The sequence below is a fragment of the Lysobacter antibioticus genome (genome assembly GCF_001442535.1).
Lineage (GTDB): Bacteria > Pseudomonadota > Gammaproteobacteria > Xanthomonadales > Xanthomonadaceae > Lysobacter > Lysobacter antibioticus.
In genome coordinates this window covers 2353113-2410783 of sequence record NZ_CP013141.1, presented here as the reverse complement: position 1 = coordinate 2410783, position 57671 = coordinate 2353113, and the positions used below count along the sequence as shown (strand labels likewise).

The 57671-nt window shown below is 66.2% G+C and carries 50 protein-coding genes and 1 tRNA gene (2 of these 51 cut by a window edge); 32 read left to right on the top strand and 19 right to left on the bottom strand.

The window, feature by feature from the left end; all coding sequences use genetic code 11:
• The 12 genes from GLA29479_RS09750 to GLA29479_RS09695 all read left to right on the top strand — a co-directional run.
• Window positions 1-1672: the 3' portion of an OmpA family protein gene (locus GLA29479_RS09750; RefSeq protein WP_169795639.1), read on the top strand. It extends 17 nt beyond the left edge of the window; 1672 of the gene's 1689 nt are visible here — the last part of the coding sequence; its start codon lies beyond the left edge, outside the window; it ends in the stop codon at window positions 1670-1672.
• Between the two features lie 17 nt (window positions 1673-1689).
• Window positions 1690-2832: a hypothetical protein gene (locus GLA29479_RS09745; RefSeq protein ID WP_144436438.1), complete on the top strand. Its 1143-nt coding sequence runs from the start codon at window positions 1690-1692 to the stop codon at window positions 2830-2832.
• A complete protein-coding gene (locus GLA29479_RS09740; protein WP_057971457.1) occupies window positions 2741-5380 on the top strand; it encodes a BamA/TamA family outer membrane protein in 2640 nt (879 codons plus the stop codon). Before GLA29479_RS09745 ends, GLA29479_RS09740 begins: the two co-directional genes overlap by 92 nt.
• A gap of 453 nt (window positions 5381-5833) precedes the next feature.
• Window positions 5834-9253, top strand: a complete 3420-nt coding sequence (locus GLA29479_RS09735; RefSeq protein ID WP_057916780.1) for a CshA/CshB family fibrillar adhesin-related protein — start codon at window positions 5834-5836, stop codon at window positions 9251-9253.
• 1255 nt (window positions 9254-10508) lie between these two features.
• Window positions 10509-10970, top strand: a complete 462-nt coding sequence (locus GLA29479_RS09730; RefSeq protein ID WP_057916781.1) for a transposase — start codon at window positions 10509-10511, stop codon at window positions 10968-10970.
• Between the two features lie 454 nt (window positions 10971-11424).
• A complete protein-coding gene (locus GLA29479_RS09725) occupies window positions 11425-12135 on the top strand; it encodes an HAD family hydrolase (protein WP_057971455.1) in 711 nt (236 codons plus the stop codon).
• A gap of 815 nt (window positions 12136-12950) precedes the next feature.
• Window positions 12951-14108: a hypothetical protein gene (locus GLA29479_RS09720; protein WP_211265050.1), complete on the top strand. Its 1158-nt coding sequence runs from the start codon at window positions 12951-12953 to the stop codon at window positions 14106-14108.
• 108 nt (window positions 14109-14216) lie between these two features.
• Window positions 14217-14789 (top strand): hypothetical protein, encoded by a 573-nt coding sequence (locus GLA29479_RS09715; protein ID WP_057916783.1) that lies wholly within the window; start codon window positions 14217-14219, stop codon window positions 14787-14789.
• Window positions 14790-15203: 414 nt separating this feature from the next.
• Window positions 15204-15653 carry a hypothetical protein gene (locus GLA29479_RS09710; RefSeq protein ID WP_057916784.1) on the top strand — a complete coding sequence of 150 codons (450 nt, stop codon included), beginning with the start codon at window positions 15204-15206 and terminating at the stop codon, window positions 15651-15653.
• Between the two features lie 164 nt (window positions 15654-15817).
• Window positions 15818-16330, top strand: a complete 513-nt coding sequence (locus tag GLA29479_RS09705; RefSeq protein ID WP_248842823.1) for a hypothetical protein — start codon at window positions 15818-15820, stop codon at window positions 16328-16330.
• Between the two features lie 88 nt (window positions 16331-16418).
• On the top strand, window positions 16419-17072 hold the full coding sequence (locus tag GLA29479_RS09700; RefSeq protein WP_057971454.1) for a hypothetical protein: 654 nt from the start codon (window positions 16419-16421) through the stop codon (window positions 17070-17072).
• Between the two features lie 94 nt (window positions 17073-17166).
• Entirely contained in the window at window positions 17167-17697 is a 531-nt protein-coding gene (locus tag GLA29479_RS09695; protein ID WP_057971453.1) for a GNAT family N-acetyltransferase, read from the top strand.
• Window positions 17698-17728: 31 nt separating this feature from the next.
• On the opposite strand, the gene GLA29479_RS09690 is transcribed toward GLA29479_RS09695, so the two are convergent.
• Entirely contained in the window at window positions 17729-19561 is a 1833-nt protein-coding gene (locus GLA29479_RS09690; protein ID WP_057971452.1) for an ABCB family ABC transporter ATP-binding protein/permease, read from the bottom strand.
• A gap of 226 nt (window positions 19562-19787) precedes the next feature.
• On the opposite strand from GLA29479_RS09690, the gene GLA29479_RS09685 reads away from it, so the two are divergent.
• The 3 genes from GLA29479_RS09685 to GLA29479_RS09675 all read left to right on the top strand — a co-directional run bounded on the left by GLA29479_RS09685 (window position 19788) and on the right by GLA29479_RS09675 (window position 22454).
• Window positions 19788-20609, top strand: coding sequence for a penicillin-binding transpeptidase domain-containing protein (locus GLA29479_RS09685; protein WP_057916788.1), 822 nt, complete (start codon window positions 19788-19790; stop codon window positions 20607-20609).
• A 294-nt stretch (window positions 20610-20903) separates the two neighbouring features.
• Window positions 20904-21083: a hypothetical protein gene (locus GLA29479_RS09680; RefSeq protein ID WP_057916789.1), complete on the top strand. Its 180-nt coding sequence runs from the start codon at window positions 20904-20906 to the stop codon at window positions 21081-21083.
• A gap of 84 nt (window positions 21084-21167) precedes the next feature.
• A complete protein-coding gene (locus GLA29479_RS09675) occupies window positions 21168-22454 on the top strand; it encodes a YcaO-like family protein (RefSeq protein ID WP_057971451.1) in 1287 nt (428 codons plus the stop codon).
• A gap of 31 nt (window positions 22455-22485) precedes the next feature.
• Here the strand turns inward: GLA29479_RS09675 and rtcR are convergent, their stop codons facing one another.
• Window positions 22486-24078, bottom strand: coding sequence for an RNA repair transcriptional activator RtcR (gene rtcR, locus GLA29479_RS09670; RefSeq protein WP_057971450.1), 1593 nt, complete (start codon window positions 24076-24078; stop codon window positions 22486-22488).
• Between the two features lie 188 nt (window positions 24079-24266).
• Between rtcR and GLA29479_RS25240 the strand changes: the two genes are divergently transcribed.
• The 3 genes from GLA29479_RS25240 to rtcA all read left to right on the top strand — a co-directional run bounded on the left by GLA29479_RS25240 (window position 24267) and on the right by rtcA (window position 27177).
• On the top strand, window positions 24267-24410 hold the full coding sequence (locus tag GLA29479_RS25240) for a hypothetical protein (protein ID WP_169795638.1): 144 nt from the start codon (window positions 24267-24269) through the stop codon (window positions 24408-24410).
• Between the two features lie 397 nt (window positions 24411-24807).
• Complete coding sequence (locus tag GLA29479_RS09665) at window positions 24808-26034, top strand: RtcB family protein (protein ID WP_057971449.1); 1227 nt, start codon at window positions 24808-24810, stop codon at window positions 26032-26034.
• A gap of 123 nt (window positions 26035-26157) precedes the next feature.
• Entirely contained in the window at window positions 26158-27177 is a 1020-nt protein-coding gene (gene rtcA, locus GLA29479_RS09660; RefSeq protein WP_057919903.1) for an RNA 3'-terminal phosphate cyclase, read from the top strand.
• A gap of 146 nt (window positions 27178-27323) precedes the next feature.
• On the opposite strand, the gene GLA29479_RS09655 is transcribed toward rtcA, so the two are convergent.
• The 14 genes from GLA29479_RS09655 to GLA29479_RS09595 all read right to left on the bottom strand — a co-directional run bounded on the left by GLA29479_RS09655 (window position 27324) and on the right by GLA29479_RS09595 (window position 42365).
• Window positions 27324-27779, bottom strand: a complete 456-nt coding sequence (locus GLA29479_RS09655; protein WP_144436436.1) for a hypothetical protein — start codon at window positions 27777-27779, stop codon at window positions 27324-27326.
• A 134-nt stretch (window positions 27780-27913) separates the two neighbouring features.
• A complete protein-coding gene (locus tag GLA29479_RS25570; protein WP_211265049.1) occupies window positions 27914-29119 on the bottom strand; it encodes a polymorphic toxin type 44 domain-containing protein in 1206 nt (401 codons plus the stop codon).
• A gap of 300 nt (window positions 29120-29419) precedes the next feature.
• A complete protein-coding gene (locus GLA29479_RS09645; RefSeq protein ID WP_057916795.1) occupies window positions 29420-30304 on the bottom strand; it encodes a DUF6999 family protein in 885 nt (294 codons plus the stop codon).
• Window positions 30301-32202 (bottom strand): StlD/DarB family beta-ketosynthase, encoded by a 1902-nt coding sequence (locus tag GLA29479_RS09640; protein WP_057971447.1) that lies wholly within the window; start codon window positions 32200-32202, stop codon window positions 30301-30303. The genes GLA29479_RS09645 and GLA29479_RS09640 overlap by 4 nt, the downstream gene beginning before the upstream one ends.
• Window positions 32202-33152 (bottom strand): fatty acid desaturase, encoded by a 951-nt coding sequence (locus GLA29479_RS09635; RefSeq protein ID WP_082638473.1) that lies wholly within the window; start codon window positions 33150-33152, stop codon window positions 32202-32204. The genes GLA29479_RS09640 and GLA29479_RS09635 overlap by 1 nt, the downstream gene beginning before the upstream one ends.
• Complete coding sequence (locus GLA29479_RS09630; protein WP_144436435.1) at window positions 33149-33916, bottom strand: sterol desaturase family protein; 768 nt, start codon at window positions 33914-33916, stop codon at window positions 33149-33151. The genes GLA29479_RS09635 and GLA29479_RS09630 overlap by 4 nt, the downstream gene beginning before the upstream one ends.
• Before the next feature lie 218 nt (window positions 33917-34134).
• Window positions 34135-38067: a zeta toxin family protein gene (locus GLA29479_RS09625; RefSeq protein WP_082638471.1), complete on the bottom strand. Its 3933-nt coding sequence runs from the start codon at window positions 38065-38067 to the stop codon at window positions 34135-34137.
• Window positions 38067-38372 carry a hypothetical protein gene (locus GLA29479_RS09620; RefSeq protein ID WP_057971445.1) on the bottom strand — a complete coding sequence of 102 codons (306 nt, stop codon included), beginning with the start codon at window positions 38370-38372 and terminating at the stop codon, window positions 38067-38069. Before GLA29479_RS09620 ends, GLA29479_RS09625 begins: the two co-directional genes overlap by 1 nt.
• Before the next feature lie 123 nt (window positions 38373-38495).
• Window positions 38496-38855, bottom strand: a complete 360-nt coding sequence (locus GLA29479_RS24445; protein ID WP_144436434.1) for a hypothetical protein — start codon at window positions 38853-38855, stop codon at window positions 38496-38498.
• 88 nt (window positions 38856-38943) lie between these two features.
• A complete protein-coding gene (locus GLA29479_RS24440) occupies window positions 38944-39279 on the bottom strand; it encodes a hypothetical protein (protein WP_144436433.1) in 336 nt (111 codons plus the stop codon).
• Window positions 39280-39350: 71 nt separating this feature from the next.
• On the bottom strand, window positions 39351-39746 hold the full coding sequence (locus tag GLA29479_RS09610; protein ID WP_144436432.1) for a hypothetical protein: 396 nt from the start codon (window positions 39744-39746) through the stop codon (window positions 39351-39353).
• Window positions 39747-39827: 81 nt separating this feature from the next.
• On the bottom strand, window positions 39828-40133 hold the full coding sequence (locus GLA29479_RS09605) for a hypothetical protein (RefSeq protein WP_057916800.1): 306 nt from the start codon (window positions 40131-40133) through the stop codon (window positions 39828-39830).
• A 106-nt stretch (window positions 40134-40239) separates the two neighbouring features.
• Entirely contained in the window at window positions 40240-40644 is a 405-nt protein-coding gene (locus GLA29479_RS09600; RefSeq protein WP_057971444.1) for a hypothetical protein, read from the bottom strand.
• 596 nt (window positions 40645-41240) lie between these two features.
• A complete protein-coding gene (locus GLA29479_RS09595; protein WP_057916802.1) occupies window positions 41241-42365 on the bottom strand; it encodes a glycoside hydrolase family 71/99 protein in 1125 nt (374 codons plus the stop codon).
• 400 nt (window positions 42366-42765) lie between these two features.
• On the opposite strand from GLA29479_RS09595, the gene dusA reads away from it, so the two are divergent.
• From dusA to GLA29479_RS09570, 5 genes are all read left to right on the top strand, one after another.
• A complete protein-coding gene (gene dusA / locus GLA29479_RS09590; protein WP_057916803.1) occupies window positions 42766-43776 on the top strand; it encodes a tRNA dihydrouridine(20/20a) synthase DusA in 1011 nt (336 codons plus the stop codon).
• Between the two features lie 61 nt (window positions 43777-43837).
• Window positions 43838-44779 carry an arginine deiminase-related protein gene (locus GLA29479_RS09585; RefSeq protein WP_057916804.1) on the top strand — a complete coding sequence of 314 codons (942 nt, stop codon included), beginning with the start codon at window positions 43838-43840 and terminating at the stop codon, window positions 44777-44779.
• Between the two features lie 180 nt (window positions 44780-44959).
• Window positions 44960-45304 carry a hypothetical protein gene (locus GLA29479_RS09580; protein WP_338039909.1) on the top strand — a complete coding sequence of 115 codons (345 nt, stop codon included), beginning with the start codon at window positions 44960-44962 and terminating at the stop codon, window positions 45302-45304.
• A gap of 59 nt (window positions 45305-45363) precedes the next feature.
• The gene (locus GLA29479_RS09575; RefSeq protein WP_031372686.1) at window positions 45364-46047 is read left to right on the top strand and encodes a response regulator transcription factor; all 684 of its coding nucleotides are present in this window, start codon (window positions 45364-45366) and stop codon (window positions 46045-46047) included.
• A gap of 73 nt (window positions 46048-46120) precedes the next feature.
• Window positions 46121-47533 carry an ATP-binding protein gene (locus GLA29479_RS09570; protein ID WP_057916805.1) on the top strand — a complete coding sequence of 471 codons (1413 nt, stop codon included), beginning with the start codon at window positions 46121-46123 and terminating at the stop codon, window positions 47531-47533.
• 792 nt (window positions 47534-48325) lie between these two features.
• Here GLA29479_RS09570 and GLA29479_RS09565 read toward each other — a convergent pair.
• Complete coding sequence (locus tag GLA29479_RS09565) at window positions 48326-49072, bottom strand: M90 family metallopeptidase (RefSeq protein ID WP_237051739.1); 747 nt, start codon at window positions 49070-49072, stop codon at window positions 48326-48328.
• 19 nt (window positions 49073-49091) lie between these two features.
• Window positions 49092-49373: a hypothetical protein gene (locus GLA29479_RS09560; protein WP_031372689.1), complete on the bottom strand. Its 282-nt coding sequence runs from the start codon at window positions 49371-49373 to the stop codon at window positions 49092-49094.
• A gap of 150 nt (window positions 49374-49523) precedes the next feature.
• On the opposite strand from GLA29479_RS09560, the gene GLA29479_RS09555 reads away from it, so the two are divergent.
• The 9 genes from GLA29479_RS09555 to GLA29479_RS09515 all read left to right on the top strand — a co-directional run bounded on the left by GLA29479_RS09555 (window position 49524) and on the right by GLA29479_RS09515 (window position 57363).
• Entirely contained in the window at window positions 49524-51347 is a 1824-nt protein-coding gene (locus GLA29479_RS09555) for a DegV family protein (RefSeq protein ID WP_144436431.1), read from the top strand.
• Window positions 51348-51529: 182 nt separating this feature from the next.
• Window positions 51530-52210 (top strand): glycerol-3-phosphate 1-O-acyltransferase PlsY, encoded by a 681-nt coding sequence (gene plsY, locus GLA29479_RS09550; RefSeq protein WP_057971442.1) that lies wholly within the window; start codon window positions 51530-51532, stop codon window positions 52208-52210.
• Entirely contained in the window at window positions 52210-53208 is a 999-nt protein-coding gene (birA, locus tag GLA29479_RS09545; protein WP_057919907.1) for a bifunctional biotin--[acetyl-CoA-carboxylase] ligase/biotin operon repressor BirA, read from the top strand. Before plsY ends, birA begins: the two co-directional genes overlap by 1 nt.
• A complete protein-coding gene (locus GLA29479_RS09540; RefSeq protein WP_057916809.1) occupies window positions 53205-53981 on the top strand; it encodes a type III pantothenate kinase in 777 nt (258 codons plus the stop codon). The genes birA and GLA29479_RS09540 overlap by 4 nt, the downstream gene beginning before the upstream one ends.
• A 22-nt stretch (window positions 53982-54003) precedes the next feature.
• Complete coding sequence (locus tag GLA29479_RS09535; RefSeq protein WP_057916810.1) at window positions 54004-54858, top strand: SPOR domain-containing protein; 855 nt, start codon at window positions 54004-54006, stop codon at window positions 54856-54858.
• Between the two features lie 98 nt (window positions 54859-54956).
• A tRNA-Thr gene (locus GLA29479_RS09530) sits at window positions 54957-55032 on the top strand.
• Window positions 55033-55556: 524 nt separating this feature from the next.
• On the top strand, window positions 55557-56480 hold the full coding sequence (gene rocF, locus GLA29479_RS09525; protein WP_057916811.1) for an arginase: 924 nt from the start codon (window positions 55557-55559) through the stop codon (window positions 56478-56480).
• A gap of 190 nt (window positions 56481-56670) precedes the next feature.
• Complete coding sequence (locus GLA29479_RS09520) at window positions 56671-56820, top strand: entericidin A/B family lipoprotein (protein WP_031372696.1); 150 nt, start codon at window positions 56671-56673, stop codon at window positions 56818-56820.
• 342 nt (window positions 56821-57162) lie between these two features.
• Complete coding sequence (locus GLA29479_RS09515) at window positions 57163-57363, top strand: CsbD family protein (RefSeq protein WP_057916812.1); 201 nt, start codon at window positions 57163-57165, stop codon at window positions 57361-57363.
• A 124-nt stretch (window positions 57364-57487) separates the two neighbouring features.
• Here the strand turns inward: GLA29479_RS09515 and GLA29479_RS09510 are convergent, their stop codons facing one another.
• Window positions 57488-57671, bottom strand: partial view of a hypothetical protein gene (locus tag GLA29479_RS09510; RefSeq protein ID WP_057971441.1) — the 3' end only. It continues 677 nt past the right edge of the window; only the last 184 of its 861 coding nucleotides appear in the window; the start codon falls outside the window, past its right edge — the gene reads right to left on this strand; it ends in the stop codon at window positions 57488-57490.

Here is a 57671-nt window from a genome sequence, read left to right as displayed (position 1 = left end):
GGTCCGCTACACGGTCACGGTCGAGAACACCGGTACCGTCGATGCGATCGATGCGACCCTGGTCGATACGCCGCCTGCGGGCTTCACCTTCGTCGACGGTTCGCTGTCGGTCGCCGATCGCGACGGCGTCGGTCGCCTGGTCGGTACCTATCCGATCCAGGTCGACCAGGTCGACATCGCCGCCGGTGAGCGCGCGACGTTCACCTACCTGCTGCGGGTCGGCGCCGGCGTGCGCGCGGGCATCCACTCCAACAGCGCGCTGATGCGCGACAACGGCAAGATCGTCTCCAACGTGGCCACCGCCGAAGTGCAGCTGATCGCCGATCCGTTGCTCGACCACGCCCTGATCCTGGGCACGGTGTTCGACGACCGCGACGGCGACGGTTGGCAGGACAGCGCGGCGATCGACGACGCGCGGGTCCAGGGCGGCTTCGCTGCCGACGCTTACGTGCCGAACTCGACTACGGTCGATCGCGGCACCGGTCCGAAGGCGGAACCGGACGCGAGCTCGCCGATGCTGCACGGCATCGTGTTGGGCAGCATCTCGGCCCGTCAGTCCGACGCCGATCCGGTCGACACGCACCGCGTGGTGATCAGCCAGCGCCTGAAGGAGTTGAGCTTCACCGACGACTTCGCGCTGACCACCAAGCAGGGCGTGACGGTGCGGATGGATGCGGCCGGTACCACCCGGATCGAGCGCAGCGGCGACGCGGCCAAGAACCTCAGTGGCGCGGCCCCGACGGTGGAACGTCGGGTCAGCCCGACCGAAGGCGGCTACGTGGTCGACTACATCGTCCGCAACACCGGTGTCGACGAACGCGGTATCCCGGGCGTGCGTATCGCCTCGATCGAGGGTTTGTTGATGGAGACCGACCAGTACGGCCGCTATCACCTCGAGGGCGTGGACGTGGGCACCCTGGAACGCGGCCGCAATTTCATCCTCAAGGTCGATCCGTCGACCCTGCCGCCGGGCAGCGTGTTCACCACCGACAACCCGCTGACGCGCCGCGTCACCCCGGGCCTGCCGGTCCGCTTCGACTGGGGCGTCAAGCTGCCGGCCGGGCTGATCGAAGGCGGTGAGGAGCAGATCGAGATGGAACTGGGCGAAGTGTTCTTCGCCCCGGGCAGCGCCGAGGTGCGTGCGCAGTACCTGCCGGCGATCGAGAAGATGGCCGCGCAGATCAAGCAACACCGCGGCGGCGAAGTGGTGATCAGCGCCAACGGCGATGGCGAGTCGCTGGCGTTCGATCGGGCTTCGGCGGTCAAGGCCGAGTTGGTCAAGCAATTGCCGGCCGACGTGCTGCAGGCGCTGAAGGTCAGCGTGCGCGGCAACGCCGACGACCCGGGTTCGCTGATCGTCGGCCTGGGCGAAGGCGGTGCGCTGCTGGGCACGGTGTTGTTCGACACCAACAAGGAGACCATCCGTCCGGAGTTCGAGCCGCTGCTGGATAAGGTCGCGGCTGCGCTGGAGCGCATGCACGGCGGCGTCATCGCGATCGTCGGCCACACCGACGTGCGCGCTTCGTACCAATACAACACTGCGCTCGGCATGCGACGCGCCAAGGCCGTCTACGACGCGTTGGCCCAACGACTGAGCCCCGAAGTGCGCGCCAAGGTGCGAGTCGAGTCGAGTAACGATCCGACCGCCCCTGTCGACGTGAAGCGGAATTGAGGGGGCGGATCATGAAGATGAAGATGAAATTGCTGGACTACACCCTGATCAGCTTGCTGGCGGGCGCAGCCCCGTTGGCGACTGCGCAGGAGTCCACCAAAGAGGCCGCCGCCCAGACCGAAGGGCCTGCCGAAGCCGTGAAGTGCACGGAAGACGCGTGCAGCGGCGAAGACGGCTTGCTGTTCAAGCTGCGTACGCGCAGCTACAGCAAGCCGGTCACCGAGGGCACGACGGCGAAATCCTCGTCGGAAGCCCTGCAGCCGGACCGCCGCGTGTCGGTGGCGCTGGAGCAGCCGGGCAAGGCGGTGGCGATCGGCAAGTGGTCGGTCAGCCTGCCCAACGGCGGGGTGATCTGGGCGACCGAGGATCCCACCCTCGGCCGTCCGGAGATGAACATCAGCGGCACCAGCCTGGTCTCGTTCGACGGCACCAAGGTGCTCAAGCCGGTGCGCTTCTATGCGTACAACAACTATGCCTCGTTCATCCAGCGCGCCGAAGTGTTGATCTACCGCGCCAGCGACACCGACCTGGTCGATCCCTTGGCCAAGGTCGAGTTGCCGGTCGGGGCGATCAGCGAGGCCGAATGGGACGGCACCCTGCCGGCCGGCTACGAAGCGCGTGCCGGCGACGAACTGCTGTACCTGGTGCGTGCCTACGGCGCCGACGGCAGCGTCGACGAGACCTATCCGCAACGCATGCAACTGGTGCGGCCGGAAGAGGCCGAACGCGGCCTGCAGACCATGCGCAACGCCATGGAGCGCAAGCAGGGCACCTCGCTCGGCATCGAAGAGGCGCAACGCAACAGCCTGACCGAAGCCGTGTTCGGCAGCAGCACCCTGCGCCAGCAGAACATCGGCATCTACGGCTCGCGCATCCGTATCCAGGGCCGCAACATTCCCGAGAACTACTCGGTCACCATCAACGGGCGCAATTTCCCGGTCGACCTGGAACGCAAGCTGGTCGCCGAATACCTCGAGCCGATCGGCCGCCACGAGTACGACCTGCGCCTGAAGGGCGAGGGCGGCGAGATCGAGCACCAAGCTCGACATCGACGTCAGCGGGCGCTACATGTTCGCCGTCGCGATCGCCGATGTGACCGCCTCCAAGGGCAGCACCTCCGGTTCGATCGAGCCGTTGGCCGGCGACGAGCATTTCGATAAGAGCTTTCTGCTCGAAGGCCGCCTGGGCTTCTATCTGAAGGGCAAGATCAAGGGCAAGTACCTGGTCACCGCCCAGGCCGACACGCGCGAACGCGAGGTCAGCCAGTTGTTCAACGGCTTCTGGAAGGCCGACCCGCAGGACATCTTCCGCCGCCTCGATCCGGACCTGTACTACCCGGTCTACGGCGACGACTCGACCACCTACCGCGACGTCGACACCATGGGCCGCTTGTACGTCCGCGTCGACTGGGACAAGAGCCAGGCGCTGTGGGGCAACTTCGAGACCGGCATCACCGGCACCGAATACGGCCAATACAGCCGTTCGCTGTACGGCGGTGCGCTCAATTGGCGCAGCCGCCGCAGCACCGTGCTCGGCGAGCCGGGCAGCGAACTGCGGGTGTTCGGTTCCGAGGCGCAGACCGCGCCCGGCCATAACGAGTTCATCGGCACCGGCGGCAGCCTGTACTACCTCAAGCACACCGACGTGCTGCCCGGCTCGGACAAGATCGTGCTGGAAGTGCGCGATGCGACGACCGGCCGGGTCGAGAACCGGGTCGACCTGGTGCGCGGCGCCGACTACGAGATCGACGAGATGCAGGGCCGCATCCTGCTGACCCGTCCGCTGGCGCAGGTGACCCGCGAGAACATCCCGACCCTGACCCGCGACACGCCCCTGGACGGCTTCACCCAGGTGCTGCTGGTCGACTACGAGTTCATTCCGAACGGCTTCGACGCCGACTCGGTCACCGCCGGTTTCCGCGGCAAGCACTGGTTCGGCGACCACGTCGCGCTGGGCGCGACCTATGTCGACGAAAACCGCGCCGGCGACGACTACACCTTGAAGGGGGCGGACCTGACCCTGCAGGCCGGTCGCGGCACCTACCTGAAGCTGGAGCAGAGCCAGACCGAGTCGACCAGTTCGCCGATCTTCTTCTCCGACAACGGCGGCCTGAGCTTCAACGAAATCAACTCCGGGCTCGACCAGCGCAAGGGCACGGCGCGCTCGGTGGAAGCGCGCGCCAACTTCAAGGAACTGGGCTGGACGAATCTGGACTGGTCGGCCGGCGCCTGGTGGCGTCGCGTCGATCCGGGCTTCTCGATCTCGCGCTACGACCTGGGCCAGGAGGTTCAGGAGCACGGGTTCGAGGTGCTGGGCCAGTTCAATCCGGCCTTCAACATCTACGGCCGCTACAGCCGCGCCGAACGCGGCAGCGAATCGCTGACCCAGGCGCAGTTGACCGGCGAATGGCGGATCAGCGACTCGACCACCTGGGCCGCGGAAATCCGTCGCGTCGAAGAAAACCGCGCCACCCTCGACGCCGCCGGCGTGTTGGGCGCCCTGCAGTACAAGCGCCGCTTCGGCAGCAGCTTCGATCTGTACGGCACCGCCCAGGTCACCCTGGACGACGACAACGGCCGCTACGCCGACAACGACGCCTTCACCCTGGGCGGCAAGTACGTGTTCGGCAACCTGTCGAGCGTCGGCGCCGAGCTGACCACCGGCGACCGCGGCGACGCGGCGCAGATCAACGCCGAGTACCGCATCCAGCCCGACCACACGGTCTACGGCAGCTACACCTACTCGACCGATCGCACCGATTTCGACCCGCTGTTCAACAACCGCCTCAACTCGGGTTGGACCCTCGGCCAGCGCTGGCGCTTGTCGAACCAGGTCAGCATGTACAACGAGAGCCAATTCCTGAAGGCGCCGAACGAATCCGGTCTGGCCCACACCTACGGCATGGATTTCTATCCGAGCCAGGGCTGGAACCTGGGCTTCACCTTGCAGAGCGCACGCCTGGACAAGGAGATCGGCGAAGTCGATCGCCGTGCGGTCAGCCTCAGCGGCGGCCACACCTCGGCCGCGACGCAGTGGCAGAGCAAGCTGGAATGGCGCGAGGACACCGGTGCGGAGCGTCGCGAGCAGTGGGTCACCACCAACAACCTGACCCACAAGATCAACGAAAGCTTCCGTATCGCCGCACGCTTCAACTACTCCAAGACCACCGACCAGATCAACGCCGAGGCCGGCGCCAAGTTCATCGAAGGCAACGTCGGTTTCGCCTGGCGGCCGTGGAACAGCACCAAGTACGCGCTGCTGGGCAAGTACACGTATCTGTACGACGTGTCGGCGCTGCCGCAGATCGGCGACAACGTGGCGTTCTACGATCAGCGCAGCCAGATCCTGTCGCTGGAAGGCATCTACAACCCGAACCACCACTGGGAATTCGCCGGCAAGCTGGCGCGTCGCGAAGGCGAAGTGCGTTACGGCCGTCTCGAGGGGCAGTGGGCCGATTCGGCGACCACCTTCGCCGCGGTGCAGACCCGCTACGAGTTCGCCGAAACCTGGCATGCGCTGGCCGAGTACCGCTGGCTGGGCGTGAAGGACGGCGGCGATCGCCAAGGCTTCCTGATCGGCGTCGACCGCGACATCGGCCGCAACTTCCGCGTCGGTGTGGGCTACAACTTCACCGAGTTCAGCGACGACCTGACCAACTTCGATTACGACCACAAGGGTTGGTTCTTGAATCTGGTCGGTACGTACTGATCGCTCGATGCACAGTGCGAGCAGCTTGAGAAATCAAAGGCCGGAAGTTGGCGCTGTCGGTGTCCGTGGAGGTCCGCGCTCAGTCCATCAAGGACTAGGGATTCGACGTCCGCCACCGAGTTCGGTGTGCGGATTCGATGTCGAGGGCAGTCGCTGACGGGGACGGACCCAGGCTGGGTTGGTCGCTAGCCGAGGGCGGTGGCCATGGCTGCCGGCCGGAGGCGTTGCAGAGAAGATTCCGGGTGAAAAATTCGTAGCCTGCGGATGTCGTAGCGAGATCCCTCGCGGATGGTCGGGAGCGAACCATAAATCCCCGCGCATGCGCCTGGAGATCCAGGGCGGAGCAGGTGCACCGAAGTACTGTCAGGGCTGGGCCGGCGATGCAGCGTCGTGGGCGCGCCGATTCAATCGCAGTCGTGACCGAACCTTCGCAGGCGGTCCATGGAGAAGGAAATGAAATCCATCGTCACCAAGCTCCTCGCTCTGATGGCGGCCGTTCTCGGTATGTTGGCTGCGGGACCGGCGACGGCCCAATACGCGACGGGCGGAAGCGGTCAGTATCGAAACCAGATCCTGTGGTTCGACTGGGGCGTCAGCGGCACCGCCATTCCCCAGGTAGGCACCTCGGTCGTCAATACGATCACCATTTCCGGTACGCCGCTGGTGATTACTTGCACCTTGAGCGGCATCAGCGGCAGCGGAGCCGATCCCGACCTGCAGATCTATCGCCCTGGCGGCTATTTCGAAGACGGCCTGGACGATCTGTACAACGTCGGCGGCACGGGCGGGTCCAACACGATGGACATCGGTCTGATCAATCGTGTCGACGGTACCCTGACCACGTTCACCTACAGCTGCTCGGCTTTGCTGGGCGGTAGTCCCTATGTACTGGACGGCCTGGTGTTCGCCGATGCGGAGACCACCAGCGTCACCGAAGCGATACGTACGACGCTGCCTGCGGGCGCCACGATGCGCGTGATCGAGCGCAATCGCGCCGCGGGTTGCACGACCGGTTACAACGTCAACGTGACCGGTACGACCTATGCGTTTTCTTCGCTGGCGCCGAATAGTTGTTCGCCGGCCAACCCCGCCCCGATGGGGGTGTACTTCATCGACAACGCCACGACGGCGACACTCACGCTTCAAGCGGGCGGCCTCCAGGCGGTGGCCTTGGGCGTGATGCTCAACGTGGCCGACTACGGCGATGCGCCGAGCAGTTACGGTACGGCAGGGCACTTGCCCCAATACAACTGGAGCGGCGGCACGCTTCCGGCCGGCAATACCGACATATTCTCCGCGGGCTTCTCGCTCGCAACCCTCGTGCAGCCGACAACCGCCTTGCTCGGAAGCCGAGTCGATGTCGAGAATCCGGCCTGGGCCGGGGCCGGGGCGTCGCTCGACGACGGCAACGGCGCCGCCAATGACGAGGATGGCGTCAACGTATCGGCATTGGCCCCGCTGTCGGTCAGCCTGCGGACGCTTTCGTATTCGGTGCCGGTGGCCTGCGTCGGCACGGGCTTCATCGCAGGGTGGATCGATTTCGACCGCAATGGCGTATTCGATGCCGACGAACGATCGGCGACGGTGAGCTGCAGCGGCGGCAGTGCGACGCTGGCTTGGACGGTGAGCTCGGACACCAGCGCCGGCCAGTCCTATCTGCGCGTACGCACCGCGGCCAGTGCCGCGCTCATTGCCGGCCCCACCGGCATCGCCGGTTCGGGCGAAGCCGAGGACTACGCGCTGACGATTCTCGATCAGCCCAGCTTCGGTACCTGCGATGCGCGCATGTGGCTCGAACAGTCGCCGGGCGCGCCGACGCCGACCACGCTGTACCAGATCAATACCAGCGTCAATCCGCTGGTGTTCAACGCGGTGGGAACCGCCGCCTCGGTGTACAACGCGGTGGGTTATAACCCCAGCGACAACTATCAATACGGTTTGATCACCAATCCCGCCGGCAACACCCTGGTGCGCGTTGGCGCCGACGGCAGCACGGCGATACTGGGAGCGGTGACCGGATTGCCTTCGGGGGTCTACATCAGCGGCGCCTTCGGCACCGCCGGCAACATTCTCTACGTCAAGAGCAACGTCGCCGCCGGCACCGTGATGTACGCCGTCAACATCACCACCTTGGTGGCGACGCCGATCACCCTGAGTTCGGCGATCAACATCGCCGACTGGGCCTGGGTTGGCGGTCTGCTGTACAGCGTGACGAACAGCGGCCAACTGGTGTCGGTCAATCCGACCACCGGTGCGGTCACCAACATCGGCGTGCCGAACGGTTTGCCGGCGGGCTTCTTCGGCGCGATCTATGGTGCGCCCAATGGCTTGTACGGTTCGGGTAATAACCCGCCCAGTGGTTTCTATCAGTTCGATCTCAGTACCGGTGCGGCGACCCTGATCAGCGGCGCGCCGGGCTCGAGTTCCAACGACGGTTCCAATTGTCCGACCGCGAACATCACTTTCGGCGCCGACCTGGCATTGACCAAGACCAACACGCCGGGCGTCAACGGCGAGGTCGACCAGGCCAACGACACCTATACGCCAGGCACGAACGTCGTCTATACGATCGTGGTCAGCAACAGCGGGCCGTTCGGCGCCCAGAATGCGACGGTCGCCGATCCGTTGCCGGCCGGCATCACCGCCGCGAGTTGGACCTGCACGGGCACGGCCGGCGGTGTCTGCACCGCAAGCGGCAGCGGCGCCATCAACGACGCCACCGTCGACCTGCCGGTCGGCGGTTCGGTGACTTATTTGTTGACCCTGACGGTGCCGGCGAACTTCACCGGTGCGCTGACCAATACGGCCACGGTTACCGCCGGTGCCGGTACCAGCGAAGCCAACACCGCCAACAATCAGGCCACCGATTCGGACGTGTCGGCGGCGCGGTTGACGATCGCGAAGATCAGCCTCGGCGGTGTCGGCAGTTTCGGCTTCACAGGCAGCAACGGCGTGGTGCCGCAGACCTTGACCACCACGGTGGCCGGCACGCCGGTAAGCGGCGCGGTCCAGACGTTGACCGCGCTCGGAGCGGTGACCGCGGTGACCGAAGCAGCGGTCGCCGGTTTCACCCTGACCGACATCAGCTGCACCGGGCTGGCCGCGGGAGGCAGCGCGGCGGCGGACCTGGGCAATCGAACGGTGACGCTCGATGCTGCGGCCACTGCGGCCGGGGCGAACATCGTATGCACCTTCACCAACAGCAGGCAGCCGGTGCTGCGACTGCAGAAAGTTTTGCCGCTCGGGCGCTTCGTCGGCAGCGACCAGTTTGCGCTGACGATCGGCGGTGCAGGGGGGCCAGTCAGCGTGACCACGACCGGCACGACCAATACGCCAGTCGAGATCGCGATCCTCGACCCGGCCACGCTGGCGACTGTCTACACCCTGTCCGAAGCGGGCGCAGCCGGCGCCACCCTGGCCAACTACGTCACGACCTACGCCTGCACCAATGCATCGGCCGGCGGACAAACCCCGAGCGGCAGCGGCAGCAGTTTCAACGTGACGCCGGTGGCAGGCGACGACCTGACTTGCACGCTGAGCAATACGCGCAATCCGCTGGCTGACTTGATCATCACCAAGACCAATACGCCGGGCGTCGGTCCCAGCGACCAAGCCGGCGACACCGTGACCCGAGGCGCGACCACGGTCTACACCATCGCGGTGACCAACAACGGGCCGGATACGGTTACGGGCGCCGTGCTGAGTGATCCCGCTGCAGGTCGCAGCGGTCTGACCTGCACCGCGCCGCCGAGCTGCAGTGGAGCAGCCTGTCCGGCGGGTCTGACCTTGGCTCAGCTGGAGGCTGGCGTCGCCTTGGGGGCGCTCGCCAATGGAGCCTCGGTGGTCGTGACTCTGACCTGCACGGTCAACTGAGCCAGCGGTATATCGGCGCCGCCGGCTCGCCGGCGGCGTATCCGTTGCCGGCGATCGCATAATCCTGGCTCACATGCCGGGTATTCGCTGGTCCATAGCGATCGGCGCGCACCGCCTCGATCGATATCGGGCGATGCATTTATGTGCTCGATCTTCTGAGGCCCCTGGCGTCCGACACGGGCTTCGCGGGCGATGCCACAACTTTCTTTTCACACGCCTCGATGGCTCTCGCCTCGGGAATGAATCGCGCTGTGCGTTTTCATTCGCACGACCCTGCGAAACGCTGATCGGTATCGGGCGAAAGACAAGTTTGGGCAGGGGTTCCATTCAAAAACCCGATTCAGTGTCATGTGGCTGACATTTACCGTCAATTACCGCCCCAAAGCGTGGGTCTAGGGGGGCGGGGACGAGGCGGAGCCTGCACGTAGCTGGCACGAAGAGCGCTTTCTGTGGCGATGTAAACAGTTTCATCGCGAAGTTAGCGAAACTTTGCCGAATACGGTCAAAAAACGTGACGGTCGGCACAGAATTTGCATCGCTATGCCTAAGAGGCCATCGGCGCGACAGGACGTCCGGCGAGGGCGGAGTCATATGGCGAGGCGAAAGTCCGGTGCGTAGTGGATTCCTCTCATGGAGATTCCGGCTCGGCGCTTTTATCTTGATGCGCCAGCGTGCGTTGTATGGGGAGCAAGCGATCGAGATATTCGCGAGCGTTGGCTCTATTCGCCGTCCACGCCCTGGCTGGTCGGGTTCTACATGAAAAGCGAAGCAGCGCGTCCCCGGTCTTATGTTTCAGGTGCAATTAATTTGTGCGGGTTATTGGCGGCGTGGCCGGGTCGAAATGCGTGCAGGCGATCGGCGTCGAAGATAATTGCGGGTAATAACGGCAGGGAGTCGTTGCACATATCAAATTTTCATTTCGGTTCAGGTCATATTGAACGCACGCTTCGAACATTCGTGTCGTGCACATGGTGTGCACCGAACAGCATTTAGTTTGCGTCGCGATCCGGCGGCGCACTCCCGACAAAGAGGCCAAGGATGGCGGTCATGGACGAAAACAAGCGTTGGGCCAGGAAGGATGAAAGTCCCGTATCAGCAATCTGTCGTAGCCCGCGACAGGAATCGAAGCAGTCCGATTCCAAGGAGGTAATGCACTGCGTCCAGTCTTCCGATCCTGGTTTGTGTCGATGGAATCGCCCTTGTCGGCAATGACCCTTCGGAACCCCCCTAGACATACCCATAAGCAGATCACGCCGTGTGCAATATCCATCCGTTTAGCAACGAACAAATCGACGACCCCGTGGACGAGCTGGAAGCCGAATCCATGCCCCAGAACGATAGCGAGGAATTGAAATTCACCCGGCTCGATGAGAAGCAGTGGGCGGCCATCGAAGCCGTGTTGCCGCGGACGGTCTATACGCGCAACGCCAGCGCCGACGACGCACGACGATTCGTCGAGGCGGCGTTGTGGGTCATGGCGACCGGGCGTTTCTGGACCGAACTGCCCGAGACGGTCTATGGGCCCTGGCGCAAGAACTACGTCCGTAGCAACCGCTGGATTTACCGGGGCATGTGGCTGACCGTGATCAATGCGCTCGGCCCGGACAGCGAACTGGCGGCGTTGATCTCCGGTTACATGAATTCGCAGCTCGAGCGTCATCGGAAATTCGGTCGCCGCAATAACTTCCTGGACGAGGGCGGCGAGCACGAAAGTTGAGGTTTTGCGTTGGGGATGGTCACCGGTCCAGCCGAATCGCGGGCCCTGGCCATGGAAGAAGGCGCCGCTAGCCGCCGGGCTAGGGCCCGGGGCGGCGCCTTCTTCTACCTGCGGCGTGGTGCTCGCTCCTGCCCGAGCTCCCGCTCTCCCCCGGTCGACCCGGGCGCCGCCCGGGCGGTAAACCGTCCCATACCAGCGTTCCTTGCGGCCCGTACCGGCACTTCTCTCCGTGCCGGCGGGCCGCTTCCTTGAGGTTTCTCATTAAGGCCGCCCAGCCGAGGCCGCCAGCCATACCGGCCATTGCCGCATAGGCGCTGCAATCCGGCTGCGGGATAATGCCCGTCGCCGTGGCGGTCCTTGCTGCGGACGCGCCGACCGAGGCCGTATCGGCCTCCGGTCCATCCCCCGGCAAGCGCGGCGAGCACCGCCTGCGCCCGATCTTCAAGGCAGACCCATGCTGGAACTAGTAGGTTTCGACGGCGACGACACGCTTTGGCATAGCGAGGGCTATTACCAGGAGGCCGCGGTCGAATTCGACAGGATCCTCAGCGCCTGGGTCGACGTGGACAACGCATCGGTACGCCAGCGCCTGCTTGCCGTCGAGCGCAGCAACCTCGCCTTGTTCGGCTACGGCGTCAAAGGCATGGTCCTGTCGATGATCGAGGCGGCCATCGACATCACCGAATCGCGTATCTCGGCGGCCGGCATCCACAAGATCGTCCTGCTCGCCAAGGCCATGCTCGACCACCCGGTGGAGCTGTTGCCCGGCATCCGCGAAGCGGTCGAAGCGGTTGCGGCCCGCCACCGCATCGTCCTGATCACCAAGGGCGACCTGTTCCACCAGGAAAAGAAGGTGGCCCGCAGCGGCCTGGCCGACCTGTTCCACCGCATCGAGATCGTCTCGGAGAAGGACGACGCCAGCTACTCGCGGGTGCTGTCCGAGTTCGGCGTGGCACCGAGCGCTTTCGCGATGGTCGGGAACTCGCTGAGGTCGGACATCGAACCGGTGATCGCGCTCGGCGGCTGGGGCATCCACATGCCCTACCACGTGACTTGGGCGCACGAGATGGAGCATGGTATGAGCGACGAACATCCGCGCCTGCAGACGGTGAGCGGAGCCGGCGCGATCGCCGAGGCGATCGCGCGCTTCGATCGCGGAATCTGAGGTCGCGCGGGTACCGGCGAAGATCACGACTGCGACCGATCGCGCGGCGGCGCAAGCCGTCCACGGTTCGTAACGCAAAGATCGTACCCGCCGCCTTCCGGCGGCGCCCTCCAGCGAGTCAACGACCTTGGGTTCCGGCCGCCAACCCCGGTGTTTCGAGCGGCGAGGGTCGTAGGCACGAAGCGGCCCGGTCGGGCGGATTAGTCCGAGCGAGTGGAATCGATCGAATGGAGTCGCCGATTCGGCGTACGACGCCATCGCCTGTGTGATCGCGTGTCGCCGGCGGTTCATGGCGAAGCCCGAAACAGCGCTTAGGTCCGCATTCTTCCGACGCTGCATGGGTGGGATTGGAACTGGCCTGCCGCACGCTCGATGCTCCGCGGCGAACTCTCGACGGCTGAGCGAAGTCTGCGGATCAGTCGAGTCGTGCCGAATCGGTTCGGTTCGGACTCGGCGGTGACAACATGCTGCGTATGGTCGCTGCGGGAGTCGTTGCGCATACGAAACGCATAAGCGCATCGGGCGGCGGCAGAGGGACACGAGTGAGCTAAGAACTTTCCCTATGCCATATCCGATGGAACTGACCTCTAATGCGTGCTGGCCGAAAGATGCGGCCTTCCAGCGCCATCCAAGGAAGGGTGCAGCCGCTTGCGATGGCGCTATCGAGGCCCGGTTGCATCGGCGGATGACCGCTCGATCGCGTCTTTGGAGAACTGCGCGCGATGGCGTCGCGATCGACGCAATGTCGAAAGCGGCCGCGCCGGAGTCGCAGGGCAGTTGCTTGTGGAAGCATCGAATTTGAACAGGAGGTCGTTGTGGGCAAGAATGCCGGTGGAAAGAAATACGAGGATGTGATCAGTCAGGTCGAGAGGGAATTCTTGACGCCGCAACATCGGGTCGCGATCGAAGAGGCGTCGCGCAAAGGGAATTTTGCCGTCAGCTTCAGGGCGGCGGGCGCCGCTACGCTGGCCGCCCTCGAAGAAGGGGCGGCGGCTAAAGGTCACGATATTCTCGAGAAAACCATCAAGCAATCGTCGATAGCCAAGGCATATCCGGCGAACGCCGCGGGCATGTTGCAGAAGGTGCGCGACGCCGGTATCGAGGGCTATGTCGGCCATTGGGAAAAGGCCAGCGGAGAACTGACAGGTATCTATCTCAGCAGCGGTCATGGCCTGGGCGATCAGGTCAAGGGGAACATCTACCCCATCGACATGAACCGGTTGGAGGAGTCGCTGGCCCCGCTCAAAGCAAAGGAAAGCTGGAGGGCGCTGCCGTTCACCGGCGACTACGACATGCACGACATGTTGACGTTTCGCGGAGCCGGCTTGCCGCATACGCCGCTGGTCGGCTCAAAGGAAGAGCTGGCGATCAGGCACGCGATCAACAGTGCGGTGGCCGCGGTGGATGCGAATCGTCCGGTCGTCGATATCGAGCACAATGTGATCCGCCACGGTCCGCAGGTCAGTTTCTCCAGCTACATGGTCAGCCATGAGGCCGAGGTGGTGAAAAAGAGCGGGGGTTTTTTGGGGGCGGTCGCCAAGCCGGGTGAATTCCCGGTGGCGATAGTCGATCGCGGCAAATGGTCGATGATTCAAGATACGAAGCAGCTTGCCGACTACTATCGAAGCGTCGGGGCGCACATAAAGGAAACCTGGAATCCCGACGGCGTCAGGACTTTCGCCGATTCGGAGAAGCCGGGCATGGTGAAGTACGGCCGGCGCGACGATACGCCCGCGAAGCCGCCTGTTCCCACCGCGTCGCAGCTGGCCGATAGCCCTCCTTCCGCCATCGTCGATCGCATGCTGACGGCATCGCAAAGCGGCGATCGCGATGCGTTTCGGCAAATGACCCAGCAAGCCGCGGCGGCTGCGCCGGGACGCGAGCTGCGCAGCGAGGCGGTGGTTACGGTCGACAGTCAGCAGCAGGCCGTCGAACAGACCTTGCCGGGCCTGAGCGTACAGCGCATGAAGTGATCGGCGATCCGCGACCCGGCGCCGATGGGGCGTCGGGTCCGGGGCCGACCCGAGTCCAAGTCCAAGAAATGCGGGCTCGGCTCGAGAATGCACGGGGGAGGCGCTTGAATGCGGCAAGACGAGTTGACGGCGCTGATCGGCAGGACTGCGGTCTTGATGGAGCAATTCGAACGCCGTTGCGAGGAAATCGGAAAGCATCAGCGCGAGACGTGCCTGCAGTTGAAGGAGCTGTCGCAGCAGGTAGTGGGGACGGTCTTCCAGTCGGCCGACGACAGTCTGCGCGGTCTGTCCGGAGCGGTGATCGGCAAGGTAGAGGGCGGGCTATCGCAGCCAGTGGATGCATACGAGCAGCGTCTGCAACAGGCCGGCGCGTTACTGCAGCAGGGTTCGCAGGGATTGACGGGGCAGATTAAGCGTCTCGAGTGGCTGCATACGCGACTGGTCTGGAAAGTCGTGGTCGCTGCGTTTGGCAGCGTTCTGCTGTTGCTGGCCGGGGGCGGCTGGCTGTCGTGGCGCTACCGTGCCGACATCGACGAAAACAGAGTCAAGGCCGAGCTGATGCGCGCCTACAACCGGGCCGATGTGTCCCTGTGCGAGGGGCGGCTGTGCGCGAACATCGACATGAAGGCCAAGGCCTACGGCGACGATAAGCGGTACCGGCCGGTCCGGGCGCGTCGCTGAGCGAGGTCGGCGACGGCGAGGTCGGGCGAACTGCATCGGCATGGCCGGCCCGCGCAACGACTCGGGCCGGTCTGGCGACGAGGCCGGGTCATTCGCGAGATCTGCGCTTGCGCTTTGCGCGGGCCCGCAGAGCCGCTTTACGCTCCCGCCAGACGGCGGCCGCTGCAAGGGCGCGACGTTGCTGCCGAGCGCACGGATCGGGTCCGATTTGGCGCCTGAACGCCGGCTGCGCAGCGGGGGAGCCGGCGGCCATTCCGGGGGCGGCCGGTGAGGGCCGAGCGTCCCCCCGTGACTGCCGTTGCAACCGCGACTGAGCGGCTGGCGGCGACCCCGGAATCATTCCAAGCCGGTTCACGGTGACGAAGGCACATTCGCATCGTGCCTGCCGAGGAGCAGGCTTTACAGGAGACCGACATGACCGCCTTGTCCCGCTGGCTAGCACCGATCGTCATCGCCGCCGGCATCGGCGCGGTCGCGATTCCTGCCCCGGCCCGAGCCGACGATCTGGCCCGCGTGATCGTCGACATCGCCGACGTGATCGTGCGCAACAACACCCCGTACTACCGCTACGGCAACTACGGTTACAACGACCGGCTGATCGTCGTGCACGACCGCTACGGCCGTCCGACCTATTACCGCAACGCGCCGCGCTACGTCGAGCATCGTTATCGCCCGGCGCCGCCGCGCTACAGCTACGGCCCGCGCTATTACGACCGCGACTGCAATCATCGCGGCAAGTGCAAGACCAGCTACTACGATCCGCGCTACGACCATCGTTACGACAACCGCTACTACGACCGTCACGACCGCGGCCGCTACGGCCGCCACGACAACGGCCGCTGGCGCGACCGTTACGACGACTGACCGGGCGTCGGTCCGCAGCCACACGACGGCGCCTCGGGCGCCGTCGTCGTTTGACCGGCGCGGCCGCAGGTTCGCGAGCGCTGCCGCCCGGCAGTGTTAGCCTCCCTCACCGGCACGACACGCCGTCGTCCATGACCGGTTCCGCCATCGTTCGAGGCCCGCCCATGCGTACCGTTATTGAAAATTCCGCGAAGAATCCCGCCGCCGCCGCCGCCGCCGTCCCGGGTCCGCTGTCGCGCCTGCGTCCGCGGCGCGCCCTGCTCGGCGCGCTGCTGCTGGCGGCGATCGCCCTGCCGGGCGCCGCATCCGCCCGCGGTTCGGTCGACTGCAAACTGAAATTCAACATGTCCGGCTGGTCGGTGTTCTACAAGACCTCCTCGGGCAACGGTACGATCAGCTGCAGCAACGGCCAGAGCCTGTCGGTGCGGATCAGCGCCAAGGGCGGCGGCCTGAGCTTCGGCAAGTCGCGCATCGTCAACGGCACCGGCGAGTTCTCCGGCGTGCACAACATCGCCGAAACGCTCGGCAGCTACGCTACCGCCGAAGCCCATGCCGGCGCGGCCAAGTCGAGCAAGGCGCAAGTCATGACCAAGGGCGAGGTGTCGCTGGCCCTGGCCGGCACCGGCGAAGGCTGGGACATCGGCGTGGCCTTCGGCAAGTTCACCATTTCGCGCTGACCGCGCGGCGTCTCGCTGCACCGCTGCGCGATCGCCGCAATAGATTCCGGGTACGCAGCCACCGCGTCCCGGCTGCCAGGAGGTTCCCATGCCTAACAAGCTCAAGACCCATTTTTTCGCCCTGACCGCGTCCGTCGCGGCCTTGCTGGGCGGCGGAACGGTCCAGGCGCAGGACGTCGCGGCCGGCTGGAATCCGCGCAGCGGCGACGTCTGGGTGGATGCCTGGCTAGGCGATATCAACCGCTATGGCGCGCGTTACCGCGAGCCTTTCATCGACGAAATGGTTCGCTACTACGGTGCGCCGCGCGAACTGGTCGGCGATCTGTTGAACCAACGCCGCTGGACGCCGGGCGATGTTTATTACGCCTGTGCGATCGCACAGGTGCTGGGCCGGCCCTGTCGTTACGTGGTCGACGAGTGGGACCGCGACCACGCCGACGGCTGGGGCGCGATCGCGCTGCGCCTGGGCATCAAGCCCGGTTCGGCCGAGTTCCATCGCCTCAAGCGCGGCTTCGTGCCGACCTACGACCGCTGGGGGCGGCCCATCACCATCGACACCGAGCTGCGTCGCGACTATCCGAACCGCCCCTATCGCGATTACGAGCGCGATCGTGGCGAAGCCAAGTCGGCCAAGGCCAAGCCCGGCAAAGACAAAAGCGGCAAAGACCACGCCGGCAAGAGCAAGAGCGCCGCGCAGGGGCGAGGGCCGGGCAGGGGCGACAAGGGCAACGGCAAGCCCTGAGCGCGCGGGCCGGTTGTTCCCATGATGGCGGCTGCGGCCGCCGTCGTTGTCTTCATGGCTACGAACGCCGCGCCGGCCGGTCTATGATCGAGGCATGAGCGATGAGACATCCAACGATTCCGCACCGGCCCCCTTGCAGGTGGTCGGGGCCGTCCGCGTGGTCGATTTCGAACCGCGCTGGCGCGGCGAGTTCGCCCGCCTCAACATCGAATGGCTGGAGCGCTGGTTCACGGTCGAGCCCGTCGACCGCGAAGTGCTCGGCGATCCGCAGACGCATCTGCTCGCCGCCGGTGGCCGGGTTCTGTTCGCCGTCGATGATGCCGACCAGGTGCTCGGCACGGTCGCCTTGATGCGCCACGAAGACGGCCTGGTCGAGTTGACCAAGATGGCGGTGGAACCGTCGCTGCGCGGCGGCGGCATCGGCCGCAAGCTGATGGCCGGCGCGATCGATGCGTTCCGCCAGATGGGCGGGCGCGAGTTATTCCTGGAATCCAGCACGCGTCTGGGGCCTGCGCTCAAACTCTACGAGAGCGTGGGCTTCCGTCATCGCCCGGCGCCGCGGCCGGGCTCGCATTATCAGCGCGCCGACGTCTACATGGTCTGGGAACCCGACGCTTCGGTTTGAGGCCTTAGCCATCAGCGACGGGCCGGGCGGCTCAGGCCAGCGCCGCGTCCTCCTGCCGCTGCTGCAGCTCCCACATCTGCGCATACACGCCGTCGAGTGCCCGCAGTTGCGAGTGCGTGCCGCGCTCGATGATGCGGCCGGCGTCCATCACCAGGATCTGGTCGGCGTCCATGACCGTCGACAGCCGATGCGCGATCACCAAGGTAGTGCGCCCGATCGCGAGTCGGTCGAGCTCGGCCTGGATCGCGCGTTCGGACTTCGAGTCGAGCGCCGAGGTGGCTTCGTCGAAGATCAGGATCGAAGGGTTCTTGAGCAGGGCGCGGGCGATCGCGACGCGCTGTTTCTCGCCGCCGGACAATTTCAGGCCGCGCTCGCCGACCGGGGTGTCGTAACCGTCGGGCAGGCCGACGATGAAGTCGTGGATATGCGCGGCGCGTGCGGCCGCCACGACTTCGTCCTCGCCGGCTTCGGGCCGGCCGTAGCGGATGTTGTAGCCGATGCTGTCGTTGAACAGCACCGTGTCCTGCGGGACGATCGCGATCGAGCCGCGCAGCGAGGCCTGGGTCAGGGCGCGCAGGTCGTGGCCGTCGATGGCGATGGAGCCGGCGTCGACGTCGTAGAAGCGATACAGCAATCGCGCCAGGGTCGACTTGCCCGAGCCGGAATGGCCGACCACCGCCACGGTCGCGCCGGAAGCGATCTCGAAATCGATGCCCTGCAGGATTTTGCGGCGCGGGTCGTAGCCGAAGCGGACGTTGCGGAAGGCGACCGTCGGATGCGAGGACGCCAGTACCTCGGCATCGCTCGAGTCGCGCACGTCCTGGCGTTCGTCGAGCAGGTCGAACAAGCGCTCCATGTTGGTCAGGGCCTGCTTCACCTCGCGGTACATCATGCCGAGCATGAACAACGGCGCCGACAGCTGCAGCAGGTAGGCGTTCACCAGTACCAGGTCGCCGACCGTCATGTCCCCGGCGACCACGCCGCTGGCGGCCAGCCACATCATCGCGGTGACGCCGATGGCGACCACCAGGCTCTGGCCGAGATTGAGCACCGCCAAGGTCTTGATCGACATGACCTGGGCATTCTCCAGGTGGCGCAGGTTGTCGTCGTAACGCCGCGCCTCGTGTTCTTCGTTGTTGAAGTATTTGACGGTCTCGTAATTCAACAGCGAATCCACCGCGCGTTCGTTGGCGCGCGTGTCGGCCTCGACCGAGGCCCGGTAGTAGCGCGTGCGCCACTCGGTGACCGAGAACGTCCATAGGCCGTAGGCGAACAAGGTGCCGAGGGTGATCGCGGCGTAACGCCAGTCGTAGATCCACACCAGCACGGTGGTGACCATCGCCACTTCGAGGATCACCGGGATGATGGTGTAGATGGTCCAGTCGAGCAGGTCGGCGATCGAGCTGCCGCCGCGTTCGACGTCGCGGGCGACGCCGCCGGTGCGGCGCGCGAGGTGGAACTTCAGGCTCAGGCCGTGCAGGTGGCGGAACACCTGCAGCGTCACTTGGCGCGAGGTCCGCGCCATGACCCGGGCGAACACGACCTGGCGCAATTCGGTGAACAAGGTCACGCCGATCCGCGCCGCGCCATACGACAGCAGCAAGGCGACCGGCAGCATCAGCGGGGTGACTTCGATATTGAGCCGGTCGATGAGCTGCTTGAGCGCCAGGGGCACGTACAGATTCAACAGTTTGGCCGCGACTACCATCGCCAGCGCGATCGCGATCCGGCCCAGGTAGGGCCGCAGATACGGCAGCAGCGAGCCGATCACCGACCATTCGCCGCGGCGCCCGGCGGTGCGGGCGACCGGGGCGGCGCCGTCGGTGTCGGCGGCGGATTCGCTGGTGGGAGGAATGGCGGCCATGCCGTCCTGTGCCTGGGTGAGGGAAGCCGAGCATAGGACCTCGAGCGCGCTTCAGGTCAAGCGGCCGCCGATCCGGGCCGGTCGCCATCGCGCGCCACGGTCGAAATACGCGTATAAGGCATGGCATCCTGGGGCGAGCAGGGTGGATGCGACGGCGATACCCACGGGGTTCGCGTCCCGGCCGGCCCGCCCCCGTCGTTACGCCTTCGCAAGGAGCATCGCAGGCATGAAAGCTATCCTCACCGCGGCATTGTTCGCCGTTTCGCTCTGCGGCCCGGCAACCCAGGCCCACGCCCAGTCGATGGGTCCCCCTGGCAGCGAGCCGAAGATCCAGTCCTGTTTCGTGCTGTACGACCTCAGCGGCGGCGAGATCAGCCGCACGCCCTCGGCTGCGTGCAGCCGCCGGGTCAGCCCGGGCGCGACCTTCGACATCCCGCATGCGCTCGCCGGGCTCGACGGCGGCATCGTCCGGGCCCAGGAGCGCATCGGTGCCGACAGCGGCGGCAATGCCGGCGGCAGCGACCAGACCTTGGATACGGCGCTGCAATTCTCCGCGCCCTGGTACTTCCAGCGCATCGCCCAGCGCCTCGGCGCGCAGCGCGAGCGCGAGTACATGGTCCGCTTCAACTACGGCAATGCCGACACCAGCAGCGGCGCCACCAACTTCTGGGACGGCGGTTCGCTCAAGGTGTCGCCGGACGAGCAGCTGCTGTTCCTGCGTCGCTTCTTCCGCGAGGAATTGGGCGTGAGCCGGCAGGCGATCGCCGACGTGCGTTCTGGCCTGCGCCAACCCCCGGGTGTGGTGGTCGGCAGCTTCGGTGTGGCGCCGTTCGGTGCTTCGCCGCCGCGCGACGACACCTCGGTGGCGGCCAAGAGCGCATCGACGGTGATGGACGGCCGGGAAGGCGTGCGCTGGCTGGTCGGCCAGGTCAAGCGCGGTACGCGCGAGTACGTGTTCGTCAGCTGCGTGACCGGCCCGAAGAGCCTGCCGCAGAACGCGGCGGTGTTCCTGGCCGAACAGGAACTGCGTCGCGCCAACGTGTTCTGACTCGAACGCGAGTCGTTGGCCGATCTATCGGTCCGCCAAGATCGGTCCGCCAAGAATCCAATGCCCGCCCTGTCGGAACCGACAGCTGCGGAAGCATTCGCAGAGTCGTCGGTCTCAGTTTGGATCCGACGGCCTCCGTTTCGGTGACGGGAGTCATGGACTCGAAGCCGCCCCACCCGGTAACCCTCGCATGCGGTTTCGACCGTATCGCGGGGACGCAGCCGTGCCGGTCCGCCGGGCCAGGGGGCGACGCTTCGCTTCGCAATTCCTTTCGACTAAACAGGAGGTTTCGTCATGGGTACCACGCGCATCGATTTCGATAAGACTTCGCTCATCAAGCCCAAGTACATTCCGGTCACCGAATCCATCCGCGCCAATAGCACGGCATCCGGCGAAGAGCTGAAAAGCGCGATGTCCGAGCTCAACTCGCCGACGGTGCAGGAACAGGCCTTCCTCGACGAGTTCGCCAAGTAAGCGTCTCGACGCAGCGATCCCGCATGGCGCGCCGCGAGCGGCGCGCCATGCGGTCTTTACGACGAGGCAAGGCAGGAGCAGGGAATGATTCCGTACGAACGAGAGCGCAGTCTGGACGACGCCAACCGCATCATCCGCGAGTGCATCGCCCGGCGCGGCTGGACCGTGGAGACCGAGGATTTCGGCGGCCAGCTGATGACGGTCAAATGCAGCCTGCGCGACGCCGGCGGCGAGTTGATCAGCCGCGGCTTCGGCAAGGGCGATGCCGCGACTTCGATGGCCGGCGCCTTGCACGAGGCGGTCGAGCACTATTACTGCAAGGCGAGCCGGGTCTCGACGCCGGTCGAGTACGTCGCGGCCGAGCATTTCATCGACGATCCGCGCTATGCCGCATTGCCGTTCCTGTCGGCGTTCGCCGACAACCGCGGCCGCCGCCTGGCCTGTCGCCGTTACCGCTCTTTCTTTGCCGGCCGCCAGGACATCCAGGTGCCGTTGTTCCTGAGCTTTCCGGACTATCCGGTCGGCGCGCAATTGGACGCGCAGTCGGGCTGGCGCGACGACTTCGACTACACCAGCGTGATCCGCTACAGCTCCAACAGCGGCACCGCGATAGGCGCCAGCCTCGAGGAAGCCGCCCTGCACGGCATCGGCGAGATCGTCGAGCGCGACGCCTGGTCGCTGTTCCTGCTCGCGCACTACCTCGGCGGCCCGGGCCGCTACGGTGCGCTGATCGACCCTGCCTCCTTGCCCGATGAGGTCGAAAAAGTGCTGCGCCTCACCGAGCATCGCATCGGTCGCAGTGTGTTGCTGATCGACGTGACCTCCGACCTCGGCTATCCGACCTTCATCGCCACCGTCGCCCAGCGCAACCCCGACGACATCGTCTACCCGCACGGCTGCGGGGCGTCGTCGTATGCGCAGTACGCGGCGATGCGCGCACTGACCGAGCTGGTGCAATGCGTCGACATCAAGCGGCACTCCGATCATCTGGCCGAGCTCGACCGGCTGGCCTTGGACATGTTGGCCGCCTATCCGCGGCTACGGGCTTGCGCTTATTTCGAAGTCGATCGCGACCGGCTCGAACGCGTCGACTGGCCGCATCCGGACAGGCCGAGGTTGGCGCCGAATCTGCTGTTGCCCGAGGTCGTGGCCGATTTGGAAGCGCGCGGCATCGAGCTGTACTACGCGGTCAATCACAGCGAAGGCGAGGATTTCTGCGTGGCCAGCTGCGTGTCGTTCGAACTGGAGCGCTTCTTCCTGGCGACTTCCGGCATCCTGATGGCGCCGGGGCAGCGAGGCCGCGAATTTCTGTCCAGGCAATCGCCGGCGAGCGCCGCCAGGCCGCTCGAAGCGGAAGAGCAGGCGGGCTGAAGCAGGGCTATCGGTGCGCGGACGCCCGGGTTTAGCCGCGTCCGCGCACCTGCTCCCAATCCAGCCCGAACCGCGCCAGGTATTTGCGCAGGCGGTCGGCGTCGTTGGTGCTGGTGCGCGCAGCGCGCGAGACCGCGAACAGCTCGCGCCCGGCCTGCGATAGCGACTTGGTCTGGCGGCAGGCGCGCAGCACGTCTTCCAGTTGCACGCGGTCGAAGCGGTCGAGTTCGGCCGCGCGCTCGCCGAGGACTTCGTCGAGCAGGCCAGGGCGCATGCCGGCACCGTGCCACTGCCGGCGCAGGCGGCCGATTTCCTCCTCGACCAGATCGCTGCGAATGCGTCCACCGTCGGCCAGGGTCGCCAAGCGCATCACCGACGCGCCGAGGTCGCGGAAGTTGCCGCCCCAAGTCGCTTCGGCGCTGCGCGAGAAGGCCAGATAGCGTTCGCGCGCTTCGCGGTTGAAGGTCACCCGCTGGCGGTTCTCGCGGGAATGGCGTTCGAGTTCGAAGTCCAGGTTCGGTTCGATGTCCTCGGCGCGCTCGGCCAGGCCGGGCAGGCGATAGGTCCACAGATTGAGCCGTGCCAGCAGATCGTCGCGGAAGCGGCCTTCGAGCACGGCCTGCTGCAGGTCGCGATTGGTGCCGGCGATCAACTGGAAGTCGCTCTCGACTTCCTTGTCGCCGCCGACCGGCAGGAAGCGCTTTTCTTCCAGCGCCCGCAGCAACATCGCCTGTTCGTCGAGACCGAGCTCGCCGATCTCGTCGAGGAACAACAGGCCTTGATGGGCCGAGCGCAACAGGCCGGCGCGGTCGGTCGAGGCGCCGGTGTAGGCGCCCTTGATGTGGCCGAACAGCGTGCTCATGGCGCCGTCGCCGCGCAGAGTCGCGCAGTTGACCTCGACGAAGCGGCCCGGCAATTGATGCTTCTGCTTCTTGAGCTCGAACACGCGGCGCGCGAGTTGGCTCTTGCCGGCGCCGGTCGGGCCCATCAACAGCATCGGCGATTTCGAACGCGTCGCCACTGTCTCGATCTGCTCGATCATGCGGTTGAAGGCCGGGTTGCGCGTGGCGATGCCGCTCTTGAGCAGGTCGCGGTCGTGCAGGCGCTCCTGGGCAAAACGTTGCGCGATACGGTCGTAGCGCGACAGGTCCAGGTCGATCACCGCATAGCTGCCCGGCGCCTCGCCGTTCTGCTTGCGCGGCGGCGCGGTCTGCAGCAGGCGTCCCGGGAACAGACGGCTTTCGGTCAACAGGAACCAGCAGATCTGGCTGACGTGGGTGCCGGTGGTGATGTGGACGTAGTAGTCCTCTTCCTCCGGCTGGAAGTCGTAATGGCGCACGAAGTCGTGCAGCGCCCCGTAGACGGCCTCGAAATCCCAGGGGTCGGCCAGGTAGGTGTCGTGGCGGCGGACCTGGGTTTCGGGCGAGACCTGGCCGAGGTCCTGGGCGACGACGGCAGCGAGGTTGCCGTAGCGGCGTTCGTCGACCAGCAGCTCGATGCGGTCGAGCAACAGGTCCTCGTGCATGCCGAGCGAAACGGTCGGCCGCCATTTTTCCCAACGGCCCGGACCGAGCCCGGCATCGAGCTGGGTGCCGAGCATGCCGACGATGACCTGGCGTTTCATGTTTATACATCCATATATAAAGCGATTAAACAGTATAGATAATGAAGAGGCGGGTAAGCGAGCGAAAACCGCCTTGCTCCAGGTAATTTCGTTTTAATTCAATGAGATGAGTCGGATCGGGGCGGGTTGGCACAGCGCTTGCGTTAGTACTGGGCAAGTTACAGGCAAGTCCGCACCGGATCGCCCCGATGGTTAACCGCAATCTCTTCGCAACTTCCCGCGGCGGCGCTGGCTCTGTATGCCGCGACCGGCTGCTTGAACGGCGCTTGCCTGCGAGCTCCGACGAGCAGTTGCAGGAAGTACTGCAACCGATGGCGGCCATCAAAAATTGAGTCGCCGGCATGGCGCATCAGCGGCTTCGGTGTCGACCAGCCGACCCGGGGCGCGATACCGAGCGGTAGCAAGGAAAAGGAAGGAGCGGATCGCTGATCCGGCTCCCAGGCGGACCAGGGACCGGTACCGCCGCGGCGCAAGGATGCGCCGCAACGCGAACACCGGAGTGTGGTCGCGTGGACGGATTGGAAACCCGTCGACCGCACGCGCAGGGAAGTGCGATGCGGTTACAGGATGGCCGGCGGACATTGGGGTCCGCCGGCCGGTGGGTGAGCTTCGTCGTCGTTCCGAATTCTTCCCCAAGCCGCAACCGCGGCCGCCGCAGAGGCCTGGCGCACCGCGCTGGCTCTTCGGGCGATACCCCTTCACTGTGTGCGTAACTAAGAGAGCAAGACCATGAACACCAGCCAGTACGATGTCATCAACGAGCCGGGCGCGGTGCCGATCAAGCACTGGACCCGAGGCGTTCCGCTCGAGGACGAGGCGCGCCGCCAGTTGCAGAACATCGCCAAGTTGCCCTTCATCCATCGCTGGGTTGCGGTGATGCCGGACGTGCATCTCGGCAAGGGCGCCACGGTGGGTTCGGTGGTGCCGACCGTCGGCGCGATCGTGCCGGCCGCGGTGGGCGTCGACATCGGCTGCGGCATGATCGCGGTGCGCACCAGCCTGACCGCGCAAGACCTGCCGGATCATCTGGGCGAAGTGCGCGCGGCCATCGAGAAGGCCGTGCCGCACGGCCGTTCCGTGGGCCGCGGCCTGCGCGACAAGGGCGCCTGGGCGAATCCGCCCGAGGCGTCCCTGCACGGCTGGTCGACCCTGCACGAGGGCTTCGAGCGCATTGTCGCCAAGCACCCGAAGCTCGAGCGCAGCAACCACCTCAGCCATCTGGGTACGCTCGGCACCGGCAACCACTTCGTCGAGGTCTGCCTCGACGAGGAGCAGCGCGTGTGGTTCATGCTGCACTCGGGTTCGCGCGGGGTCGGCAATGCGATCGGCAGCCATTTCATCGAGTTGGCGAAGCAGGACATGCGCCGTTGGATGATCAACCTGCCGGACCAGGACTTGGCCTATCTGCCGGAAGGCAGCGATCATTACGCCGACTATGTGTTCGCGGTCGACTGGGCGCAGCGTTTTGCGCGCAGCAACCGCGAGATCATGATGAAGCACGTGGTCGACTCGGTGCGCAAGGTGATCGCCAAGCCGTTCGAGGCGCAGGCCGAGGCGGTCAACTGCCACCACAACTACGTCAACCGCGAGCATCATTTCGGCAAGGACGTGCTGGTGACCCGCAAGGGTGCGGTCAGCGCGCGCAAGGGCGAGCTCGGCATCATTCCCGGCAGCATGGGCGCGAAGAGCTTCATCGTGCGCGGGCTGGGCAATGCCGACAGCTTCCATAGCTGCAGCCACGGCGCGGGCCGCGTGATGAGCCGCACCGAGGCCAAGAAGCGCATCAGTCTGGAAGAGCACGCACGGGCGACCGCGCATGTGGAATGCCGCAAGGATGCGGACGTGGTCGACGAGTCGCCGGCCGCGTACAAGTCGATCGATGCGGTCATGGCCGCGCAGAGCGACCTGGTCGAAATCGTGCATACGCTGCGCCAGGTGGTTTGCGTCAAGGGTTGAGCGCCCAGGTCGCGACGCCAGGCGATATCGCGTCAACATATCGACGGCGGCGGCCGAGAAGGTCGTCGCCAACAAGAAGGAGTACGGGCGGCCGCAAGGCCGCCCGGATGGATGGATCGCAAGATGGAACTGATCGAAATCAGCGGGCAGGACGGCGGCGGACAGCTGCTGCGTACCGCATTGACCCTGAGCCTGTGCACCGGCACCGCGTTCGAGATGCAGCACATCCGTGCCAAGCGCTCGCGCCCGGGCCTGATGCGCCAACACTTGACCGCGGTCGGCGCCGCGGCGCAGATCGGCTGCGCGCACGTCCACGGTGCGCAACTCGGCGCGACCACGCTGCGCTTCATGCCCGGCGCGATCAACGCCGGCCGCTATCGTTTCTCGATCGGCAGCGCCGGTTCGGCGACCTTGGTGCTGCAGACCGTGCTGCCGGCGTTGTGGCAGTGCGCCGAGCCGTCGGAGGTGTTTATCGAAGGCGGCACCCACAACCCGCTGGCGCCGTGCGCGGACTTCATCGCCGAAGCCTATCTGCCGGCTTTGCAGCGCATGGGCGTGGAGGCGAGCTTCGCTTTGCAGCGCCATGGCTTCTTCCCGGCCGGCGGCGGTGCGCTGCAGCTGCGCGTAGCGCCGTGCGCGCAACTGCGCCGCTGCGTGTTCGACCAGCGCGATGCCGAGCCGCATCTCGACGCGACCGTGTTGCTGTCGGCCTTGCAGGACCAGATCGGCCACCGCGAACTGGCGGTGGTCGCCGAGCGTCTGGGCCTGGCCCAGGAGCAGCAGCATCTGCGCCGCATCGGCAACGCGCAAAGCCCGGCCAACGTACTGCTGCTGCGCGTACACGGCGAGCAGCACACCGAGCTGTTCAGTGCGCTCGGCGAGCGCGGGCTCAGCGCTGAGCAAGTCGCGATCGGCCTGGTCAAACAGGCCTCGGTCTATCTGTCCTCGCCGGCGGCGGTCGGCGAGCACCTGTCGGACCAGCTGTTGTTGCCGATGGCCTTGGCCGGCGGCGGTGAGTTCACCACCGCCGCGCTCAGCGAGCATCTGCTCAGCAACGCCCGCCTGATCGAGAAGTTCCTGCCGGTCGAGATCGACTGGACTCAGCAGGCCAAGCACTGCTGGCGGGTGACGGTGCGTTCGTAAGGTCGCGACGGCGATGGCCGTCGCGACTCATGCAATGCGAATAGAGGGGACTGCGGTATGGCGCGGGGATTTCCTGCGCCCGGCAGTGGCGACCGCGTAACGGCCTGCTGCCTCGAAGGCAGCGTCCGGCGCGGCTTTGCGCGTGCTTACCGTGCCTGCTTGGGTTCCGGCGCCATGCCGCCGGCCGGCGCGGCCGGGTTGCTGACGCCGCTGCGCAACTGCAGCGTCACCGCGCGCCCGGCGACCGAGACCGCAGCCGCGGCCGGTTTCATCACCCGGCCCTGCAGGTAGTCGGCGCGCACATTGTTCGCGTCCTGCCAATGCAGATCGACCCCGTACGCCTGGGCGTTGCGGGTCGCGCCGTACAGCTCGGCGGCGGAGGGCACGGAGCGCCAGTCGGCGCCGTGCGGCACGATCCGGATCCGATAGATGAAGGAGGCCGTGGCGCCGGGATTGGCTTCGGTCAGCACCGCGTCGGCCTGCAGGTCGGGCGATGCGACCCGGGCGACTTCGACGTCGGGCATGATCGCGTCGTGGCTGCAGCCGACGGCGAGCAGCGTCGTCAACACCATCGTCAGTACCGTAGCTATGCGGGCTTTCATCGTCGGCGATTCGTCTCGGTCGGGGTTCTGCACGATCCTACGGGCGGGCGGCGTCGCGGAGTAGTGCACGCACGCCCAATACGACGAAGGCGCCGGCAGCGCCGACGCCTTCGCGACCGAATCCCGTCGAGCGGTCAATCCGCCCAGACCCGCCACATGCCGGAGTTGTAGTAGTCGTAACCGGCCTTGATCTGGGCCTGATCGCGCGGATCGTCGCCGTAGCTGCTGTCGCCCAGGTCGTAGGGCTTGCCCCAGCCGTCCTGCGAGGTGTCGGACTGGATCTGCACGAAGCCGGCGCCGCGCAGGCCGATCTGCTCGGGGATGTCCATCGCCGCGGCGACCACGCCGAAGTGGAAGTTGCCGTAGTTCTCGTACTGCGCGCCCTGGGTCTTGTAGTCCCACGGCCCACCGCCCTGGACCTGCTCCTTGAACCAGACCATGTCGCCCGGATTCGGGAACTCGTGCTTGTGGGTGTCGGCGATGTTCGCGTCCATCGACACGCCGGCCGGCGCTTCCGGAATCTTGAGCAGACCGGCTTCGACCGCCTCGTCGCGGCTGAGCACCTTGCCCATGGCCTGGGCGACGCCGTCGACGTAGGGTTCGGCACCGAGCAAGCCGACGTTGTCGCCCTGCATGGTCTGCAACTGCGGCATCGCCGCTTCGAACACCGCGGTGCGGGTCGGCAGGTCGGCGCCCTGGGCGGCGTTGAGGATGCCGGTCAGCACGCTCGGGTCGTACTGGGTGGTGCCGGCGGTGCGGCCGCTGAAGTCGACGATGTACTTGCGGCCCATCGCCACGTTCATCACGTCTTGCAACTGTTCCTTGCTGAGCGAGCCGACCGCCTGCTGGAACGCCTGCGGATCGTTGGCGAGGCTGGCCAGGACCTTGCCGGCCGCTTCGGTTTCGCTGTTGCCCCAGGTGCCCTGGGTGGCTTTGTACTCGCTGTTGATGTCGCCCTTGACCGCGGCGATGAAGGCGGTCTTGGCGTCGCTGCCGCCGTGGCTGGCGATCGCGTCGGCGAAGGCTTCTAGCCCGCCCGAGCTGCCGTCGAAGGCTTCGACGAAGCGGGTGGTCTGCGGCCCGTCCAGGCCTTCGGCCAGGCGGTTGAACAGTTCGCCGCGCTCGCCGGCGCTCAGCGAACCCATCGTGCCGTCGATTTCCTGGGTCCAGTTCTTGATGTCGTCGTTGCTGAGCTTGCCGATGAACTCGTTGCGCTCGGCCGGGGTGAGGTTGGCGACCTCGCGGTTGATCGCGTCCAGGTCGCCCTTGCTGACGTCCCAATCGAGCCAGTCCTGACTGAGTTTGTCCCGAGTGATGGAAACGGCGGAATCGACGCTCATGGAACGGCTCCTTGCCCGGTCGGGGCGGATCGGCGGTCGCGCCAGTGCAAGCCGGAAGCCGGCCGCGGCGCAGGGAGGACTGCAATGCCGAGCAGCCTAGACAGCCGCCGCGCGCCGGTAAATCGGGGGAAACCCTAGTCAGCCTGGCCGAATGCATGATTCGCGCACATCCGCCGCGCCGGCGCTGGTCTGCGCCGGGCGGGCTGGGTCGGTGGGTCGTGATGCCTTACGGGCCGCGGCCGCCCGGCCACTCATCGCGAGGGGCCGAGGCGCCGGATGCGACTACGGCCGGCCGCAGTTTCAGGCGGCGGTCGCCGCCGCCTGCTGGTCGCGCTTGCCCATCAGGAAGGCGTGCAGCATTTCGGTCGACAGGCCGTGCAGGGTCAGGCGGAAGCCGGCGCGCAAGGTCGACAACGGCACCAGCGGGTGGCGATTGTTGAGCAGGACCAGATGCGAGCGCGCATCGAGGATGGTCGCCACGTACAGGCCGATGGTCTCGTCGAGCTGCAGCGAGTTGGTCGCGCGCCAGAAGTCGCTGTCGGTGAGCAGCAACTGGTAGATCGGCGTGAACAGTTCGATCGAACTCTGCAGGTCGAGGAAATTGCGCCAGCGCCGCGGCATGTCCTCCAGCCGCAGTTCGGGCTGTTTGATCATCGACAGGTCGGGGTCGGCGACGAACTTCAGTTCGCGCCCGGCAGCCTGCAGGTTCTGGTTGAGCCGGATGACGAAATTGAACAGGTTGAGGTCGTGCACCAGGAACATGTCCTCGCGCACGTCGGCCACCGCGGCCGGGCGCAGCGGGTTGCCCTGCACTTCGACGCCGGAGTTCTTGCCGATGAACTCCAGCACCTGCGAGCCGAGATGGAAGTGGCGCAGGATCAGCCAGTTGGCCTCCGGGCGCAGGAAGTTCTCCATGCCCCAGGCGAGCAGGCGGTGCAGGGTGCGCGAGAACGCCAGCCGGCGCGGGGCGAACACCTTGGCCACCTGGATCAGCACGATCAGGGTGCGCGCCAGCGGCCGCATGAACGGCAACACGAACTGGCGCGAGCGCGAGCTGGAATCGGCCAGCCAGGCGCGCTTGACCTCGTCGTCGAGCGGCGTGCTGCGATCCAGGTACAAGGCCAGCCACGGACTGGGGTCGCGCGGGTCGTAGGCTTGCTCGAGGAACTCGGGTTGGTACTTCATGCCGGCATCACGTGATCGAACTGCATGAGATAGAGCTCCGCGGTGCGTCGTGCAGTGGCGATGATGGCACGGGCGCCTTCGCCGTCGGCGTCGTGTTCGAGCACGATCTCGATCGCCCGCAGCCAGCGGGCCAGATGGTGCTCGTCGTTGCTGCCATGGTATTCGAGGAAACGGAAGGCGTCGGCCGGCAGGGACAGGCTGGCCTTCATCAGCGGCAACAAGGCCGGGATGATGCGCTGGCCGGTGCCTTCGATGATGTAGATGGCGCCGAGCAGGCCGAGCGGATTCGGCGTCGCGGCCAGAGCGTGCAGATAGCTGTTGAGCGCTTCGCCGCCCGGATTGCGGCGCAGGGCGTCGATGTCGGCGACGGCGCCGCCGGCCTTGCGGTAGTCCTCGTACAGGATCATGTAGTCGTCCTGTTCGTCGCCGGCATGGGTCTCGATCAGGGCGCTGAGCTCGGTGTACGGCGCCTGCACCGCCGCGGCGCCTTCGCGCATCCACTTGCTGCCTTCGCGGACCTGCGGAATCCAGTGCTGCATCCATTGCACGTAGTCGGCGGTGGCGAAGCGGCGCTCGCGCAGCTTGCGGATCACCGGCGTGCGCCAGGCGCGCGAGCGGTAGTCGTGCCAGATGGTCGCCAACTCGCCGAGCAGGTGGCGCAGGGCCGCGGGGGCGTCAGCGGGGTCGTGCGGCGGCGCGATCAGCTCGGGATCGTGCGCTGCTGCAGCGACCGGAGCCGTCGTGGGCACGGATACGGAAGCGGTCAACGGCGCATCGGCGGCTTCGACTTCGATCAGCACGAAGGCGACGGTGAAGCGGCCGGACTCGGGGATGAAGCACAGGATGCGTTCGCCTGGCTGCAAGCTGCGCGTGCGCAGGAACTCGTCGAGCATGATGAAGATCGACGCCGCGCCGGTGTTGCCGCGCGAGGTGAGGTTGCTGTACCAGCGCTCGCGCGGAATCTCCAGGCCGGCCTTGCACATCAACTCGTCGACCACCGGCGCGAAGCGCTCGGACGAGTAATGGCAGAGGAAGTGATCGATCTTGGCCGGGTCGAACCAACCGGCGTGGGCCAGCTTGGCGTACTCGTGCACGCCGACGTCGAACAAATGCGGCAGCAGGCGGATGTCCTGGCGCAGGAACAGCGCGCCGTCGGCTTCGGCGGCCTGCCAGGAGTCGTAGTCCAGATGGCTGCGGCTGCGGTCCGGCGTCAGCCCCAATTGCATGCACACCGGGTAATCGCCGGAGAACGAGCGCTGGTGGATGAAGCGCAGGCGCAGGCGGATGCCGTCGCGCGGCTTCGGGGCCGAGCTGAGCTGCAGGGCGCCGGCGCCGTCGGACAGCATCCAGCGCAGGAAGTGGGCGTCGAAATCGGCGTTGTAGTCGCGCGCGGCATAGCGCGAGCGCTTGAAGAGGCGCGACGGCATTTCCGCGGCCGCGACCAGGGCGCGTTGGTGCGAACCCAGCTCGACCGCCGACGCCGCGCTCTCCCAGGCACCGACGCCGGAGGCGCAGATGCCGTGTGCGGACAGGGTCTGCATCGGCGGCGCCGCCAGCTCGCCCTGCACCATGCAGGCGAAGCCCGGCATCAGCGCATCGCCGCCGGAGGTGCCGCAGGCGAGCAGGCCGATGCCGTCGAGCGCGGTGTCGGTGCTGGCCAGGCATTGACGGATCGCCGAGGCCGCCATGTCGGCGCAGGAGTGCACGGTGCGGCCCTCGGCATCGATGGCGTAGTGGCGGGTGAGGATGCCGTTCTCGGCCAGGATCCGGCGCTTGATGCGGTCGGACAGCTTGCTGAGCGGCGCGATGTAGGCATCCATCGCGGCGTTGTCGACGGGCGCGCCGGGCAGGAAGCGGCCGCTGCCCTCGATGAAAGTGCGTTCGAAACGGGTCGGCATCAACAATCCTTGGAGGTGGTTACAGGCCCGTCGACCGCCGCGCAGGTATCGGCCGGACGCAAGGAGCGCGAGCGATAGTGCGGCAGGAACGGGCCCAGGACGAATACGCGCCAGGCGTAGCCGGCAAAACTGGCTTCGAGCAGGCGTGGGTCGATCAAAGGGCGGTAGCGATAATGCAGCCGCGGCAGCTCGGACCAGTGCGCGCGGCTGTGTTCGTGGTGGGCGGTGTGCAGGCCGATGTTGAACAGCAGCGGGTTCAGCCAACCCTCGAAATTGCGCGCATAGCCGAAGCGCGCCGCATCGTCGGCATGGGCGTGCTGCAGGTAGTTGGCCGAGAGCAGCCAGTGCAGGCCCAGCAATTGCGGCAGGATCACCAGCGCCAGCGCCTTGCCGGGGTCGATCGCCAACAGCAGCGCCCACGAACCCAGCCACGCCGTGTACTGCAGCAGATACCAGCGGTAAGCCCCGGGCGCGCGCCGGCGCACGCCGCGCAGCCAATCGAACAGGAAGGGATAGATCACCGCGATCGCCTGCAACGGATGCAGCAACCAGCCGAGCGCGTGATTGTGGTCGCCGAAGCGCCAGGTGCGGGCGACGTCGCCGGGGCCGTGCCGATGGCGATGGTGGTTGCGGTTGTGCGCGGGATGGAAGACGAAGGTCGGGTGCCCCTGCAACACGGTGATCAGCAGGTCGGTGCCGCGATTGCGCCAGCGCCCGCGCCACAGCGGCAAGTGCGCATGGTTGTGGTGGATCACGCTGACCGCGATCGCCAGGTACAGCATCAGCGCATACAGGGGCAGGCTGAAACCGTGCCGCCACTGCCACAGCGCCAGCAGCGGCTGTGCCAGCAGATAGGCCAGGCTTTGCAGGTCGCGGCGATGGCGCAGCGCGCCGATGCCGGGATCCGCTGCAATGGGGCGTGCCGCGCTGGAGGCGGGGTCGTCGTTCATGCGGCGCGGTCCGTGCGCGTTCGTGTCGCCGGGCGGGCGTCTTCGGCCTCGGGCTGGATCACCGTGCCGGCCCAGCGGTCGAATACTTCCAGCAGGAAGCCGTAGTTGCCGTTGTAGCGCGCGTGGTGCAGGTGATGGCGGCGGCTGGCGCCGCGCCATCCGCGCGCCGGCGCGGTTCGGCTGGCTTCGTAGTTGCTGTGGCCCAGGTTATTCAGGGCGATGCTGAGCACCGGCAGGCTGGCCACCGCGATGAAGCTGAAATCGTGCAGCAGCATCGGGATCAGCGGCACGCTGCCGAGCATCACCGCTTCGACCGGGTGGAAGGCATAGGTCGAGAACGGGGTGGCGACGTGCGAGCGGTGGTGCATGCCGTGGAAACGGCGCAGCCAACTCGTGTGCAGGGCGCGGTGGTTGAGGTAGAAGTGCAGCTCGTTCCACAGGAACAGCACGACGATTTCGAGCAGTACGCGCCAGGCCGGCGGGTCGACCGCGAACCGCGCCCAGCCCAGGCGCAGCATGCCCCAGGGCACGACCAGGCCGATGCCGAAGATCAGGATCGAGACAGTCGAAGCGCCGAACTCGCGCCGCAGTTGGCCGGGCGGCAGCGGGCGGATGTCCAGGCGGCGGCCGTAGCCGAGCGCCGGCAGCAGGGTGTGGGTCAGCCACCAGTTCAGGCCGCCGCTCAGCAGATAGAGCGCGGCGAAATACAACACGCCCACGACCATCACTTCGATGGCGCTTAGCGAGACGAACCAATGACCCACGTGCGGCTCCTGCCGATTACTCCTGCCGATAGCTTGCACTATCCGGCGGCGCCAACCCAGTGCGAAGCGACTGGGCAGGCTGTGTCTGGATGACTCGATGCGGTGGCTCGCGCAGCGGAGCGGGGCGGCCTGCGCGATCGTCCGGGCATCGCCCGAGCGCGCTCGCGCCGCGACGACCGCTTATCGCCGTCGCTGCCAGCCCGTCCCCGCATGCACCGTCACTGCATGCGTGTGGCCCGCCCGGGTTCGTCCTGGGCCTTCTGCGTCGACTCCTGGGCCAGCCGCTCATCGCGCTGTTGGTTGAACGCCTGCGTTTCGCGCAAGGTGTCCTGCATCGCCGGCGCTTGTTCGGCTACCGACACGCCGGCATGGAAGCCGGGGATGCTGCCCGCGACCCAGAGCTTGCCGTCGACCACGGCCGCCTTGTCGATGCGGTCGGCATCCGGAATGCCGTTGCGCTTGGCTTCCAGCATCGCTTTCGCCACGGTTTCGTCGGGCACATCCGCCGGCACGCCTGCGCGGATCTTGGCGAACATCGCCTGGTCGTTCGGCGTCAGCCGCGACAGGCTGAAGAGCGGTTCGGGCTGGGCCGTCATCGGCGCCGGCTCTCGTGCGGATTCTCGTAGGGACTCTCGCGCCGGCGCGGTGGCTGCGGTTTCGGTGGTGCGCGGCGATGCGGTCCGCTCCGGAGCCGTGGCGAACGCATCGGCTTGCTGCGCGGGTTCGTGTGAACGAGCCGGTGCTTGCGCTTGCGGCTGCTCGTCGCGAGCGACGTAGGCGGTCGCGCGCGCCGGGGACTGCTGCGCTTCATCGGTCTGCGGCCGCAGCGCCGCCCGTTCCTCCTGTGCGATGAACTCGGTCGGCTGTGGGCGTTCGGCGGGATGCGTGGTTCGAGAGCCGGGTTCGTTCGATGGCGCGCGAGAACCGAGTTCGCGCGCTGCCTGCGAAGGCGCCTCGTCGTCCCATTGGGCGACGACGGCCGGGCGTTCCTGTGCGGTGTTCGATGACGCGCGAGCCTGCGCTTGCGGCGGGTTCTGCCCGGCGGTCTTGCTCGATTCGATCCGCGCATGCTGCGCCGCCGACATCGCCTGTTGCGTGGCCGGGTCGGCCATGCCGGTATCGGCGAGGCCCTGGTCGCGCTGGAACCGACGCACGGCCTGTTCGGTGGCCGCATCGTAATGGCCGTTCTGAGCGAGCGGCTGGCCCTCGGGGTCGCGATAACCGACGCGATTCAAGCGGTACTGCATTAACTCGACCTCTTGGCCGCGGTCGCCCGGGCGAAGCACGTTGTCCTGCTTGTTCGCAGCGGAGCTGACCGCGACCGCAGGAGCGACGGTAGCCGACTGCGCGGAATCGAGTTGGATAGGAGCGGGCTGGACGGGAGCAGGCTCGACGGGAGCGGGCTGGACCGAATCAGGTTGAACGGATTCAGACTGGACGGTAGCGGCCGGCTGCACCGTCGGCTCGGGCGTACGGGCCGGCGTCTCGGGTTCGGACAACTCGGCTGCCACCGCTTTGGGTTGCGTGGCGGCTTCCGATTGAGGGCGCACCGGCTCCGGGACCGTTTCGGCGATCGGCGCGGGCGCTGCAACGATGGGCGCGGGCGATGCCGCCGGCTCGGCCTCGCGGCGCGGGTCCGAGGCCGGTGTCGACGCGGCGACGACGCGCGCGGGCTGCGCATCGGCGGGTGTCGGAACCGATGGAGTGGCATCGGGCGAGGCAGTGGCCACGGCGGCCTGTTGCGCCGCCTGCTGCACCTCGTCGCGCGACAGTCCTTGCCGGTTGGCTTCGCGCTCGGCCTGCTGGTGCGCCTCGCGTTGCTGCGGCGACAGCGCGGCGACGCGCAGCTCCGGAGTGTCCGGGATGGGTGCGGCGCGCTCGCGCCGGTCCGCCAATGCTTGCTGGATCTCCGCGGTGCTCGTCACCGCGACGATCTGGACCACGCCATTGTCGCGGCGCAGGTGGGCGAGCGGGCTGTCGATGTCGTAGCCGCCGTTCGGGCTGCGCTCCACGTGCAGCGAACTGGCATGCGGGTCGATGCCGTGCGCCTCGCGCGTGCGCTGCAAGGCATCCATCACCGCGTCCAGGCGCTCGGGATTCGGCTTGATGCCGAGCGCGGCGTAGGTCGACATCACGTTGGCGCGGTCCTGTTCGTCCAACGACGGCGCCTGCCACTGCGGAATCGTCAACAGGTGTCGATCGTGCTGCACGAGTTGGGTCTGCAACTCGGCGCGGGTGGTGTCGAGTTCCCGTTGCAGATTGCCGGATGCCGGGCGGCCGGCGGTCAGGCCGTCCTGGCGCTGCCACTGGCCTTCGTCATCGCGGCGGTACTGGTGGCCATCCGAGGCTTGCAGACTGTTCGGCTCGGCGAGCGCCGCAAGCACCGGCTGCGGCATCGGCCCGAAGGCGTCCCAGCCGTTGCGGCGATAGGCCTGCTCGTAGCGCGCGGCGATCGGTGCCGGGCCGCTGGCGATGTTGTCGCGGACCACCTGCTCCGACATCCGGTCCAGCTCCGCGGCGCGTTCGGGCGAGGCCTTTTCCGGGTTGACCAGCGGGTGGCCGCGGTCGGTGCGCGCGATCACCACTTGGCGGACCCAGTCGCCGCTCTCCGCATTACGCTGCCAGTCGGCCTGGGCGAAGCTGTGCTTGTCGGTCTCGTTGGCCGGCAAGACGTAAGGGTCGCGCGGCGGCTCCAGTTTGCCCATCGCCAAGGCGCTGGACGAATTGCTGGCCAGATAGGTGAGTTCCCGCGCCTTGTCGGGCAAGGCGGCGAACGACTGCTTCTCGGCAATGGTGACGCCGTCGTCGCGCAGGTCGCCGGGCTCCTGCCTCCGCCATTGCTTGCCGTTGTACTTCCAATCGACGCCTTCGCGGTCGGTCTGGTTGTAGACCTGACGATCGTCCCACCACTGGGCGACCTTCTCGCCGACCTGACTGCCGGCGATCGCGCCGACCGCCACGAACGCGATCGCACCCGGCCCGGTTTCCCATCCCACTGCGAGACCGGCCGCCGCGCCGCCGAGCCAACCGCCGGTGCCGCGCGCCGCGTAATGGGCGAACTGCGATTGCGCGGCGAGGGGATTGTCCTGGGCTAGCAGAGTGCCGATGCGGTCGCCGGTTTGTTTCGCGTCGTAGACGCTGGCGGCTACGCCGAGCGCCGAAGCGCCCGCGAGCACCGTCGCCTTGCGTATGCCGGGACCCGGTGCGTCTACCTGCGGCGCATGCGCCAGCGGTGCGCCGGGCCGGACCAATTCGTCGAGAGTGGCGGCGGCCTCGGCGCGTTGCGCACTGTGGGCCACCTTGCCGCGATCCGCCTGTTCGCGCAGCAGCGCTTCGGCGGTCGAGGCGGGAACTTTGTCGTTCTGGGCGATGGTGTTCGGCAGGTCGCGGTGCCATTCGGCTTGTTTTTGCCAGCGCTCACGCAATTGCTGCGTCACTTCGGGATCTTGCAGGCGCGCGTCGCGCGCTTCGCGTAGTGCGGCGCTAGGTAGCGTCGAATCCCGGCGGCTGTCATAAAGTTCGGCGCCGCTGCGGTCGAAGATGCGGACCGGTACATCGGTTGCGTCACGCACTTTGTCCAGATTGTCCGGCAAATCGCGATACACGTCGTCGTGGAAAGACAGCGGGACGTCGCGGCCAACGCCGAACTTATCGATGTTCTTGGTGAATCGCTCGTCGACACCATGCTCGCTTTCGAGGCGATGCGTAGCCATTGCACGAACTTCAACTTCGTAACCGGCGGCCTGTAGCTCGCGGATCATCTGGGTCGCGGGCTTCGCATTTCCTAGTGTGGTATCGACGATGAGGTTCTTACGGCCCTCGATTGCCGCCTCACGGAGTTCTCGCGACCACTGGCCTGCGTCTGCATTGGTCTGCTGCGACCAGCCGTAGGGGGAGGACTTCCGCCAGTTTCTAGCTTCGGGGTGATAATCGCGAAGCTCGTCAGGGTCGATAGCAGCGACATCGCCCGATAGCTCAAGTTCGACGGCAGTTTTCAGGCCGCCTTTGCCTGCGCCCGGTTGCCCAGCCAGGATGATGGCCTTAGGCCGCTCGTGAGAAGTCAGTCCCTCGAGGTTAGCTTCCGGGATCACTTTCTCCCGGAGAATCCGAGAATGCTCTTCTTTGCTGAGACGATCTTGGCTGGCACTCATTAGAACGCATCCTTGTTCTCTTTAAAGTATTCCCACAGGTCATGAAGTCCCTTCATGCCTCCATTGCCCGATCTTGCTCTGAACATCAAAGATTCTTTTGCCTCCGCTCGTGCGATCGCTTCGGCATCCCCAGTGGTTTGGCTCGCTTCTAATTCGGTTTGGGCCTCGCGAATAAATTCATCGAGTTGCCCTTCAAGCATCCAGATCGCGACTTCAAACTTCGGGCTCACAGACCTGGGCTCTTCTGCCACGCTATTAAGCTGTTCCTGTAGACGATCGATATGCCCAGGATAGTCACGGAGCATCTCTCGCAATTTCTTTGGGACGGGGGGGGTGATAAGTCGGTCATTAGACATGCCTTGTTTGGTTTTACTTGAGACTATTTCATGTCTGAAGGTTGATGGTGGTTGGCCTGCTTGTCGTTGTTATTATCCCCGTCTAAGAATGCTGTCCTGATTCTGTTGAAAGTGGTCGCAAAGCGATTCGTCGGTAAACCATGCGTACTTCGAGCTTGCCTTTAACATCAGCAGTTCTTTCTGCTCGGCTAGCGCAATATCCTCAGCGACTCCATCTGCTTGTGCTGCGTCAAAGTCTGTTTGGGCTTCGCGAACGAAGGCTTCGAGTCTGCTCTCAAGTGCCCATATGGCTACTTCAAATGGGGGTGTCAGATGGGGTGATTTTTCTATGGCGGTGTTGAGAGCCTCTTGTAATCGATCGATATGCCCAGGGTGGTCCTTGAGCATTTCTCGAAGTTTGGCTGGAACCGGGGGCGGCGAAAGATCTGTCATGACTGCATAATTATTTAAATTTCTCTGCGAAAAAGATGTGTCTGGCAGGCGTGTGGGCAGTATTCGTCTCAAAATTAATTCGTAGGTTCTAGTTCTGCTGGAAGTAATTACAGAGCGCTTCATCGCCAAGCCAGACGTGTTTCCAGCATGCCCGCGACATCAAGAGCTCCTTCTCCCTGGCTCCCGCGATTGCATCGGCGTCTTTCGTTGCTTCAACTGCTTCCAGCTCAGCTTTAGCTTCTCGGGCAAACTCCTCTAGCTGACCTTGCAGCATCCAGGTCGCAACTTCAAGTTTTGTGCTTGCGGATCTGGATTCTTCTGCAACCTGATTAAGCTGCTTCTGCAGACGATCGATATGGCCAGAGTAGCTATGAAGCAGCTCTTGTAATTTCTTTGGGACGGGAGGAAGGGGTGAATGAGTCATTGAGCATGCCTTGTTTTCGTTTCACATGAGAAAATTTAATGCCTGCAGTTTGATGGTGGCTTACCTGCTTGTTACTGCGATTGTCCGCGCCGAAGAATGCATTCCTGATGCTGTTGAAAATAATCCCAGAGTGCTTCGTCAGTCAGCCAGACGTGCTTCCAGCATACCTTTGACATCAAGCGTTGCTTCTCATCGGCTTGCGCAATCAGTTCGGGATTTCCGTTGGCTTGCGCAACTTCGAACTCCGTCACGGCTTCGCGATGGAACGCCTCCAGTCGACTTTCCAGTACCCACACGGCAACTTCGAATGGCGGCGTCAGCGGCGACGGCTTCTCGATCACGGTGTTGAGAACTTCCTGCAGTCGCTCGACATGCCCAGGATAGTCTTTGAGCATTTCCCGCAATCGTTGCGGTACCGGAGGAGATATGAGGCTGTTGTTCGATGTAGAAGTCGTGTCGTCCGTCATGACCCTGTATTCCTTGTGCAGCCCAGTTAGATAGGTAGGGGCGCAACCGCTCTTCAAGTGGCGAGATCTATTCGTCTGTGACTAAAGCGCGTCTTCATTCTCTTTGAAGTAATTCCATAGATCATGCAGGCCCTTCATTCCGCCGTTGCTCGATCTGGCCCTGAACATAAGATCCTCCTTTGCCCTTGCAAGTTCTATGGCCTGCGCGTCTTCATCGACTTGTGCCGCTTCCAAGTCTGCCTTGGCTTCATGGATGAAGGTTTCCAAACGACCTTCGAGTGCCCAAATCGCTTGATCGAAAGGCATGAGCAGCACTCTCCCGTCATACGCGACTTGATTTAATACTTCCTGCAATCGTTCGATATGGTCTGGGTGGTCCTTAAGCATTTCCCGCAGTCGTTCCGGTACCGGAGGAGGTGGAAGGCCGCGGCTGTTCGGTGTAGAAGAGCTGTCGTCTGTCACGGCCGCACCTGTTTGCTTGGTGGTGTGCTGGTCATCGTGGGTCCGCTTCGGATCTAACGAGCGCCCAGCCCTCACGGAACAGTAGTTCGCCAAGGAATTTAGACTTGGCCGTTTGAGTGAGAATGTTCGGCGGTCGATCTAAATCTAGGCCTGATTTAATGAGGCGCCCAATTAGCTGCATGGCGACGCTGATCTGTTCGGGCGAAAATACTGCTGCGGCTCCTGGCATGCCGACGACTTCCGCTCTTGGGTAGCCGAAGGAGATGACTTCGATGTTGAAGTTATGGAGGTCCGGAAGAAAGACCTGATCGATTTCTCCGAAGTGCAAGGCGTCGCCAAGCTCGAGTGAGAAATTGACATGGCCTTGTTCATCCCAGCCGCGTTTGATTCCAGCAAAGCGCGCCCGCCCCTCCGGAAACTGCAACCAGTCGAACATCCCTTCCGCTGCCATCCTGATAGCCCTTCCTGAAATGCGACTTTGTCGTGTCCGCCGCTCGGCATCGCAGTACAGCGAGGAGTATCGCTCAGGACGTACCGTGTTGGCGTCAGACTTTTCCTACACAGGGCTCGGATAATGCCCTGGCGTTTCGGTATTTCTACGGGACGGCTGACATGCCAAAGGCCCCGGGTGCGAATTAACGCAACCCTGAGTATCGCTTTCAGGTGCGCAAGCCCCGCCGTTGATACACTTATGCCTTATCTCGGCCTGAGTTCAGCAGGTATCCGGGGGCTCAACAGGGCAGGGCGGGTTCTAGCAGGGATCGCTACAACGGAGGGAGTGCCGCCCCCCACCGGCGATAGCGACCGAGCCTTGTTGATGCAGGTGGCGCGAGATCGGCGCCGAGCGCGGGTTCGATGAGATAAATCTCAACTGCGACTGCCGTTCAGTCAGATTCGCCTTAGGCCGCAAGATCTTGCATGAGCACGCACTTGCCGAGTTGGAAGTGCCCTCCTTCGATCTGGCCGTTGGAATTCCTGCCTTCGGTCAAGTTCCAGGAGGGCGGTCCGTCGACGAATACTTAGGAGGCCAGTCTATGGCGATATGCGGAACTGGTTGGCCCAGAATGCATTTCTGTCGAGATAGTAGGTGGCAGGCAGCGGGGCATAAGTCTTGTACCGATTGCTTATCTTGCCGTCACAGGATTCAAACCCGGGAGCTCTCGTAGGCGGGATCGGGGATGCGGGTTCGATGCCTGCGCCCTCGCCATCGTTGTTGTACATGACATAGGCACCGTCGAGCTTGTGCCCATTCCAGTTCGTGGTTAGGAGTCCCGACCATTTCGTGTCGAAAACGACGCCCGCTTGACGATCGAGGACCGGGCTTGTCGAGTAGCAATTCGCCGAATCATCGAAGCCTGGGATCGCTTCTCCGATCAGAAATTGATTTCTGGAGCCCGGTCCGTAGAGCACCGACAAGGTCGACTCATAGCTCGATTCGTCCGATGCCGCGGTCTTTCCTGCGAGCTGGATCGCACCGTCGAAATGCGATGCGAGAACCCATGCCGCCGAGGTGTTGGAACTCAGCCCGGCGATAAATATGCCTTTGGGCGAAAGTGTCTTGTAGTAGTCGATCTTTGCATTCCATTGCGCGGTAGTTCCGGCGGCTCCGGGGTCGAAGACGATGAACACAGGAGCCCCGCTGGCGGGGTCGCGGTAGTAGGTAGGGTAGAGGTCGGGCTTTGAGGCATACCAGCCGATAACGGTCTCCAGGCGGGTAATGACCTCCTGGAAGGAGGGGGTAACCGTCCAGTTCTGATCAACCATCACCACGGCCGGCGTGGTCGTGCAGCTGAGAATTTTCTCGACACGCTGCTGTTCGTTTTGGTAGACATTGACCCAGTCGATGATAAGGACATCGATTCCTGCCGCGGTGACGTTTCCGTTCAGGTCGACGGCTTGGCTCTTTATGGCTGCGCAGTCGCCCTCGCTGTACAAGCCGTCGAGCGGCCAGAACATAGATTCGACGTCATTTAAATTCGGCTTGTGGCCGGTTTCGTTCCAGCGCGCCCAAAAACCGTCGACGGTCGGCGTCGCTACCCATGGGTGATACTCAGCGAAGACCAGCTTTTTACTCAGACGGTCTGCAGAGTTAGGCCACGAGGCCTGAGCGTTCGAAGCGAATAAAGCGCAGGCGAGCATCAGTGATTTCTTGAGCATGGTTGTCCTTTCCTTTGAAGTGAAGCAGCTCATGGCTGGTCGTGTTTTGCTGGCTCTATGCTTTCAGCCCTTGTATCGCACGGGCATGAAGCGGTCCAGTAGATACTCCGCAGCTGAAGTTTCAAGTCGAAACCAGGAATGTTCGGAACTAGCCGAGTGTGTGTTTTCGTAAAACGGTAATGGGACTTGTTAGCCACTGCATCCATGCAAAGGGGCGGGCGCGAGGTGTTATGGAAATCGCATGTTGCTGTGTGGCGCCAACTGCAAATGAGGTGCCGCGCGGGGCGCGGCAGCGGTCAGGGTGCTGCCATTCGGTGTATCACCCCTGTCGTTGGTACAGTAATGGCACATTAGATGGCAGGATCCCGCTTGACCGGCGAGTATTGCAGAGGCTGTTTAGGTGCTTGATTTAAAAAAAGAAATAGTCAATCCGCAGGCGATCCGTCTGTCCGTCGCGCCGATGATGGACTGGACCGATTCGCACTGCCGGGTGTTTCACCGCGCCCTGGCGCCGCATGCGCGCTTGTATACCGAGATGGTGCACGCCAATGCGGTGATCCACGGCGACCGCGCGCGTCTGTTGGCGATGGACCCGGTCGAGCATCCGGTGGCCTTGCAGCTCGGCGGCAGCGAGCCGGCCTTGTTGGCGCAGGCGGCGCGGATCGGCGCCGAGCGCGGCTTCGACGAGATCAATCTCAATTGTGGTTGCCCGTCGGACCGGGTGCAGGCCGGGCGTTTCGGCGCCTGCCTGATGCGCGAGCCGGCGCTGGTCGCCGCGTCGGTCGCGGCGATGATCGAGGCCTGCGATGTGCCGGTGACGGTGAAGTGCCGTCTCGGTGTCGACGACGATCATCGTTTCGAGGTGTTCCTGGCTTTCGTCGACGAGGTCGCTGCGGCCGGTTGCACGATGTTCGTGGTGCACGCACGCAATGCCTGGCTCAAGGGCCTGTCGCCGAAAGAGAACCGCGAAGTGCCGCCGCTGCGCTACGACTGGGCCTACCGGCTCAAGCGCGAACGGCCGCAGCTGAAGATCCTGGTCAATGGCGGCATCGCCACGGCCGAAGAGGCCACCTCGCACCTGGAACACGCCGATGGCTCGATGCTCGGCCGCGCGGCCTATCACGAGCCTTACGTGCTGCATCGGATCGACACCGCCTGGTTCGGCGGCGAACTGCGCAGCCGCGCCGAGTTGCTGCGTTCGTTGCGGCCTTATGTCGAGGCGGAACTCGCGCGTGGGGTATTCCTCAAGCACATCACCCGGCACATGCTCGGCCTGTTCCATGGCGAGCGCGGCGGCCGCGCGTTCCGCCAGGTGCTCAGCGAGGGCGCGCACAAGCCCGGCGCCGACTGGTCGCTGATCGAGCAGGCGCTGGCGGTGACCGAGTCGTTCGCCGCTCGCGACGCCGCCTGAGGCCCGATTCCGCGTCTACCGCCCACCGCCAACACCCACTGGCGCCTGCCTGCGAGCCCGCATGATCACCCGCGATCCCGACGTCTTCTTCACCCAGGCCGGCAGGCTTGCCGCCGATTTCGGCCCGGCGACGGCGCGCGCGGCGTTCCTGGTCGCGCCCGACGGGTTCGCCCGCGCCGAACAGTCGGCCGGCGACAATCGCTACATGGCGCAGGCCGCCGATTTCGACCCCGGCCGCGCCAGCGCCCAGCATCGCGAGCTTCAGCGCCGTCTGTCGGCGGTGCTGCCGACGATTTGCTTCGCCGGCGATCCCGACACCCCGGACGCCTTGTTCCCCAACAACGTATTCGCGACCGGGCGGCCCGACGCGGCGCGCCAGCCGGGCGGGGCGCCGCGCTATCTGGTCGGGCGGATGCGCCATCCGGTCCGCCAGCGCGAGGCCGGGCGTGCCGACATCCGCGCCTTCTTCGGCCAGGTGCTGGGTTATGAGGAGGTCGATCTGTCGCTGCAGGCGCACCCCTGCGAGCTCACCGGCGCCCTGGTGGTCGACCGCGTCCGCGGCCTGGGCTATGCCGGCCTGTCCGAGCGCTGCGACGAGGCCGGCGCACGGCTCATGCACGAGGCCCTGGGCCTGCGCGCGACCCTGCTGTTCGAGCTGGCGCCGGGCGAGTACCACACCAATGTCGTGCTGGCGGTTCTGGCCGGCCGCGCCGCGCTGGTCAGCCCGGCCGGTTTCGCCGAGCCGGCGTTGGCGTCGGCGATCGCCGGCTTCTACGCCCCGCACGGGATGATCCTGGCGGCGGCCGAGCACGCCGCCTTCGTGGCCAATTCGATCGCGCTGTCGGCCGACCGGGTCTGGATGAGCGCCGCCGCCGGGCGGGTGCTTGCCGAGCACACCCGGGCCGGCCTGGCCGCGGCCGGTTTCGCGCTGGAGACGGTCGAACTGGACGCGATCGAGGCTGGCGGCGGCTCGCTGCGCTGCTGCGTCGGCGAGATTTATTAGGAATGACTCTCAGCTGCGCACGGACTTTGCTGGCGCTACGTGTGATGGCGGTCGAACCGGCCTGAATGGCAGCCTGGATGCAAGCGAAAAGTTCAGATCGGATTCACTGCCCCGTTCCGAAAATGCCCCCACGTCGCAAGTTCGCACATTATTGTTCCGCTGGGGCATCCTAAGATCGTCATGAGCATCCGGTCCAACCGCGTCCTGTCGTTGCTGCTGCTCGTCGCCTCGTGCGCCGTGGCCGGCAATGCCCTGGCTCAGCACGACGACGGCCGGGGCGGGCGCGGGCACGACCGCCGCGACGACCATCGCTCCCTGTCCGACGCCATCCGTCGGGTCGAGCGGGAGAGCGGCGGCGGCCAGGTCCTGAGCGCCGAGCGCATTCCTTTCGACGGCCGTGACGTAAACCGGGTCAAGGTCGTCGATTCCAGCGGCCGGGTCCGGATATACATGGACGACCCGCAGCAGCGGGGGCGCCGCGACGACGACCGCCCTACACGCCGCGACGACAATAACAACGACTAACCTTCGCTTCGACGGCCCGGACGATCCTGTCGGGCCGATATTTATACAAGGGAGTGCCCATGCGAATTCTGCTGGTCGAAGACGAAGCGCCGCTGCGCGAGACCCTGGCCGCCCGCCTCAAGCGCGAGGGCTTCGCGGTCGATGCCGCGCAAGACGGCGAGGAAGGCCTGTACATGGGCCGCGAGGTGCCGTTCGACCTGGGCATCATCGACCTGGGCTTGCCGAAGATGTCGGGCATGGAGCTGATCAAGGCCCTGCGCGACGAAGGCAAGAAGTTCCCGGTGCTGATCCTGACCGCGCGGTCGAGCTGGCAGGACAAGGTCGAGGGCCTGAAGCAGGGCGCCGACGACTACCTGGTCAAGCCTTTCCACGTCGAGGAGCTGCTGGCGCGTCTCAACGCGCTGGTGCGCCGCGCCGCGGGCTGGAGCAAGCCGACCCTGGAATGCGGCCCGGTCATGCTCGACCTGGCGGCGCAGACGGTCAGCGTCAACGGCGGTAACGTCGACCTGACGAGCTACGAGTACAAGGTCCTGGAATACCTGATGATGCACGCCGGCGAGTTGGTCTCGAAAGCCGACCTGACCGAGCATATCTATCAGCAGGATTTCGACCGCGACTCGAACGTGCTGGAGGTCTTCATCGGCCGCCTGCGCAAGAAGCTCGACCCGGACGGCGCCCTGAAGCCGATCGAGACCGTCCGCGGTCGCGGCTACCGGTTCGCCATTCCGCGCAGCGGCGACTGATCCAGGAGCCTTTCCGGACCCCTATGCGGCCCGCGTCTCCTCCTGATGCGGGCCGTCCGGCCCGTCCGAAGCCATGAGCTGGGGTCAGCCCCGCTCGCTGCGCGCGCGCCAGTTGCTGGCCGCGAGCCTCGGCCTGCTCGCCTTTCTCGCCCTGGCCGGCTACGCGCTCGACCGCGCGTTCCTGGAAACGGCCGAGAGCAACATGCGCCAGCGCCTGACCAGCTACGCGCTGGCCTACGCCGCCGACACCGACTTCGGCCGCGGCGGCGAAATCATCCCGCCCTACGACCCGCCGGACCCGCGTTTCGACCGGCCCGGCAGCGGCCTGTACGCGGAAGTGATCCTGCCCAACGGGCACTGGGACTCGATGTCGGCGCAAGGGCCGGTGTTGCCCGACGGCGGCATGCTCAAGGCCGCCGAGGAGACCTTCGAAGGCCCGCTGCCGATCACCGAGATCAACGGCCATGCCGGCGAGGCTTATCGCTACGGGCGCGGCCTGATCTGGAGCGTCGACGGCGATTCCAAGTCCGAGTTCCAGTACACGATCTACATCCTCGAAGACACCAGCGCGCTGCGCCAGCAGGTCGCGGTGTTCCGCCTGTCGCTGTGGCGCAACCTCGGCGGCGCCGGCGTGATCCTGCTGCTGTTGCAGGCGCTGATCATGCAATGGAGCCTGCGCCCGCTGAAGCGCGTGATCGAGGAGCTCAAGCGCGTGCAACGCGGCCTGGCCTCGCGCATGAGCGAGCGTCACCCGCGCGAGCTGGAACCGCTGACCGAAAGCATCAACGCCTTCATCGAGAGCGAGCGCGAGAACCTCGACCGTCAGCGCAACACCCTGGCCGACCTGGCGCATAGCCTGAAGACGCCGTTGGCAGTGCTGCGCGCGCGCCTCGACGACGACCAGAACGGCGGCGCGGCGATCGACGCCGGCCTGCGCGAGGACGTCGACGTGCAACTGCGGCGCATGAACGACCTGGTTTCGTATCAGCTGTCGCGCGCCGCCTCCGGCGGTCATGCCCTGTTCGCCGCGCCGATCGCGATCGAGCCGCACGCCGAAGAGATCGTACGCGGCCTGGAAAAGGTGTATTCGTCCAAGGGCATCCTGTGCGAATTCGATGTCGCCGAGGGCGTGCAATTCCACGGCGAACCCGGCGACCTGCAGGAACTGCTCGGCAACCTGCTCGAGAACGCTTTCAAGTGGGCGAACTCGCGCGTGCTGCTGACCGTGCAGTCCGGCGAGACCGCGGCCAACCGCCGGCCGGGTTTGTTGCTCGCCGTCGACGACGACGGCCCCGGCATTCCGCCGGAAAAGATCGCCTCGATCCTGCAGCGCGGCGTGCGCGGCGACGAGCGCGTGCACGGCCACGGCATCGGCCTGGCGATCGTGCAGGACCTGGTGCGCGGGTATCGCGGGACGCTCGATGTGATTCCTTCCGAGGAGCTCGGCGGTGCGCGGTTCGAGGTGAAGTTGCCGCCGGGCTTGTGAGGCGGTGAGGGTTGTCGCGTGCAGGCGCGGTGTCTGGTAGGGAGTTCCTTCGGGTTTGAGCCGCGACCACGGGACGCGCATAAGTAACAACGCCGACGTGGCCCATCGAAGCGGCGTACTTTCGCGAGGGTAGGAGCGACGCAAGTCGCGACCGCGCCGTTTCGTTTTTGTGGTGCATCGCTCAAGCAAGATCAAGATCAAGATCTGGATCCAGATCAAACGCCAAAAGCTTCCGCCACTAAAGCGGCGGGTTACTTTCTTTTGTCTAAAGCAACAAAAGTCCGTCTGGATTCCCTTCGGTCAAAGGTAACCAAAGAAGTTGCTTCTTTTTGAATCACAGGCCCGCACGACCGATGCCGACGCGGGGATCTACATACGGGACATCCCTGTCCCGATGAAAAACGGCGCGCATCCCTGCGCGCCGCCCTCCGGGTCTTCGATTGCCTTCGCGAGGTCGAGGCGACGCACAACAACAGCAACAGCAACCGCAGCGGTAGCGGTAATCGCTCGGCTGCGATGGCTTAGGGGTAGGAGCGGCGCAAGCCGCGACCACGGGACGCGCAGAAAATCAGCGTCGTCGTCATCGTTCGAGGCCGATAACCATCGCGTGTAGGAGCGGCGTAAGCCGCGACCAACCAACGCGACGTGCGCAAGCGCCCATCCCCGAAGCCCGGACAATCGGTGCGATTACCGCCGAATGCTAGGCATCTGGCCTCCGGCGACGGATGTGCCATCCGCCCCTTCGCTTGCTCGCGGCTCACGCCGCTCCTACAGGAATGCTCGCCGCGCCGTTCAAGCGAACGGCGAAACCCCATAGAACCGTTGCAGATGCGCGGCCACCGCGGGCATCTGCGCGCGCAGCAGGGCCGGGTCGCTGAAGTGGTATTCGGTGGCGACGGCGAAGAATTCCTCGGGCGCCTCGGCGGCGTAGGGGTCGATGGCGGTGTCGCGGCCGGCGTCGACGTCGGCGACGAAGGCGTCGTAGGCCTGCTGGAAATCGCGCGCCCATTCGCGCTGCCACGGTCGCGGCAGGGGCGGGGTGCCGTCGAGCAGGTCGTCGAGCAGGTCGAGCTTGTGCGCCATCTCGTGCGCGGCGACGCAGAAACCGGCACGCGGTTCTTCGCAGTCGGCCAGCACGTCGGCCCAGGACAGGATCAAGGGGCCCGCTTCCCAGGACTCGCCGATCAACTCGTCCTGCCATTCGTGCAGCACGCCGGCGGCATCGGTGTGGCTGCGGTTCACCCGGAACGCATCGGGGTAGACGATCAATTGCGACCAGCCGCGCAGGCCTTCCCTGCCGAATTCGAGCAAGGGCAGGCAGCACAGCGCGGCGAGCAGACAGCGCTGCTGCGCGTCGAGTTCGAGCTCGCCGATCGGGCTGATGGTTTTTTCGTGCAGGAAACGTGCGGCCAGCTCGCGCAGGCGTTGCTGGCGCTGCGGGTCGAGCGCGCGCGCCCACGGCAAGGCGGCGACGGCGTCGCGCCACAAGGCGTCATCGATCAGGGGCGGGCGCCGCAGACGGCGCAACAGGTCGAACAAAGGCGGTGCCGTCAGCGGATCAGCGGAACATGCCCGGCAGGAAGTTGTGCCAACGCGGCGACTGCAGGCGGTTGTTGCCTTCGGCGTCGCTGTGCACGCTCGGCTTGGCCTTGGTGTCGCGCGCGGTCGGGGGCGCGGCGCTGCGGCTGCTCGGGCGGGCCGCCGTGTCCTTGCGCGATGCGCTGCTTTCGGGGCAGGCATCGTTCGGGCTGAGCTTGTTGACTTCGCGTGCACCGACGTCCGCGACGGCCAAGGTCGCACTGGCGAGGGCGAACAGCAGGCACAGACAGATCCGTAACATGGCGGAATCCTTGATCGGCCCGGCCGGAATCCGGCGTCGAGCGATTTCCCGACTATAGCGCGAAACCCGCGGCCTGGGCCGCCTTGGGGCGCGCGCGATCGATGCTGCGCCGCAACAGGCGTCCGCGCCGGTTTGCCGCAGACTGCCGCCATGGCGATCGCCCACCCTCCGCTGACCGCGCCGGCCCTGCGCCGGGCCTTGATCGCGGGGGCGCGCCGGGTCATCGCCGGGCGCGACCTGCTCAACCGGATCAACGTCTTCCCGGTCGCCGACGGCGACACCGGCAACAACCTCGCGCACACCCTCGGCAGTCTGCTGAATGGGGCGCTGAGCCGGCGCAGCCGCCATATCGGCGAGTTGCTGCTGCGGATCGGCGACGACGCCATCGACGGCGCGCGCGGCAACTCCGGGGCGATCCTGGCCCAGTTCCTGCACGGGGTGGCCGAGTACGCCCGCAGCCGGCCCGAGCTCGACGCCGCGACCCTCGCCGCCGCGGTGCGCCACGGTGCGGTCAATGCCCGGGCCGCGCTGGCGCACCCGGTCGAAGGCACCATCCTCAGCGTCATCAATGCCTTCGCCGATGCCCTCGACGAGGCCGCGCTGGCCAGCCGCGACGGCGACCCGCGCCCGGGTTTCGCCGCCGCGCTGATCCAGGCCCGCAACGCGCTGGCGCGCACGCCGCAGCAGATGGCGCTGCTGCAGAAGGCCGGCGTGGTCGACGCGGGCGCCAAGGGCTTCGTCGATCTGCTCGAAGGCATCGCCGAATTCGTCGAGGGCGGCCCGCGTGCGCTGCGCGTGCACGCCGGCGTCAGCGCCGCCAACGAAGCCTGCGCCGGACACGAGCACGCCCTGGCGCCGGTGCACGACTCGGTCGATCCGCAGCGGCGCTGGTGCAGCGAATGCCTGGTGATCGGCAGCGGCATCGAACGCCGCCGGCTGCTCGCCGCGCTCGAAGCGATCGGCGCCGATTCGCTGGTCCTGGCCGGCGACGCCGCGCGCATGCGCGTGCATGCGCACGTGGGCGCGCCGCAGCGTTTGTTCGATGCCTGCGCGGCGTTCGGCGCGGTCGAGGCCATGAAGGCCGACGACATGCTGCAACAGCAGCGCAGCGTCGAACGGGTGCAGCGGGTGGCGGTGGTGACCGACAGCGCCGCCGATCTGCCCGACGTCCTGGCCGAACGCTACGGCCTGCACGTGGTGCCGGTGCGGGTGTCGATCGACGGCCGCGACTATCTCGACAAGATCGGCCTGGCCACCGCCGAGTTCTACCGGCGCATGGCGGACAGCGCCGACTTGCCGCGCACCAGCCAGCCGCCGCCGGGCGATTTCCGCCGCGCCTTCGAGTTCCTGTTGGGGCACCGCGCCGAGGTCTTGTACGTCGGCCTGTCGCGCGCGGTCTCCGGCACCCTGCAGTCGGGCGAGCAGGCCGCGGCGCGCGCCGATGCGCGCCGGGTGCAGGTGTTCGACAGTTTCAATGCCGCCGGCGGCCAGGCCTTGCTGGCCTGGCGGGCGGCCGAGTTGGCCGCAGACGGTGCGGAGCTGGCGACGATCGTGGCCGAACTCGAACGCCTGCGTCCGCTGACCCGGACCTGGGCGATGGCGCGGGATATCTCGCATGCGGTGCGCGGCGGACGGATTCCGCCCTGGGCCGGGCCGCTGGTGCGTTACACCGGCCTGACCCCGGTCGCCAAGATGAAACCCGAGGGCCGGCTCAGCGTCAGCGGCGGGCTGTTCGCCAAGAAGGACGCGCCGGAGGCCTTTGCCCGGCACCTGGCGCGGCGCCTGCCGGACGGGCAGCGTTGGCGCGCGATCGTCGGCCATTGCGATGCCCTGGACGACGGTCGGCGTCTGCTCGAAGCCCTGCGCCGCCGGCTCGCGCTGGAGCAGGCCTGGCTGGTCGAGACCGGACCGGCGCTGGGCGCCCATGCCGGGCGCGGGGCGTTGCTGGTGTCGGTGCAGCCGGCGCCGGGCTGAGGCCGCCGCCCAACGGTTACGCGGCAAGGGGGAGAGGGCGCAAGCTGGGCCCGACCGCGTCCTGATCGCCGGTAGCCCTGCGAAGGCTCATATCCGCGAGCCGTCGCCGCGCAACGGTGCATCCGCCGGCACGGCGCTCGAATCCGTATCGGCGCTCGTATCGGCTCGCGCATAATTCGCCCATGTCGTTCGCTGCCCTCCCATCGTCTCTGTCCGCCGCCGTCGCGGTGGCGCCGTTGTCGGTGAGCTTGTTGTTGGCGGCGTACGCGATCGGCTCGCTGTCGGGCAGCCTGCTGTTCGGGCGCCTGCGCGGCGTCGATATCCGCGAACAGGGCAGCGGCAACGCCGGCGGCACCAATGCCTTCCGCACCCAGGGCCTGCGTTTCGCCCTGGTCGTGGTCGTGTTCGACATCGGCAAGGGCGCGCTGGCGACCTGGCTGGCGCTGAGCTTCGCGCCGGTCGGCGCCGACCTGTCGGTGACCGTGCACGGTTATCTCGCCGCGTTCGCGGCGGTGCTCGGCCACGTCTGGCCGATCTGGCACGGCTTCCGCGGCGGCAAGGGCGCGGCCACCCTGGTCGGCGGGCTGATGGTGCTGTGGCCGTTCGCGGTACCGCTGCTGGTGTTGGTCTGGGCCGTGGTCCTGATCGTCAGCGGCTATGTCGGCCTGGCCACGGTGATCGCGGCCTTGTGCCTGCCCGTGCTCGCCTGGCTCGGCGATGCCGGCCTGCCGCGGCAATGGTTCGCGATCGCCGCCGCACTGTTGGTCGTGTTCACCCACCGCGGCAACCTGGCGCGTCTGCGTGCGGGTACCGAATCGCGCTTTGCCGGCGCGCGTCTGCTGCACCGTTGGCGCCGGAGCTGATGGACGACCGCGCGCTGTTGCAGCACCTGATCGCAGGCCCCGCCACCGGCGACGCGCTCGCCAGCGCCGCCGGGCAGACCCGCGCGGCGGTGTGGAAGCGTATCGAAGCCCTGCGCGAGGCCGGCGTGGCGATCGAAGCCAAGCCCGGGCGCGGTTATGCGCTGTCGCAGCCGCTGGATCTGCTCGATGCCGAGGCGATCGTCGCGGCCCTGTCGGTGCCGACGCGGGCGCGGCTGGCCGCGCTCGAAGTGGCCTGGAGCATCGATTCGACCAACAGCGAGCTGCTGCGCCGGCCGACCCCGGCGCAAGGCGTCGCGGTGCTGCTGGCGGAACGCCAGACCGGCGGGCGCGGGCGCCGTGGCCGGGTCTGGGCCTCGCCGCTGGCCGCGCATCTGTATCTCTCGTTGTCGCGCTCGTTCGGCGGCGGCCTGGCGCGGCTCGGCGGGCTGAGCCTGGTCGCCGGCATCGCCGCGGTCGAGGCCCTGCAAGGCCTCGGCTATGCCGCGGTGCGGCTGAAATGGCCGAACGACCTGGTCGTGCTCGACGGCGACGGCCTGCGCAAACTGGGCGGCCTGCTGATCGAAGGCGGCGGCGAATACGCCGGGCCGGCGCGCGCGGTGATCGGGCTTGGGCTCAACGTGCGCATGCCGGCTGCGGCTGCGGCCTCGATCGACCAGCCCTGGAGCGACCTGGCCGGCCTGTCCGACGGGCGCGCCCTGGCCCGCGACACGATCGCTGCGGCCCTGCTGGAGCGTTTGTTGCCGGCGCTGGACGAATTCGACGCCGCCGGGTTGGCGCCGTTCCTCGACCGTTACGCCGCGTTCGATGCCTTGGCCGGGCAGGCGATCAGCGTGCACGGTGCCGACGCGATCCATCAGGGCATCGCCCTCGGTCTGGCCGACGACGGCGCCCTGCGCGTGCGCCTGGACGATGGCGAGGAACGCCGTTTCCACGCCGGCGAAGTCAGCGTGCGGCGTGCGCAAGGAGCATCGCGTTGAGCGCTTGGCTGTTCGATCTCGGCAACACCCGCCTCAAGTGCGCGCCGCTCGGCGCCGACGGCCGTCCCGGTGACGCGGTGGCGCTGCCGCATCGCGAGGAAGACGTCGCCGCTGCGCTCGCCGAGGCCTTGCCGGCCGAGCGCATCGAGGTCGCCTATCTGGCCAGCGTGGCGCATCCGGCATTGCGCATGGCGGTGCTCGAAGCGTTGACGGCGCGTTGCCGGCGGATCTCGATCGCGCGCACCCAGGCGAGCTTCCGTTCGCCGCAGGGTTTCGCCGCGGCGCGCTCCGACACGCTGCGCATCGCCTATGCCGAACCGCGCAAGCTCGGCGCCGACCGTTTCCTGGCCTTGCTCGGCGCGCATGCGCAGGGCGAGGGCGCCGCCCTGATCTGCGGGGTCGGCACCGCGCTGACGATCGATCTGCTCGACGCCGACGGCCTGCACCACGGCGGCCTGATTGCGCCGTCGCCGACCCTGATGCGCGAGGCCCTGCATGCGCGCGCGCCGCAATTGCCCGAACACGGCGGCGCTACGCTCGATTTCGCCGCCGACACCGAAGATGCCCTGGCCTCGGGTTGCGACGGCGCGGCCTTGGCCTTGATCGAACGCAGCATGGCTTCGGCGGCCGCGAAACTCGGCCAGCGGCCGCGTCTGCTGTTGCACGGCGGCGGCGCCGATGCGCTGGCCGCCGCTCTGCCGTCGCCGACTCTGGCCCCGACGCTGGTCCTGCAAGGACTCGCGATCTGGGCCGGCATCGAAACTTCCCCCTGAGCCCAGGCGATAGAATCCGCGCATGCTCGTCCGTGCCCTCATCGTTCTGCTGATCGCGCTCAACATCGGCGTTGCCGCCTGGTGGGTCGCGCGTCCCGTCCCGGCCGCCGCGGCCGAGGAGAAACTGCCGCTCGGCGTCGCGCGCCTGCAACTGGCCGGCGAATCCGCGCCCGCGGCGCAAGCCGGCACGACTGCGCCGTCGGCGCCGCCCGCGGCCTTGGTCGACAGTGCCGGCAAGCTGCCTGCGAGCAACGCGGCGCCGCCGCAGACCGATCAAACCGAAGCGGCCAAGGCGGAAGCCGCCGCCGCGAAACTCGATGCCGCGAGCGGCACACCGCCGGCCGCGCCGCCGCCGACCGCTGCGACGCCGACCGCTGCGACGCCGGTGCCGGCGGTAGCCGAAACGGCGAAAGCGCAATGCTTCAGCATCGGCCCCTTCGCCGATGCCGCGGCCGCCGACGCGGCGCGGGCGAAATTGCAGCCGCTCGCGCAGAAGCTGGCGACGAGGGCTCAGGCCGGCACCTCGAATCCTTCGCGCGGTTGGCGCGTCTACCTGCCGCCGGCGGCGAGCGCGGAGGCCGCGCAGGCGACCGCGCAGCGCATCCGCGCCGCCGGTTTCAGCGATCTGTTCGTGATGGGCGGCGGCGGCGCCGACGCCAACGGTATCGCCCTGGGCCGCTTCCGCAGCGAGGAGTCGGCGCGCAAGCGTGCGTCTTCGCTAAGCGAAGCCGGTTTCCCGGCGCGGGTCGAAGCGCTCGGCGAGACCGTCTCGGCGACCTGGATCGATGCCGCCACCACGACTTCGAACGGCGATGCCTTGCGCCGCGCCGCCGGTGCGCAGCGTTGGCGCACTGTGTCCTGCGGCACCCTCGGCTGAGCGCGCTGTCCGTGGGAGGCGGGGGCGCGTAGAATGCGCCTGCCGTCGCCGTATCGAACCCCAGGTCCCGATCCGCACGACGCGCCGTCACGTACCTTGCCGCTTTAGCTCAGTTGGTAGAGCACTCGCCTTGTAAGCGAGCGGTCGTCCGTTCGATTCGGACAAGCGGCACCACGTGAACCCGAGAAAAGACAACCGCCCGGTCAACCCATCCAACGGCCCGAACCGTTCCGGCGCTTGTCCAGCCCGCGAACGACCTGCAGCAAACCACCGATCCGCCGCGATAGCCTGCGATGCCGCCAAGGCAGAGCCGCGCCGTCGCTGCTGCCTTCTCCAACGGCCCGAACCGTTCCGGCGCTTGTCCAACCCGCGAACGACCCGCAGCAAACCACCGATCCGCCGCGGCAGCCTGCGATGCCGCCAAGGCAACGCCGCGCCGTCGCTGGCTTCTCGTCCAGCCCATCCGGCAGCCGGCAACACGCGCTCCCGCGCCCAGCTCTGCTGCAACGCAGTAGCCCGCGCCCGGTACGTCCAGCCCAGTCCCGCAGCCGCCCTGAGCTAGAATGCCGGCATCGTCGGCGGCCGCAGCGCAACGCGCGGCCCTGTTGCGGCGATCGCGCGATGCCGCGGGCATCGTCTGCGTTCACTATCGATATCCCTCGTGCGTCGCAACGCCGGCGCAGGGAAGAGGAATTCACATGAGTCGTACTTATCCTCCGGTGTCCTTGCTCGGTGCGCCGACCGACGTCGGTGCCGGCCATCGCGGCGCGCGCCTGGGGCCGGAAGCGCTGCGCATCGCCGGCCTCGGCGAAGCCCTCGCCGCGCGTGGCGTCGATGTGGTCGATCGCGGCAACCTCGACGGCCCGCGCAATCCCTGGCAAAAGCCTGTCGAAGGCTATCGCCATCTGCCCGAAGTCGTGGCCTGGAACCGCTTGGTGATGGAGGCGGTCGGCGCGGAACTGCGCGAGGGGCGCATGCCGATCCTGCTCGGCGGCGATCATTGCCTCGGCCTGGGCTCGATCACCGCGGTCGCGCAGCATTGCCGCGAGACCGGCAAGCAATTGCGCGTGCTCTGGCTCGATGCGCACGCTGACTTCAACACCAGCCAGGTCACGCCGTCGGGCAACATCCACGGCATGCCGGTGTCGTGCCTGTGCGGCCTCGGCCCGGAAGCGCTGACCCATCTCGGCGGTTCGTCGCCGGCGATGCGCCCCGACGAGATCCGCCAGATCGGCATCCGCTCGGTCGATCGCGGCGAGAAGCAGTTGATCCAGCAGCACGGGCTCGATGTCTACGACATGCGCTACATCGACGAGATCGGCATGAAGCGGGTGATGGAGGAAGCGCTGGAAGGCGTCGACGAAAACACCCATCTGCACGTCAGCTTCGACGTCGACTTCCTCGACCCGAGCATCGCGCCGGGCGTCGGCACCACGGTGCCGGGCGGTCCGAACTATCGCGAAGCGCAGTTGGTCATGGAGATGATCGCCGACAGCGGCCGCCTGGCTTCGCTCGACATCGTCGAACTCAATCCGATCCTCGACAAGCGCAACCGCACCGCCAAGCTCGCGGTCGACCTGGTCGAGAGCCTGTTCGGAAAATCGACCTTGATGCGCGAATGACCGCGACCGTCGCCGCGGCGATGAATCGCGGCTGACGGCGGCACGACGGGACAGGCGCACGACGCCTTGTTTCATGGGACGCGGGGCCGGCGCTGCACGCCGGCTTCACATTCGCTCGCGTCTCATGCCAGTCAGGACGCGACTGCGTGCGCGGCCCGATCTGGTACCCGTAACCGACCAAGGAGTTCTTATGAAGCGTTTGACTGCCCTGTTGCTGCTGGCCCTGTTCTCGATGGGCACCCTGACTGCTTGCAACACCGTGGCCGGTGCCGGCAAGGACGTCAAGAAGGCCGGTGAGAAGGTCGAGCAGAAGGCCGAAGAGGTCCGCGACGGCAAATAAGCCGTACGGTCCAACGAGCTGAGCAGAAAAGGCCGGAGCGATCCGGCCTTTTCTGCGTCTGGGATTTGGTATCCGCTGGCGGAGTTGACGCATTCATCGTTGCCTCGCTTCCTCGATGTCGACGAAAGCGTGCAGCGCAACCGCGTAAGCGCCACCGCGCGCACAGAAACGGAATGAAGGGTTCATGCCGTTCACCGACATCAAGCCTCGGCTAACGCAATCGTGACCTCATCGGAACGTCCGCGCTGCGAATCTGTTCCGGCGATATCGGCAAGCCAACGATGCGTTGCGAAGTTCACGCGCCGTGCCGAATCCGAATCCCCCAACGAAGGAGTGTTATCGATGAACAAAGACATCATTGCCGGCAAGTGGACCCAGATCAAAGGCAAGGCCCAGGCCAAGTGGGGCGATCTGACCGACGACGTGTTCGATGTCGCCGAAGGCAATTCCGAATACCTCGCGGGCAAACTCCAGGAACGCTACGGTTGGGAGCGCGATCGCGCCGAGAAGGAAGTGAAGGAATTCGGCAAGACGCTGAACTGATCCATGCGCTGCGGCGCCCGATCATCGGCGCGCGCATCGATGCGACAGCACGATCGACGAGGAAAACGGGCCGGATCCTTCCGGCCCGTTTTTTTTTGCGAGACGAGCGACCCGCTCGCCGCGCTTACCAGCCGCGCGGCGGCGGGTCGGCGACGAACCCGTTCGGGAAGGCGCGCGGCTCGCCATCGCGATACGGCGCGCGATAACGCGGCACGATGCCGCGAGCGACCAGGTTGCGGTAATCGTCGTAGCGGAACTGGATGACCTGGGCCGGCGAACGCGACGCGCGGACGAAGTCGGTCTGCGAG

Coding starts and splice junctions, on each gene's coding strand:
- GLA29479_RS09580 (WP_338039909.1), top strand. CDS start 44,960: ATGAGCATCCGGTCCAACCGCGTCCTGTCGTTGCTGCTGCTCGTCGCC.
- GLA29479_RS09685 (WP_057916788.1), top strand. CDS start 19,788: ATGAAAGCTATCCTCACCGCGGCATTGTTCGCCGTTTCGCTCTGCGGC.
- GLA29479_RS09665 (WP_057971449.1), top strand. CDS start 24,808: ATGAACACCAGCCAGTACGATGTCATCAACGAGCCGGGCGCGGTGCCG.
- GLA29479_RS09745 (WP_144436438.1), top strand. CDS start 1,690: ATGAAGATGAAATTGCTGGACTACACCCTGATCAGCTTGCTGGCGGGC.
- GLA29479_RS09560 (WP_031372689.1), bottom strand. CDS start 49,373: ATGTTACGGATCTGTCTGTGCCTGCTGTTCGCCCTCGCCAGTGCGACC.
- GLA29479_RS09625 (WP_082638471.1), bottom strand. CDS start 38,067: ATGAGTGCCAGCCAAGATCGTCTCAGCAAAGAAGAGCATTCTCGGATT.
- GLA29479_RS09675 (WP_057971451.1), top strand. CDS start 21,168: ATGATTCCGTACGAACGAGAGCGCAGTCTGGACGACGCCAACCGCATC.
- GLA29479_RS09605 (WP_057916800.1), bottom strand. CDS start 40,133: ATGCTTAAGGACCACCCAGACCATATCGAACGATTGCAGGAAGTATTA.
- GLA29479_RS09600 (WP_057971444.1), bottom strand. CDS start 40,644: ATGTTCGACTGGTTGCAGTTTCCGGAGGGGCGGGCGCGCTTTGCTGGA.
- GLA29479_RS09680 (WP_057916789.1), top strand. CDS start 20,904: ATGGGTACCACGCGCATCGATTTCGATAAGACTTCGCTCATCAAGCCC.
- GLA29479_RS09515 (WP_057916812.1), top strand. CDS start 57,163: ATGAACAAAGACATCATTGCCGGCAAGTGGACCCAGATCAAAGGCAAG.
- GLA29479_RS09520 (WP_031372696.1), top strand. CDS start 56,671: ATGAAGCGTTTGACTGCCCTGTTGCTGCTGGCCCTGTTCTCGATGGGC.
- birA (WP_057919907.1), top strand. CDS start 52,210: ATGGACGACCGCGCGCTGTTGCAGCACCTGATCGCAGGCCCCGCCACC.
- GLA29479_RS09640 (WP_057971447.1), bottom strand. CDS start 32,202: ATGCCGACCCGTTTCGAACGCACTTTCATCGAGGGCAGCGGCCGCTTC.
- rocF (WP_057916811.1), top strand. CDS start 55,557: ATGAGTCGTACTTATCCTCCGGTGTCCTTGCTCGGTGCGCCGACCGAC.
- GLA29479_RS25240 (WP_169795638.1), top strand. CDS start 24,267: ATGGTTAACCGCAATCTCTTCGCAACTTCCCGCGGCGGCGCTGGCTCT.
- GLA29479_RS09725 (WP_057971455.1), top strand. CDS start 11,425: ATGCTGGAACTAGTAGGTTTCGACGGCGACGACACGCTTTGGCATAGC.
- GLA29479_RS09715 (WP_057916783.1), top strand. CDS start 14,217: ATGCGGCAAGACGAGTTGACGGCGCTGATCGGCAGGACTGCGGTCTTG.
- GLA29479_RS09595 (WP_057916802.1), bottom strand. CDS start 42,365: ATGCTCAAGAAATCACTGATGCTCGCCTGCGCTTTATTCGCTTCGAAC.
- GLA29479_RS09740 (WP_057971457.1), top strand. CDS start 2,741: ATGTTCGCCGTCGCGATCGCCGATGTGACCGCCTCCAAGGGCAGCACC.
- plsY (WP_057971442.1), top strand. CDS start 51,530: ATGTCGTTCGCTGCCCTCCCATCGTCTCTGTCCGCCGCCGTCGCGGTG.
- GLA29479_RS09535 (WP_057916810.1), top strand. CDS start 54,004: ATGCTCGTCCGTGCCCTCATCGTTCTGCTGATCGCGCTCAACATCGGC.
- GLA29479_RS09690 (WP_057971452.1), bottom strand. CDS start 19,561: ATGGCCGCCATTCCTCCCACCAGCGAATCCGCCGCCGACACCGACGGC.
- rtcR (WP_057971450.1), bottom strand. CDS start 24,078: ATGAAACGCCAGGTCATCGTCGGCATGCTCGGCACCCAGCTCGATGCC.
- GLA29479_RS09575 (WP_031372686.1), top strand. CDS start 45,364: ATGCGAATTCTGCTGGTCGAAGACGAAGCGCCGCTGCGCGAGACCCTG.
- GLA29479_RS09710 (WP_057916784.1), top strand. CDS start 15,204: ATGACCGCCTTGTCCCGCTGGCTAGCACCGATCGTCATCGCCGCCGGC.
- GLA29479_RS09695 (WP_057971453.1), top strand. CDS start 17,167: ATGAGCGATGAGACATCCAACGATTCCGCACCGGCCCCCTTGCAGGTG.
- GLA29479_RS09570 (WP_057916805.1), top strand. CDS start 46,121: ATGAGCTGGGGTCAGCCCCGCTCGCTGCGCGCGCGCCAGTTGCTGGCC.
- rtcA (WP_057919903.1), top strand. CDS start 26,158: ATGGAACTGATCGAAATCAGCGGGCAGGACGGCGGCGGACAGCTGCTG.
- GLA29479_RS09655 (WP_144436436.1), bottom strand. CDS start 27,779: ATGAAAGCCCGCATAGCTACGGTACTGACGATGGTGTTGACGACGCTG.
- GLA29479_RS09705 (WP_248842823.1), top strand. CDS start 15,818: ATGCGTACCGTTATTGAAAATTCCGCGAAGAATCCCGCCGCCGCCGCC.
- GLA29479_RS09700 (WP_057971454.1), top strand. CDS start 16,419: ATGCCTAACAAGCTCAAGACCCATTTTTTCGCCCTGACCGCGTCCGTC.
- GLA29479_RS09735 (WP_057916780.1), top strand. CDS start 5,834: ATGAAATCCATCGTCACCAAGCTCCTCGCTCTGATGGCGGCCGTTCTC.
- GLA29479_RS09620 (WP_057971445.1), bottom strand. CDS start 38,372: ATGCTCCGTGACTATCCTGGGCATATCGATCGTCTACAGGAACAGCTT.
- GLA29479_RS24440 (WP_144436433.1), bottom strand. CDS start 39,279: ATGACTCATTCACCCCTTCCTCCCGTCCCAAAGAAATTACAAGAGCTG.
- GLA29479_RS25570 (WP_211265049.1), bottom strand. CDS start 29,119: ATGAGCGTCGATTCCGCCGTTTCCATCACTCGGGACAAACTCAGTCAG.
- GLA29479_RS24445 (WP_144436434.1), bottom strand. CDS start 38,855: ATGACAGATCTTTCGCCGCCCCCGGTTCCAGCCAAACTTCGAGAAATG.
- GLA29479_RS09645 (WP_057916795.1), bottom strand. CDS start 30,304: ATGAAGTACCAACCCGAGTTCCTCGAGCAAGCCTACGACCCGCGCGAC.
- GLA29479_RS09635 (WP_082638473.1), bottom strand. CDS start 33,152: ATGAACGACGACCCCGCCTCCAGCGCGGCACGCCCCATTGCAGCGGAT.
- GLA29479_RS09555 (WP_144436431.1), top strand. CDS start 49,524: ATGGCGATCGCCCACCCTCCGCTGACCGCGCCGGCCCTGCGCCGGGCC.
- GLA29479_RS09585 (WP_057916804.1), top strand. CDS start 43,838: ATGATCACCCGCGATCCCGACGTCTTCTTCACCCAGGCCGGCAGGCTT.
- GLA29479_RS09610 (WP_144436432.1), bottom strand. CDS start 39,746: ATGACGGACGACACGACTTCTACATCGAACAACAGCCTCATATCTCCT.